The organism is Butyrivibrio sp. XB500-5 (assembly GCF_003625505.1).
GTDB lineage: Bacteria > Bacillota > Clostridia > Lachnospirales > Lachnospiraceae > Butyrivibrio.
In genome coordinates this window covers 1-57,671 of record NZ_RAIS01000002.1, presented here as the reverse complement: position 1 = coordinate 57,671, position 57,671 = coordinate 1, and the positions used below count along the sequence as shown (strand labels likewise).

The 57,671-nt window shown below is 42.4% G+C and carries 55 protein-coding genes and 1 tRNA gene (1 of these 56 running past the window's edge); 48 read left to right on the top strand and 8 right to left on the bottom strand.

Going from position 1 to position 57,671, the window contains the following annotated elements; translation table 11 throughout:
• The 10 genes from D6856_RS05010 to D6856_RS04965 all read left to right on the top strand — a co-directional run.
• A protein-coding gene (locus D6856_RS05010; RefSeq protein WP_120686026.1) for a TatD family hydrolase crosses the window boundary here: on the top strand, window positions 1–108 show its 3' end. Its footprint begins 663 nt before the window's first position; only the last 108 of its 771 coding nucleotides appear in the window; its start codon lies off the left edge, out of view; its stop codon occupies window positions 106–108.
• A 40-nt stretch (window positions 109–148) separates the two neighbouring features.
• Window positions 149–1,009, top strand: a complete 861-nt coding sequence (rsmA, locus tag D6856_RS05005) for a 16S rRNA (adenine(1518)-N(6)/adenine(1519)-N(6))-dimethyltransferase RsmA (RefSeq protein WP_120686025.1) — start codon at window positions 149–151, stop codon at window positions 1,007–1,009.
• Between the two features lie 59 nt (window positions 1,010–1,068).
• Entirely contained in the window at window positions 1,069–4,152 is a 3,084-nt protein-coding gene (locus D6856_RS05000; RefSeq protein WP_120686024.1) for a hypothetical protein, read from the top strand.
• Between the two features lie 30 nt (window positions 4,153–4,182).
• Window positions 4,183–6,159, top strand: coding sequence for a 1,4-alpha-glucan branching protein GlgB (gene glgB / locus D6856_RS04995; protein ID WP_120686023.1), 1,977 nt, complete (start codon window positions 4,183–4,185; stop codon window positions 6,157–6,159).
• Window positions 6,160–6,235: 76 nt separating this feature from the next.
• Window positions 6,236–9,379, top strand: coding sequence for a DUF6240 domain-containing protein (locus tag D6856_RS04990; RefSeq protein ID WP_120686022.1), 3,144 nt, complete (start codon window positions 6,236–6,238; stop codon window positions 9,377–9,379).
• 28 nt (window positions 9,380–9,407) lie between these two features.
• Complete coding sequence (locus D6856_RS04985; protein ID WP_120686021.1) at window positions 9,408–10,583, top strand: flagellin N-terminal helical domain-containing protein; 1,176 nt, start codon at window positions 9,408–9,410, stop codon at window positions 10,581–10,583.
• Window positions 10,584–10,626: 43 nt separating this feature from the next.
• Window positions 10,627–11,103: a flagellar protein FliS gene (locus D6856_RS04980; RefSeq protein WP_120686020.1), complete on the top strand. Its 477-nt coding sequence runs from the start codon at window positions 10,627–10,629 to the stop codon at window positions 11,101–11,103.
• Window positions 11,104–11,277: 174 nt separating this feature from the next.
• On the top strand, window positions 11,278–12,702 hold the full coding sequence (locus tag D6856_RS04975) for a sensor histidine kinase (protein ID WP_243114035.1): 1,425 nt from the start codon (window positions 11,278–11,280) through the stop codon (window positions 12,700–12,702).
• The gene (locus D6856_RS04970; protein ID WP_092244982.1) at window positions 12,689–13,747 is read left to right on the top strand and encodes an ABC transporter substrate-binding protein; all 1,059 of its coding nucleotides are present in this window, start codon (window positions 12,689–12,691) and stop codon (window positions 13,745–13,747) included. The genes D6856_RS04975 and D6856_RS04970 overlap by 14 nt, the downstream gene beginning before the upstream one ends.
• Window positions 13,748–13,769: 22 nt before the next feature.
• Window positions 13,770–15,383 carry a response regulator transcription factor gene (locus D6856_RS04965; RefSeq protein ID WP_120686018.1) on the top strand — a complete coding sequence of 538 codons (1,614 nt, stop codon included), beginning with the start codon at window positions 13,770–13,772 and terminating at the stop codon, window positions 15,381–15,383.
• A gap of 11 nt (window positions 15,384–15,394) precedes the next feature.
• Here D6856_RS04965 and D6856_RS04960 read toward each other — a convergent pair whose 3' ends face one another.
• On the bottom strand, window positions 15,395–16,408 hold the full coding sequence (locus D6856_RS04960) for a GntR family transcriptional regulator (protein WP_120686017.1): 1,014 nt from the start codon (window positions 16,406–16,408) through the stop codon (window positions 15,395–15,397).
• Window positions 16,409–16,759: 351 nt separating this feature from the next.
• On the opposite strand from D6856_RS04960, the gene D6856_RS04955 reads away from it, so the two are divergent.
• The 16 genes from D6856_RS04955 to D6856_RS04885 all read left to right on the top strand — a co-directional run bounded on the left by D6856_RS04955 (window position 16,760) and on the right by D6856_RS04885 (window position 30,380).
• Complete coding sequence (locus D6856_RS04955) at window positions 16,760–17,896, top strand: ABC transporter substrate-binding protein (protein ID WP_120686016.1); 1,137 nt, start codon at window positions 16,760–16,762, stop codon at window positions 17,894–17,896.
• Window positions 17,897–17,991: 95 nt separating this feature from the next.
• Window positions 17,992–19,503, top strand: a complete 1,512-nt coding sequence (locus D6856_RS04950) for a sugar ABC transporter ATP-binding protein (protein ID WP_092244969.1) — start codon at window positions 17,992–17,994, stop codon at window positions 19,501–19,503.
• A complete protein-coding gene (locus D6856_RS04945) occupies window positions 19,503–20,561 on the top strand; it encodes an ABC transporter permease (protein WP_120686015.1) in 1,059 nt (352 codons plus the stop codon). Before D6856_RS04950 ends, D6856_RS04945 begins: the two co-directional genes overlap by 1 nt.
• Window positions 20,558–21,589: an ABC transporter permease subunit gene (locus D6856_RS04940; protein WP_092244964.1), complete on the top strand. Its 1,032-nt coding sequence runs from the start codon at window positions 20,558–20,560 to the stop codon at window positions 21,587–21,589. The genes D6856_RS04945 and D6856_RS04940 overlap by 4 nt, the downstream gene beginning before the upstream one ends.
• 299 nt (window positions 21,590–21,888) lie before the next feature.
• Window positions 21,889–22,299, top strand: a complete 411-nt coding sequence (locus tag D6856_RS04935) for a prepilin peptidase (RefSeq protein WP_120686014.1) — start codon at window positions 21,889–21,891, stop codon at window positions 22,297–22,299.
• Window positions 22,296–23,321: a hypothetical protein gene (locus tag D6856_RS04930; RefSeq protein ID WP_120686013.1), complete on the top strand. Its 1,026-nt coding sequence runs from the start codon at window positions 22,296–22,298 to the stop codon at window positions 23,319–23,321. Before D6856_RS04935 ends, D6856_RS04930 begins: the two co-directional genes overlap by 4 nt.
• Window positions 23,322–23,323: 2 nt before the next feature.
• Complete coding sequence (locus D6856_RS04925) at window positions 23,324–24,568, top strand: ATPase, T2SS/T4P/T4SS family (RefSeq protein ID WP_243114034.1); 1,245 nt, start codon at window positions 23,324–23,326, stop codon at window positions 24,566–24,568.
• Complete coding sequence (locus tag D6856_RS04920; protein ID WP_092244955.1) at window positions 24,507–25,271, top strand: type II secretion system F family protein; 765 nt, start codon at window positions 24,507–24,509, stop codon at window positions 25,269–25,271. Before D6856_RS04925 ends, D6856_RS04920 begins: the two co-directional genes overlap by 62 nt.
• A 100-nt stretch (window positions 25,272–25,371) precedes the next feature.
• Window positions 25,372–26,748, top strand: coding sequence for a type II secretion system F family protein (locus D6856_RS04915; RefSeq protein WP_207667266.1), 1,377 nt, complete (start codon window positions 25,372–25,374; stop codon window positions 26,746–26,748).
• A 29-nt stretch (window positions 26,749–26,777) separates the two neighbouring features.
• Window positions 26,778–26,927, top strand: coding sequence for a hypothetical protein (locus D6856_RS15150; RefSeq protein WP_158588835.1), 150 nt, complete (start codon window positions 26,778–26,780; stop codon window positions 26,925–26,927).
• 131 nt (window positions 26,928–27,058) lie between these two features.
• On the top strand, window positions 27,059–27,217 hold the full coding sequence (locus tag D6856_RS15145; protein ID WP_158588834.1) for a hypothetical protein: 159 nt from the start codon (window positions 27,059–27,061) through the stop codon (window positions 27,215–27,217).
• A 17-nt stretch (window positions 27,218–27,234) separates the two neighbouring features.
• Window positions 27,235–27,549 carry a hypothetical protein gene (locus D6856_RS04905; protein ID WP_120686010.1) on the top strand — a complete coding sequence of 105 codons (315 nt, stop codon included), beginning with the start codon at window positions 27,235–27,237 and terminating at the stop codon, window positions 27,547–27,549.
• Between the two features lie 116 nt (window positions 27,550–27,665).
• Window positions 27,666–28,019 carry a hypothetical protein gene (locus tag D6856_RS04900; protein WP_120686009.1) on the top strand — a complete coding sequence of 118 codons (354 nt, stop codon included), beginning with the start codon at window positions 27,666–27,668 and terminating at the stop codon, window positions 28,017–28,019.
• Entirely contained in the window at window positions 28,016–28,372 is a 357-nt protein-coding gene (locus D6856_RS04895) for a TnpV protein (protein WP_120686008.1), read from the top strand. The genes D6856_RS04900 and D6856_RS04895 overlap by 4 nt, the downstream gene beginning before the upstream one ends.
• 185 nt (window positions 28,373–28,557) lie before the next feature.
• Window positions 28,558–28,863, top strand: coding sequence for a hypothetical protein (locus D6856_RS04890; RefSeq protein WP_120686007.1), 306 nt, complete (start codon window positions 28,558–28,560; stop codon window positions 28,861–28,863).
• Window positions 28,864–29,054: 191 nt separating this feature from the next.
• Window positions 29,055–30,380: a plasmid recombination protein gene (locus D6856_RS04885; protein WP_158588833.1), complete on the top strand. Its 1,326-nt coding sequence runs from the start codon at window positions 29,055–29,057 to the stop codon at window positions 30,378–30,380.
• Between the two features lie 76 nt (window positions 30,381–30,456).
• Here the strand turns inward: D6856_RS04885 and D6856_RS04880 are convergent, their stop codons facing one another.
• Complete coding sequence (locus tag D6856_RS04880; RefSeq protein ID WP_120686005.1) at window positions 30,457–30,723, bottom strand: hypothetical protein; 267 nt, start codon at window positions 30,721–30,723, stop codon at window positions 30,457–30,459.
• 181 nt (window positions 30,724–30,904) lie between these two features.
• Here D6856_RS04880 and D6856_RS04875 point away from each other — a divergent pair, with 181 nt between their 5' ends.
• From D6856_RS04875 to D6856_RS04850, 5 genes are all read left to right on the top strand, one after another.
• A complete protein-coding gene (locus D6856_RS04875; protein WP_120686004.1) occupies window positions 30,905–31,234 on the top strand; it encodes a helix-turn-helix domain-containing protein in 330 nt (109 codons plus the stop codon).
• Between the two features lie 41 nt (window positions 31,235–31,275).
• Window positions 31,276–33,270 carry an N-6 DNA methylase gene (locus tag D6856_RS04870; protein ID WP_120686003.1) on the top strand — a complete coding sequence of 665 codons (1,995 nt, stop codon included), beginning with the start codon at window positions 31,276–31,278 and terminating at the stop codon, window positions 33,268–33,270.
• Complete coding sequence (locus tag D6856_RS04865; RefSeq protein WP_120686002.1) at window positions 33,267–34,628, top strand: hypothetical protein; 1,362 nt, start codon at window positions 33,267–33,269, stop codon at window positions 34,626–34,628. Before D6856_RS04870 ends, D6856_RS04865 begins: the two co-directional genes overlap by 4 nt.
• Window positions 34,629–34,666: 38 nt before the next feature.
• Complete coding sequence (locus D6856_RS04860; protein ID WP_158588832.1) at window positions 34,667–35,521, top strand: GIY-YIG nuclease family protein; 855 nt, start codon at window positions 34,667–34,669, stop codon at window positions 35,519–35,521.
• 218 nt (window positions 35,522–35,739) lie between these two features.
• Window positions 35,740–36,729, top strand: a complete 990-nt coding sequence (locus tag D6856_RS04850; RefSeq protein WP_120686000.1) for an HNH endonuclease — start codon at window positions 35,740–35,742, stop codon at window positions 36,727–36,729.
• Window positions 36,730–36,814: 85 nt separating this feature from the next.
• On the opposite strand, the gene D6856_RS04845 is transcribed toward D6856_RS04850, so the two are convergent.
• The 5 genes from D6856_RS04845 to D6856_RS04820 form a co-directional block, all read right to left on the bottom strand.
• Window positions 36,815–37,693, bottom strand: coding sequence for a DUF6551 family protein (locus D6856_RS04845; protein WP_120685999.1), 879 nt, complete (start codon window positions 37,691–37,693; stop codon window positions 36,815–36,817).
• Window positions 37,686–38,633 carry a hypothetical protein gene (locus D6856_RS04840; RefSeq protein WP_120685998.1) on the bottom strand — a complete coding sequence of 316 codons (948 nt, stop codon included), beginning with the start codon at window positions 38,631–38,633 and terminating at the stop codon, window positions 37,686–37,688. Before D6856_RS04840 ends, D6856_RS04845 begins: the two co-directional genes overlap by 8 nt.
• Window positions 38,634–38,942: 309 nt before the next feature.
• Window positions 38,943–39,707: an integrase gene (locus D6856_RS04830; protein ID WP_199704121.1), complete on the bottom strand. Its 765-nt coding sequence runs from the start codon at window positions 39,705–39,707 to the stop codon at window positions 38,943–38,945.
• 2 nt (window positions 39,708–39,709) lie between these two features.
• The gene (locus tag D6856_RS04825; protein WP_120685996.1) at window positions 39,710–41,557 is read right to left on the bottom strand and encodes a recombinase family protein; all 1,848 of its coding nucleotides are present in this window, start codon (window positions 41,555–41,557) and stop codon (window positions 39,710–39,712) included.
• 149 nt (window positions 41,558–41,706) lie between these two features.
• Window positions 41,707–42,051, bottom strand: a complete 345-nt coding sequence (locus D6856_RS04820) for a helix-turn-helix domain-containing protein (RefSeq protein ID WP_158588830.1) — start codon at window positions 42,049–42,051, stop codon at window positions 41,707–41,709.
• A gap of 133 nt (window positions 42,052–42,184) precedes the next feature.
• Here D6856_RS04820 and D6856_RS04815 point away from each other — a divergent pair, with 133 nt between their 5' ends.
• Window positions 42,185–42,523: a helix-turn-helix domain-containing protein gene (locus D6856_RS04815; protein ID WP_120685994.1), complete on the top strand. Its 339-nt coding sequence runs from the start codon at window positions 42,185–42,187 to the stop codon at window positions 42,521–42,523.
• A 91-nt stretch (window positions 42,524–42,614) separates the two neighbouring features.
• Here the strand turns inward: D6856_RS04815 and D6856_RS04810 are convergent, their stop codons facing one another.
• Window positions 42,615–43,409, bottom strand: coding sequence for a helix-turn-helix domain-containing protein (locus tag D6856_RS04810; protein WP_120685993.1), 795 nt, complete (start codon window positions 43,407–43,409; stop codon window positions 42,615–42,617).
• Window positions 43,410–43,639: 230 nt separating this feature from the next.
• On the opposite strand from D6856_RS04810, the gene D6856_RS04805 reads away from it, so the two are divergent.
• The 16 genes from D6856_RS04805 to D6856_RS04730 all read left to right on the top strand — a co-directional run bounded on the left by D6856_RS04805 (window position 43,640) and on the right by D6856_RS04730 (window position 57,173).
• A complete protein-coding gene (locus D6856_RS04805; RefSeq protein ID WP_158588829.1) occupies window positions 43,640–44,725 on the top strand; it encodes a tyrosine-type recombinase/integrase in 1,086 nt (361 codons plus the stop codon).
• Between the two features lie 12 nt (window positions 44,726–44,737).
• Window positions 44,738–46,711 carry a tyrosine-type recombinase/integrase gene (locus D6856_RS04800; RefSeq protein WP_120685991.1) on the top strand — a complete coding sequence of 658 codons (1,974 nt, stop codon included), beginning with the start codon at window positions 44,738–44,740 and terminating at the stop codon, window positions 46,709–46,711.
• Window positions 46,686–48,185, top strand: a complete 1,500-nt coding sequence (locus D6856_RS04795; protein ID WP_120685990.1) for a tyrosine-type recombinase/integrase — start codon at window positions 46,686–46,688, stop codon at window positions 48,183–48,185. The genes D6856_RS04800 and D6856_RS04795 overlap by 26 nt, the downstream gene beginning before the upstream one ends.
• Window positions 48,172–48,573 carry a DUF6262 family protein gene (locus D6856_RS04790; protein WP_120685989.1) on the top strand — a complete coding sequence of 134 codons (402 nt, stop codon included), beginning with the start codon at window positions 48,172–48,174 and terminating at the stop codon, window positions 48,571–48,573. The genes D6856_RS04795 and D6856_RS04790 overlap by 14 nt, the downstream gene beginning before the upstream one ends.
• 61 nt (window positions 48,574–48,634) lie before the next feature.
• Window positions 48,635–48,772, top strand: a complete 138-nt coding sequence (locus tag D6856_RS04785) for a Flp1 family type IVb pilin (protein ID WP_120685988.1) — start codon at window positions 48,635–48,637, stop codon at window positions 48,770–48,772.
• Between the two features lie 94 nt (window positions 48,773–48,866).
• Window positions 48,867–50,195 carry a DUF5702 domain-containing protein gene (locus D6856_RS04780; protein WP_120685987.1) on the top strand — a complete coding sequence of 443 codons (1,329 nt, stop codon included), beginning with the start codon at window positions 48,867–48,869 and terminating at the stop codon, window positions 50,193–50,195.
• Window positions 50,185–51,090 carry a TadE/TadG family type IV pilus assembly protein gene (locus D6856_RS04775; protein WP_120685986.1) on the top strand — a complete coding sequence of 302 codons (906 nt, stop codon included), beginning with the start codon at window positions 50,185–50,187 and terminating at the stop codon, window positions 51,088–51,090. The genes D6856_RS04780 and D6856_RS04775 overlap by 11 nt, the downstream gene beginning before the upstream one ends.
• 3 nt (window positions 51,091–51,093) lie before the next feature.
• The gene (locus D6856_RS04770; RefSeq protein WP_120685985.1) at window positions 51,094–51,525 is read left to right on the top strand and encodes a prepilin peptidase; all 432 of its coding nucleotides are present in this window, start codon (window positions 51,094–51,096) and stop codon (window positions 51,523–51,525) included.
• Window positions 51,512–51,967 carry a pilus assembly protein gene (locus D6856_RS04765; RefSeq protein WP_120685984.1) on the top strand — a complete coding sequence of 152 codons (456 nt, stop codon included), beginning with the start codon at window positions 51,512–51,514 and terminating at the stop codon, window positions 51,965–51,967. Before D6856_RS04770 ends, D6856_RS04765 begins: the two co-directional genes overlap by 14 nt.
• Entirely contained in the window at window positions 51,967–53,334 is a 1,368-nt protein-coding gene (locus tag D6856_RS04760) for a DUF6382 domain-containing protein (protein ID WP_120685983.1), read from the top strand. The genes D6856_RS04765 and D6856_RS04760 overlap by 1 nt, the downstream gene beginning before the upstream one ends.
• A gap of 57 nt (window positions 53,335–53,391) precedes the next feature.
• A complete protein-coding gene (locus D6856_RS04755; RefSeq protein WP_120685982.1) occupies window positions 53,392–54,399 on the top strand; it encodes an SCP2 sterol-binding domain-containing protein in 1,008 nt (335 codons plus the stop codon).
• 37 nt (window positions 54,400–54,436) lie between these two features.
• Complete coding sequence (locus D6856_RS04750; protein ID WP_120685981.1) at window positions 54,437–55,093, top strand: rhomboid family intramembrane serine protease; 657 nt, start codon at window positions 54,437–54,439, stop codon at window positions 55,091–55,093.
• Window positions 55,093–55,500, top strand: a complete 408-nt coding sequence (locus D6856_RS04745) for an HIT family protein (RefSeq protein ID WP_092244922.1) — start codon at window positions 55,093–55,095, stop codon at window positions 55,498–55,500. The genes D6856_RS04750 and D6856_RS04745 overlap by 1 nt, the downstream gene beginning before the upstream one ends.
• A 12-nt stretch (window positions 55,501–55,512) precedes the next feature.
• Window positions 55,513–56,355 (top strand): fumarate hydratase, encoded by an 843-nt coding sequence (locus D6856_RS04740; RefSeq protein WP_120685980.1) that lies wholly within the window; start codon window positions 55,513–55,515, stop codon window positions 56,353–56,355.
• 72 nt (window positions 56,356–56,427) lie between these two features.
• Window positions 56,428–56,985: a Fe-S-containing hydro-lyase gene (locus D6856_RS04735; RefSeq protein WP_092244916.1), complete on the top strand. Its 558-nt coding sequence runs from the start codon at window positions 56,428–56,430 to the stop codon at window positions 56,983–56,985.
• Between the two features lie 100 nt (window positions 56,986–57,085).
• Window positions 57,086–57,173, top strand: a tRNA-Ser gene (locus D6856_RS04730).
• Window positions 57,174–57,671: the final 498 nt, after the last annotated feature.

The window sequence follows — 57,671 nt, the reverse complement described above, 5'->3', positions numbered from 1 at the left end:
CTTCCTTATGTTGTAGAAGAGATCGCAAAGATCAAAAACATAAGTCCGGAAGAAGTGATCCGCATAACGGAAAATAATGCGAAGACAATGTACAATCTTCATTTGTAATGATTTCAGATCAAATTTTCTTTTTATAAAGGAGTAATAAATGGCATATCTTGGAAATCCCGCACGTACCAAGGAAGTGCTTAGTAAATATAATATGAGCGCCAAGAAGAAGTTCGGACAGAACTTCCTTATAGATGCAAATGTCCTTAGCGGAATCGTGGATGCATCGGGCGTTACGAAGGACGATTGCGTTCTGGAGATCGGACCCGGAATCGGAAGTCTTACGCAGTATCTTGCGGAGTCTGCCAAAAGAGTAGTCGCTGTTGAGATAGATAAGAGCCTTATTCCGGTGCTCGGCGACACCCTTTCCGAGTACGACAATGTCACGGTAATAAATGAAGACATATTAAAAGTAGACATAGACAAGATAATAGAAGAGTACAACGATAACAAGAAGATCAAGGTTGTAGCCAATCTTCCTTACTATATAACTACACCCATTATTATGAAGCTGTTTGAGAGCGACGCTCCCATAGAGAGCGTAACGGTAATGGTTCAGAAGGAAGTTGCGGACAGAATGTCCATGGGTCCCGGAAACAAGGACTACGGATCTCTTTCGCTTGCGGTTGGCTTTTATGCTTCGGCAGAGCTTGTTATGGACGTTCCTCCAAGCAGCTTTATACCGCAGCCCGGAGTCGGATCTGCCGTTGTTCATCTTAAGAGATTCGATAAGCCTGCGGTAGAAGTAAAAGATGAGAAATACATGTTTGAGATCATAAGAACTTCTTTTAATCAAAGAAGGAAAACCTTGAGTAATTCATTATCAAACAATCCCGCTTTGAAAGTGTCCAGAGAGAAAGTGGTGGAAGCACTGGTGAGCATGGGACTTAACGAGAAAATAAGGGGAGAAGTCCTTACACTTTCTCAGTTTGCAGCCCTTTCGGATATTTTACAAAGCTAGTACGCTATGTTAAACTAACTACTAGATATAGTATTTTTGGCACCAATGAGGTAGATATTTTGGATAAGGTCGAGTACAAGATCAGAGCTGACGAAATCAAAGCTTTGATTGGGGAAAACAGATTCGCTGAGGCTGTTAAGATAGCTGACACAATCGACTGGAAACGAGTTAAGAGTGTACAGATGCTTTGCATGATCAGCGACTTATATAAGATTAATCGTCGTTTTGAGGAGAGTAAAGACGTTCTTCTCATGGCGTATGACAGATATCCTACGGGAAGAGCGATCGTATATTCTCTGTGCGAGCTTGCCATCAAGATGGGCGAGTTTGTTCAGGCGGTTGAGTACTACAAGGAGTTCGTAAGGATTGCGCCCAGAGATACGGGCAGATACATTTTGCAGTACAAGCTCTATGAGGCACAGGAAGTAAGCCTTGAAGAGAGGATTGCTGTTCTTGAGGAGTTCAAGAAGCACGACTACAGAGAGAAGTGGGTGTATGAGCTCGCTTATCTTTATCATCGCGTGGGTCTCACAACAGAGTGTATCGAGACATGCGATGAGATGTTTTTGTGGCTTGGAGACGGAAGATACGTTATGAAAGCGCTTGAGCTTAAGGCACTTCATGAGCCTCTTTCTCCCGAGCAGCAGGACAGATATGTAAGATATAAGGAAAAGCACGGCGGATATGTAGACAGATCCATCGTTTATGATAAGGATGAGATCGGAAAAGATGAGCCCGGAACGGTAGAGATCAAGCAGCCTACCAAGGAAATGCCGCCTGTGACCGATGAGGTTATAAATGCATTCAATAACGGCGAAGCCGTAAACGAAGCTCAGGCACAGTACGCTGCGCCTGCAGGTGTCGATCCGGTTATCGCAGCTCCTACTCAGGAGCTCGTTGACAGCGACAAGATAGTTTATCCTCATATTGATGAGATAAAAGAACCGTCTGTTGATGTCAGTCAGTACAACACAATGAATCTTCAAAAGGCCCTGGCGGAAGAGCTTAAGGGCTTTATCGACAACGACGAAGATAAGAGCGAGGAGGCGAGTGAGCCCGCTCCTGCCGAAGGATTTACGGGAGCAGTAATTAAGCCCGACACAGCGGAGATATTCGACGAAGAAGATGGCGATAACAGCGGAGTCTTTTCTCCTATGGCAGCAGTAGCTGCAGATGATTCACAGGGAGCCATGCAGGAAGTATTTTTTGATGCAACCGAAGGAGAATCCGAGCAGGCTTCCGAAGCGGACTTCAAGCCTTATGAAGAAGATGCAAAGGGCGAAAAAGCTGACGAAGATGAGCCGGAAGACGAAGCTCTTTCAGAGGAAAAAGAGCTCATAGCAGAGGCAAAAGAAGCAGCTTTTGACGAGGACGATGTAGATTCCGAAGAAGAGAAAACGGATATTGAAGAGCATAAGCTCAATATAGATATTAAGTATGGCGGAAACGGACCTATTCTCGGTGAGGAGAAAATCCTTGATTATGCATCCATACCGGTGTACCAGGACAAGCCTCTCGAAGAGGAGGTTCCCGGAGCCGTTATTCATCCCAATTCCAATTTCCAGATGCACAGCCATTTTGACAATATTCTTTCTCAGGAATATGACGGTCAGATTTCCATGGCTGTTGAGCCTGAACCTCAGGTTGAGAAGCAGATCACAGGACAGATCAGTATTTCCGAGTACATAGAGAACTGGGAACAGTTCAAGAAACAGCAACAGCAGAAGCAGTTCGAGCAGGTTAAGAAGCTTGTTGCCGATGAGACGGGCGATATGTTTGCCGATTACGATGAGAAGACCAAAGAAGGACTTCAGGAAAAGATCGAGCAGGCTATTTCCGATGCTCTTAAGAAGGAACGCCATGACAAGGCTTCCGGAAGAGGTGACTGGACAAGAAATAACAGCGATGTTATAGACGATGCCGTTGCGGAAGTTATAAACAACGAGGGCGTTGACACCGAGGAAGAGCAAGAAGACTCCAAGCCCGAGGATGAGAGCGTTAAAGCAGAAGATACTTCTGTTGAGAATGCTGAAGCTAAGGAAGCGGCAACCGAAGAAAAGAAGGAAGACGACAACACTTCCGAAGAGACTTCGAAAGATGCAGAAGAGACTTCTGAGGATTCCGAAAACAAAGAAGCAGCTTCCGATACCGAGGGTGAAAAGAAAGATTCAGATGATAAAGATGCTGAGGAGAAGTCTGATAAAGCAGAGAACTCTGAAAAGAAAGACGACTCAAAAGCAGATGATAACGCTAATTCCAAGAAACCTTCCAATTCAGAAGGAAAAGAAGGCAGAAGGAATAAGAACAGGAATAGAAAAGGTTCCGGAAACCAGAATCAGGACCAGAACCGCGCCAAGAAGCACCATATGGGTAACAGAGAGCTTGATGAGCGCGTAAGAACAATGACTCCCGAAGAGAAAGAGCTCTTTGGACCTTATATTCACCATAAGAAGTCCAGAAGACAGATCATAAATGCTATCGACAACCTCAGCATGGATGCTTACAGCGGAAATGCCATAGTTACCGGTGAAGAAGGCGCCGGAACCGTCAACCTTGCAAAGGGACTTATTCGTGCGGTTCAGGCATCAGATTCCAACTTCAGCGGAAAGGTTGCCAAGATCACAGCCAACACTCTCAACAAGAAGAGCCCCAAAGCGATATTTGAGAAACTCGCAAACGGAGCGCTTATTATTCAGAGAGCAGCCGATCTTGAGGCTGAGACGGTAGCCGATTTCATTAAAGTTCTTCAGCAGGAGAACAAAGGAATCATTGTCATCATGGAAGATACCAAGGAAGACATTAACAGATTCCTGGATAAGAACCCTGCGCTCAAGCAGAGCTTTAATGTAAGAGTAGATATAGAGGCGCTTGATGACGATTCACTCGTAGCATACGCCAAGCAGTATGCTCTTGAAAAAGAGTTCGCCATCGACAACCTCGGAATACTTGCGCTTCACACCAAGATTTCCGAGAGACAGACGCTTGACCATGAGGTTACGGTTTCCGAAGTAAGAGACATCATTGATGATGCCATCTACTATGCGGAGAAGCATTCCGTATCGCATCTCATGGATATAATCGTAAATAAGCGTTACGACGAAAACGATATGATCATTCTTAGGGAAAAAGATTTTATGCACTAATGCTTGTACAGTCATCGAGGGGGATTTTGTATGGGTAAGAAAGTATTCATATCTGAAGCGGATGAGTATCTGTTTGGTCAGGGAACACATTACGATATTTATGATAAACTCGGTGCGCACCCTTCTGAAGAAGGAGGCAAAAAGGGCTACTTTTTTGCGGCCTGGGCACCGAATGCGGCTGACGTTCATGTTATAGGCTCTTTTAACAACTGGAACGAAACATCGCATCCTCTTAAAAGAACCAAAGTCGGAAATATATGGACAGCATTTATTCCCGGAGTCGGAATAGGAGAGATGTACAAGTATCTTATTACGACACCGGACGGACGTAAGCTCTACAAGGCCGATCCTTATGCCAATTTTGCGGAGCTTCGCCCCGGAAATGCTTCAAAAACAACAGATCTTGACGGCTTTAAGTGGTCTGATTCCAAGTGGTATGACCATATCAAGGGAAAAGAGATCACGAGACAGCCGCTTGCGATATATGAGTGCCACATCGGATCATGGATGAAACATCCCGACGGCACGGAAGACGGATTCTATACATACAGACAATTCGCGGATAGGATTGTCGAGTATCTTAAAGACATGCAATATACCCACATCGAGCTCATAGGAATCGCAGAGCATCCTTTTGACGGCTCATGGGGTTATCAGGTCACGGGTTACTATGCTCCGACATCGAGATACGGAGAGCCCAAGGACTTTATGTATCTTATCAACAAACTCCACAAGAACAACATAGGAGTAATACTTGACTGGGTTCCTGCACATTTTGCAACTGACGAATTCGGTCTCGCCTGCTTTGACGGACAGTGCATCTATGAAGATCCGGATCCGCGAAAAGGAGAGCATCCCGACTGGGGAACCAAGATATTTAACCTCGCCAAGCCCGAAGTTAAAAACTTCCTTATAGCAAATGCTCTTTTCTGGATAAGGAAATTCCATGTAGACGGCCTTAGAGTAGATGCGGTCGCATCAATGTTATATCTTGATTACGGCAAGAAAGATGGCCAGTGGGTACCGAATAAAAACGGCGGCAAGGAGAATCTCGACGCTATCGAGTTCTTCAAGCATCTTAACAGCGTTGTAAGGGGAACTTATCCCGAATTTCTTACGATCGCGGAAGAGTCTACGGCGTGGCCCAAGGTCACAGCGCCTCCGGAAGAGGACGGACTTGGATTCGCATTTAAGTGGAACATGGGATGGATGCATGACTTCTGCGAATATATGAAGCTCGACCCGTATTTCAGGCAGGGCGCACACAACATGATGACCTTTGCGATGAGCTACAACAGCTCGGAAAACTACATTCTTCCGCTGTCGCATGACGAGGTTGTACACCTTAAATGCTCGATGGTTGAGAAGATGCCCGGTTACAAGGTTGATAAATACGCCAATCTGCGTGCAGGCTATACCTATATGTTCGGTCACTCAGGCAAAAAACTCCTCTTCATGGGACAGGATTTCGGCCAGGAGAGGGAATGGAGCGAAAAGAGAGAGCTTGACTGGTTCCTTTTAGAGAATGAACTCAACAAAGGAATGAAAGCCTACGTTTCCAATCTTCTTAAGATATACAGAAAATATCCCGCAATGTTTGAGGTCGATAACGATTGGGGTGGCTTTGAGTGGATCAATGCAGATGACAAGGAGCGAAGCACCTATAGCTTTTACAGAAGAGCCATAAACGGAAAGGATAATCTCCTTTTTGTAATAAACATGACTCCCGTAGAGAGAAAAGAGTTCATGGTGGGAGTTCCTTTCAGCGGAACCTACACACATCTGCTTGACAGCGCAGAGGAACGCTTCGGTGGGCCGGGAAGTGATATCCCCGCCAAAATAAGGGCTGTGAAAGGGCTATGTGATTACAAGGATTACAGTATCTCATTCAATCTTCCGCCTTACGGAGCCGAGGTTTTTCTTTTCCAAAGTCCGGAAACGACCAAAGCGCCTGCAAAAAAGACAGCTTCAAAAAATACTGAAAATAAAAAGTCATCAAAAACTTAAGAATTATTTTATAAGAGCCGAAATAGAAGGTGATGGATAGTCCATCACCTTTCTTCGATTAATATATGAGGCGCGTATGAACATTAATTTTCAGACCATCGCCGGCAACAAGAAAGCCGATGACTCATTTCGCACCGGAATGGAATCCGATGAGAGGATCGGTATGAGTGCCGGAAAGGTTTCTGCAGCAAGCAGTAGTGCATTTGCTGTAGACCTGGACACAAGCATATTCAGTAATGATGCTTATGCGCAGCGTGCCAGAAGCTTAGATGACATAAGCAAAATGGCAGAAAACACGGATGTTTTGACGCAGCATAATTATATGGCTTTATTATCAAATACCATGTCTGAGAAGGACTATGCAAAGGCTCTTGAAGACGGATTTGATATTAAGAATCTAAATAGCTCGGAGACAGTGACCATTCTTGATAAGATCAAGAGTGTTCTTTTGGAGTCCGGAGAGGAGATCATTGGATATAACGATGACCTCAGCACGCAGAAACTCGCAAAGATAACAGGCAGCGAGTCTTTTGCCATGGCTATCAAAAAGAGTTTTTCCGAGAACGATATCCCAATAACACAAGAAAACATCAGAGCGGTGGCAGGCGCATACGATCAGGTTTCGAACATATCGGAGCCTTCAGACGATGCGATCAAATACATGGTTCTGAATAATTTAAGACCGACGATCGGCAATCTGTACTTTGCAAATCACAGCACAAACGGACAGAGCGCTACGGGAAAAGGTTTTTATGCCCAGGAGACGGGCGGATATTATGCGCAGAAAGCTGAGGATTACAACTGGCAGCAGCTTGAGCCTCAGATGGATAAAGTTATAGAAGAGGCAGGACTTGATACAGCGGATGAGTCCTCCAAACAAAATGCCAAGTGGATGGTTATCCAAGGTATTCCTTTAACTGCCGAGAATCTTATTTCGCTCAGCGAGATTAGAAATGTAGACTTCCCCATCAGTGATGAGGCTGCGGCAAATGCTATGGCAGCAGCTATTTCTGACGGCAAAAAAGCTTTTGAAGGAAATCTGTTTGATCCCACAAGTAATCTTGAAAAAGCCATGAAGCTTGTGGAAAACACAGGGAAGATAACCGACGAAGCAATAAAAAAGACCCTTACACAGGGAAAAGACGTTAATCTTAAAAATCTCATAGATATAACAAACGGGCAGGAAAGCTCCAAGAATCTCTTTGTTGTAAATGAGATAAGTGAAAACGATCCAAAGCTTATACAGGCGAGATTACAGCTTGAAGAAGTTCGCCTTAAAATGACCGTTGAAGCAAACAAGAATCTGCTCGACAGTGGATTTTCCGTTGATACGGCTCCAATGGAACAGCTTATAGATAAGTTAAAAGAGATGCTTGGAAATATAGCATCCGCTTCCAATGATAAAAATGCGGATACCACACCTGTGGTTGCCGGCGGAAATGTTGTCAGAATGCTTTCGCTTACGGTTTCCAGAGTAAACATCATCAGCAGAGGCCCTGCCGATGTGTCAGGTGCGCTTGCGGGAGAATTCGAGACCGCGACACTCAGCAAGATAAGCAGCGTATCAGAGAACCTTGCAATGAAGTTCAAGGCAGCAGGTCAGGGATACGAGATCATGATGACCAAGCCCAGATCCGATCTTGGCGACAGCATGAGAAAGGCATTCGGAAACGTTGACAATATCCTTAATGACATGGGATATGAAACCGACGAAGTAAACAGAAGAGCCGTAAGAATCCTTGGCTATAACAGCATGGAAATAAATGAAGAGAACTTTGAAAACGTGCGTGCATGGGATCAAAAGCTCAAAGCAACTATAGAAAGACTTAAGCCCGGTGCGGTGCTTGACCTTATAAGAGAAGGAAAGAACCCTCTTAACATGACTATAGAAGAACTCTCAGAGAGTCTCGATAACCTTATGAAGGACGGCGAGAACAAAAACGGCGGAAACTCAAAAAAAGGTGAAGAGAAATATGCCAAGTTCCTCTATAAGCTTGAGAAAAAGGGCGATATAACAAGCGCTGAAAAAGCCTCTTTTATAGGAATATACAGACTTTTCCATACGCTTAAGGTTACCGACCATCAGGCCATAGGATCTATCTTAAAGACAGGTCGCGATATGACGATCGGAAATCTTTTGGACGCCACAAGAACTCAAAAGACATCGAGAAGAGGTCTTGATTATACAGTTGATGACAGCTTCGGAGGACTCGGAGTAAAAGAAAGTACTTCTGTAAAAATTGATGAACAGATAAATTCAGCCTTCAGATTTTACAGTGCTCAAGCCGATATAGTATATGAGAACCTCGAACCTGAGAAGCTCATGGCTGCAAAACCCGATAACAACACTCTTTTACCGGATCTTGCGAATGCTCTTTTACAAGAACAGATTGATGAGCAGCTTGAAAAAGAATATTGCGAGGAGCAGGTAAGACAGATCAGACAGACAGCAGGAAATAAAGGTGCTGAGGCTGCTCTTAACGAGATGAATTTCTACGGAGTTGAGGTCACATACAACAATCTAGAGGCCATGATCGCCAACAGGAGAGATCGAAGGACCGGAAACATTTGGGAGAAGGCAGATGAGCTCGACAATGAAGAAATTAATGACGAGCTTAAGGAAGTAACGGATCTTCTCGGAGAAGAAAACTACGAAGAAATTTATAAAGAAAAACTTGCTAATGTATCAGACAAGATGACCGATATATTAATGAACCCTGAAGATACCTACATCGATTTTAGAGCGATAACGCTCATGCAAAAGCAGATGTCGGTAATGTCTCATAACTCTGAGAGAGGAAGCTTTGAGGTTCCCATCGAGATAGATGGAAGCAAGGTTACAATGCACATCACACTAAAAAGTGATAACAGCAATATTTCAAGGATGGAAGCAAGTGTTCAGACCTTTGAATACGGACTCATAACGGCAAGTCTTTATAAGCAGGACGGAGTAATAAACGGAATGCTTACAACAACAAACAGCCAGAGTGCAGACGAGGTCGAATATCTTGAAAGCTTAAAGAAGAGAATGTGCGAGAAATTAACGGAAAAGGTAGAGGAAGCAGGTGTAGACCAAACAAAGATCGCTATCCTTTACAACGCACAGCTTCAGCCTACAGGAGTAGGCACGAGTGCTAATGCCATGGAAGGCAAAACAGAAAACATTACAGATACAGGAACACTTCTAAAAATGGCAAAAGCATTTGTGGAGGCCATCTGATCTCCACACGTGCGGAAACGAGGTAAGGATGAAGGTTAATTACAACATATCCGCGATGGTAGCAAACAACGCATTACAGAAAAACGATAAGCTTCTTTCAGAATCTCTTCAGAGATTATCAAGCGGTCTTAAGATTGCAAATGCCAAGGACAACCCGTCCGGACTTGCAATGTCAAGAAGAATGAATTCACAGATAGAAGGACTCGGAGTGGCTAATGACAGCTCAAATGATGCGATCTCGATCGTTCAGGTTGCGGACGGATCATTGTCTGAGATTCAAGAAATTCTCCAGAGAATGAACCAGCTTGCTATTCAGGCGAGCAACGGAACTCTTACGGAGAACGACAGAAAGACCATCCAGGAAGAGGTTACCCAGCTTAAGGAAGAGATAGACAGAATGGCCGAGACAACTCAGTTCAACGGACAGAGCATTCTCGACGGCTCTTTTGACCTTAAAGGCTATGTGACCGATGCTTCGGGAAAGACCAATCCCAATTTCAGAGTAAGTTCATATTCAGATAACTTCGAAGCCGGAAAATATGAGATAAGAGGAATCGACGTAGATTTCATAAATCTTACAGGAAAGACAGGCGTTGATAAGAAGGCGCTCATTTGCACGGAAGCCGTAAAGAAGAACATCGAGATATACAAGATCGATGAAAACGGAAATGAAGAGAAGTACATGACAAGTAACATGATCGCTGATGTTAATGAGGATGTACTTACACTTTCCGACAGCACAGGTAAAAAGATCCAGATTCAGATGGATGATAAATATACGGGAACACTTAAAGTTGAGATAGCGGCAGCAGGTGCAATGACCATGCAGGTTGGCGCCAATGAAGGCCAGACTCTTGATATCAGGATTCCCGAAGTATCACTTACAACACTCGGACTTTACAACCTTGACATGGCAACCGAGAAGGGTGCAAAAGAAGCTATCGAAAGCGTCAAGGGTGCGATTGAAACTATAAATTCAATCAGAAGCAGACTCGGTGCTTATCAGAACAGACTCGAGCACACCGTAAGCAGCCTGGATATAACAGTTGAGAACATGACAGCAGCTTATTCAAGAATAATGGATGTGGATATGGCTGAAGAAATGACTGTTTACTCAACACAGCAGGTACTTTCACAGGCCGGAACATCCATGATGGCACAGGCAAACGAAAGACCCTCACAGGTATTGCAGCTTTTACAGTAATATATTTTGGTAAAAAGAGTCTGAGCAAAAGAAAGGCGCGAATATGACACAGGAAAAAAAGCAGGAATTTACCCTTAAGATATCGCAGGCCAACAAGACACAGATGATAACAATACTTTATGAGATGGTCATTGAATATCTCGAGGAAGCTATAGATGCCCTCGGCATCAGTAAAAAAGAAGAGGCGGAAAAGAATCTCAGATATGCGCAGAACTGCATAGATGAGCTTATCCACTCGGTTGATCTTAAATACGAGCTTGGAAGAATGCTCCACGGAATATATATCTTTTCAAAAAAAGAGCTTATAGCGGCAGGAGCAAGCGGAAGTATTCACCGCGTATGGAAGGTAGGACAGAATTTCAAAATGCTCTGCGCTTCATACAAAGAGCTTGAGAAAAAAGACAACAGCACTCCGATCATGGGAAATACCCAGACGGTGTATGCCGGACTTACATACGGTAAATACAGCTTAAACGAAGATGTATCCGCAGTTTCAATGAACAGAGGATACATGGCATAAAACAAACTTTACAACCGATGTGAATATATGGTTTACCCAAAAAAGCGGGAAAGACGACAGACTAAAAAAGTCACGTCTTTCTCGCTTTTGTAGTATACTAAACTCAGTATGAAAACTAAGTTGGCGGATAACAAAACAAAGGTTAAGAGGCCCCTTCGAAGGAGGCTGATCATATTGGCGGCGGGCACCACTGTGCCTTTTGTTCTTATCATTTTGTACATGGTCTATTCGCTTATCAATTACGGTAATGCCTATAACACGATCGTAAGCAATCTGACCGTAGCAAACAGCTACAACCTGACTTTCAAGGAGCAGATGGATGAGAGCGTGTACCGAATAATCGTCGGAAGAGATGTGTTCGGAAGCGGGGAAGAGGATGATCCGTATGTCCTTGTCGATAGCATAAGGAATGATTTTACGCGCCTTAAGACGATCACGACAGAGGTAAACAGTAAGACCTGGCTTGAAACGCTTCTTAGAAACGTCGATACGCTAAATGACAGACTTGATGATATAAGAGTCAGCGTTGAAGCAGGCGGACACTACGACGAAGACGTAGAAATGCTTGACTCCAATATTTATTCACTTACAGAACTTATTCAGGACAATATCCAGTACTACATCTATTATCAGACCAAGACGATCGAAGTAATAAACAGGGGTCTGACCAAAGAGATGGAGGAGTTGCTTGTTGTGCTGGTGCTTCTTTTGGTTCTCGGAATCCTATGTACGATAATAACAACCGACAAAGTCGCAAGGAGCATAGTTCAGCCTATAGAGGCCCTGGGTTCGGCGACCAAAGAGATCGCGGAAGGAAACTTCACCGTCAGAACCTCTTTTGACCTTGAAGATGAGATATCGGTATTGTCGGAAAGTGTCGACGACATGGCGGCGCATTTGGAAATCCAGATGGAGCAGATCAGAGAGGATGAAAAGAAAATGCGAATGGCGGAGGCCAAACTCCTGCAGGAGCAGATCAATCCTCACTTCTTATACAATACGCTCGATACGATAGTGTGGCTTATCGAGGATGGAAAGAACCAGGAAGCGGAAGATATGGTCGTATCCCTTTCTAAGTTCTTTAGGATATCATTAAGCCACGGAAAAGATTTCATTACGATCCGCGAAGAAGAACAGCATATCAGAAGCTATCTGGAAATCCAGCGCGTAAGATACTCGGATATCCTAAGCTACTATATTGATATAGATGATAAGCTTTACAACTACAAGATCCTTAAGATGACTTTGCAGCCGCTTGTAGAAAATGCGCTCTATCACGGCATCAAGAATAAGCGAGGTGCAGGACTTATCAGAATCACGGGAAGGGAAGTTGATGGGCTTGTCAGATTTGAAGTAAGCGATGACGGAGTCGGAATGGACGAAGACATGCTTCTTCATTTAATAAGAGAAATAAACAAACCTGCCAAGGATACTGACACCGGTTTTGGTATGGCCAACGTTAACGAGAGGATCAAGATGAACTTTGGCGAAAGATACGGAATATCCATCGAATCGACTCCCGAAAAGGGAACCAAAGTATCCGTGGTTCTTCCGATGTTGCCGTACTATAACGAAGAGGATAAGAATGGGGATAAATAAAGTTAAGGGATTACAAAAAATAGGATATAAGGCAGCAGCTCTTTTGACAGGGGTTACGATCTTGCTGACGGGCTGCGGTCCGTTTACGGGATTATCTGTTTCCGAAGTTACGGCCGAAGAAGGTGACATTGAGACCAAGGCAGATGATGAGCTTATAAGCGTAGGATTTTCGCAGCTTGGAAGCGAATCTACATGGAGAAGTGCCAATACCGAGTCGGTTAAGGCGTCTCTTTCAACGGGAAACGGATTCTTTCTTATATTTGACAACGCTAGGCAAAAGCAGGAGAAACAGTTCAAGGCTGTAAGAAGTTTTATATCACAGCGAGTTGATTACATCGTCATCTGTCCTGTTATCCAGGAAGGCTGGGACATGGTACTTTCTGAAGCCAAGGAGGCCGGAATACCGGTGATCTTGCTCGACAGAAATATCGCAGTCAATGATGATTCGCTTTATACGACCTTTGTCGGAGAAGACATGTACGCAGAGGGAGCAGCTGCGGGCAAATGGCTTGAAGCATATCTTGAGGAAAAAGGCGTGAGTGATAAGGACATCAATATTGTTGTTCTTGAAGGTACAACCGGTTCTTCGGCCCAGGTCGGAAGAACAAGAGGCTTTGGAGCCATCGCGGCGCGGCACATGAACTGGAAGATGCAGGCATCCGCCAACGGCGAATTTACTCAGGCCAAGGGAAAAGAGACTATGGAGAGACTCCTTCGGGAGTTTGATGACATAGATGTCATCGTTTGTCAGAACGATGATATGGCATTCGGAGCACTCGAAGCTCTGAATGATGCGGGGATTACAACCGGCGAGAAAGGAGATAAGATACTTATTTCCTTTGACGGAACCAAGAAGGCTCTGGAGCTGGTAAAAGAGGGTGTTATAAATGTGGACGTTGAATGCAATCCCAATTCGGGAGAGCTTCTTGCACAGATAATCAATGATCTTGAGGCGGGGAAAAATGTGGACAAGACGAACTACATGGAAGAGATGGTTTTTACCAAAGAGAATGTCGATGATTACATTGAAGACAGAAATTATTAAGTAATGGGAAGGTTTTTATTTTATGCTGAAGGTTTTTCTTGTGGAGGATGAAAGTGTTGTGAGGGCAAGTATCAGGGATAATATTCCCTGGGAAGAGTACGGCTTTAGCTTTGTCGGAGAGGCAAGTGACGGCGAGATGGCTCTTCCGCTTATCAGAAAGACGGCCCCCGACGTCCTTATCACAGACATCAAGATGCCGTTTATGGACGGTTTATCCCTGTGTCATATCGTGCGAAAAGAATTTCCGTCGATGCGCATGATCATCATGAGCGGATATGACGATTTCGAATACGCAAGACGCGCCATCAAAGAAGGCGTTGATCATTACATTTCAAAGCCGATAACCAAGCTCGGAATGAAAGAGGCGCTTGACAGTGTAAAGGCTAAGATAGAAAGCGAGCGTACGCAGCAAGGCTATCTTATGCAGTATCAGATGGAGACGCAGGAATATGAGCAGCTCCAGCGAAGAGAATTTCTTGAGAAGGTTCTTACGGGAACCATGCCGGTCAAAGATATATATGTGGAAGCGGGAAAGTTGTCGCTTGATATCACAGCGTCCGCATTCAGCCTTATTCTCTTTTCAATAAAAGATAAGGAGAAGCCCTTCGAAGAGATAGGATCTGAGGAATATTGTAAGGCACTCGAGGAGTTGATGAGTTATTTCCTGAGATTCCCCGCGTACATATTATCGAGATGGTCGCTCAACACATATATTGTTGTTGTTAAAGGAGAAAAAGAAATTGTCTCTGAGTATGTTGACAGAGGCGTTTCCAAGATCACGGAGATCTGCGAGGGAAAAGATAACAAGATAGAATGGTATGTTTCCGCGGGTAAGCCCGTTGAGAGATTCAGTGCGTTGGAGGACTGCTTTAATACGGTTAATCACGCATTTGCCTGCAGATTCTTTGTGCAGGACACGCATATTTTGACCGAAGAGACATCGGCCAAGTACACAACATCGCAGACCGACGGTTCAATAGAAAACATCGAGAGTGCCAAAGTCGACAGAAATGTTCTTAAGAGCTTTTTATCGACGGGAAGCGAGAGCGAGATCGCGGAATTTGTTTCAGAGTATCTGGCAAGTCTGGGAGATGCGCTCAAGGGGCATGTATTCAGAAACTTCTTCGTGCTTAATGCACTGTTTGCTACAAGCAGCTTCCTTGAAAGCTGCGGCGTTTCCAAAAAAGAGATAACTGACAAGCTCGCAGCCCCCGAAGGTGGCTATGATATTAAAAGCGAGATGGTCGGAGAATACTTGACGGAGCTTATAAAGAGTGCGATGGAGCTAAGAGACGGTGCTTCCAACACAAGAGGAAACAAGCTTATCAGCGACGCCATCGCATATATAGATGAGAATTACATGAACGAGGGTTGCTCGCTTGTTGATGTGGCCGAGGCGCTTTCCGTAAACAGCAGTTACCTCAGCACGATCTTCAGTAAAGAGATGGATACCACGTTTGTAAAGTTCCTAACTTCTAAACGTTTGGAAAAAGCAAGAGAGCTCCTTGCAAAAGAGAGAATGCACACCGCGGATGTTGCAGCGGCTGTCGGATATAAGGATGCTCACTATTTCAGCTTTGTGTTCAGAAAGATGTACGGTCTTTCTCCCAAGGAATACAGAAATCAGACAGGCTGATCATATAGGAGTTAATAAGGAAGGACGATCGAAATTTTCGGTTGTCCTTTTATTATTGAAAGAATTCTTTCCGATACGACGTGCGCAAGTGGCTGTTTTGTATGGTGGAAGCTCGGAAGATTGAATGAATTGACCTGCGACAGATAGCTGTTGTCAAAGCTGTAAACAGGCTTGTCGTTAAGGTTAATGATTCCCTGCTCACGTAACCACCTGACACTCGGATAGGCAAGCTCATCGCAGCAATAGATAACGGCATCGGATTTTTGGCACAAAGAAGCAAGAGCCGAATAGTCGACCTCCGGCCTTGCAAGCAAGTATCTGTCACTTCCAAAATCCAGATTGTTGTCTCGAAGCGCCGAGATAAATCCATATAATTTGGAGATTTCCTGCGGATTGTTGTCTTTGAAAACACCGCAGATTTTTTTATGTCCGGTAAGGACAAGCTTTCTTATAAGATTATAAACCGCGTCGTAAGCACCTTCGGAAATCGAAGGATACGAGTTCATGTTTATGTAGGTTCCGTAAAGAAAGATCGGAACGCAGCCGTTTTTTTCGAGCTCTTTATACAGATCCGCATTGGGATTGGGCATAAGGGAAAAGCATTCCGCCAGGATCGCAAGCGGCGGGTTTTTAAGCAGCTCTTTTAATATCCTTCTTTCTTTATAAAAGTCAGCTCCTGTTTCAAACACAGATACGGTCATCGGAACATCATGTCCGTGAGAGATTCCTTTTTCGATGTCATATATCAGAGACGGATAAATATAATCATCGGGGCGAGCGAATAAAAGGCAGACATGATTTCTTTTTGAATCGGGGCTTATGCCCGTAAGTCTGTATCCGCTTCCCTGTCTTGAAGTTATAAGCTTATCTTCTTTCAGATTCAAAAGGATTTTTCTTATAGTCTGACGGCTGCATGAATACTGAGCGCAGAGTTCTTTTTCGGTCGGAAAAAGCATGTCACCCGATATGAGTCTTTTTGATATTTCTTCATGGAGTTTATGAGTAATATTTTCTGTCTTGGTCATTTTTTTCCTCAACCGGATAAAAATTTAAGGGTAAAAAAATTGTCTTTTTTACATCCATAAAAAATAATCATCGAAAAATCAGTGGCGGTTATTCAAAATATCAGAGTGATTTTTCGGTCAAAAAATTTTTTATCCAAAAAATTTTCTGAATAATATAAAGAAATTTACCAAAATTAGTTTTGGAAAACGCTTTACGAAAAATTTGTACTTTTTTATATCAGTATAACATGCAGATTTGTATTGTCAAAATATAGAAACTTGTGCATTGTGACTTTGTGCACTATGAATACCCGATGCGAATAAGTAAAATGTGCTTAATAAAACCATTATAAAGTAAATGGAGGGTACAACATGAAAAAGAAAGTATTGGCAACTATTGTTGCTGCAGCAATGTCATTTTCATTGCTTGCAGGATGTGGTTCACAGGGCGCAGCTCCTGCTCCTGAAGCTCCCGCAGCTACAGAGGAAGAAGCTCCTGCAGCAGATGCAGCTGAGGCAGAGGCTCCCGCAGCTGAGGCAGAAGCTCCCGCAGCAGACGGCGAACTTATCAAAGTTGGTTTCGCTCAGGTTGGACACGAGTCAGATTGGCGTACAGCATCAACAAATTCAGTTAAGGCTGCTCTTTCAAATGAGAACGGCATTGATCTTCAGTTTGTAGACTGTGACAACGATTCAGCAGCACAGCTCGAAGCAGTTCGTAACTTCATCGAGCAGGACGTTGATTACATCGTAATCGATCCTATCGTTTCAACAGGTTGGGATACAGTTCTTACAGAAGCTGACGACGCAGGAATCCCTGTAATCGTTATCGACCGTACAATCGATGATTCCGATAAGTATGTATCATGGGTAGGTTCTGAGTTCACAAACGAGGGACTTGCAGCAGGTGCATGGCTTAAGGCTTACGCAGAAGCTAAGGGCATCAAGGAACTCAACATCCTCGAGATCACAGGAACAACAGGTTCTTCAGCTGAGATCGGACGTACAAAGGGCTTCCATCAGTATGTTGATTCTGAGGGATGGAACCTCCTCGATTCACAGACTGGTGACTTCACACAGGACGGCGGACAGCAGGTTATGGAGTCATATTGCAAGTCTTATGCAGGCAAGTTCAACGTAGTTATCTGCCAGAACGATAACGAAGCATTCGGTGCTATCGATGCTATGAAGGCAGCAGGCGTTTCTTACGGTGTTGACAAAGACGTAATCGTTATCTCATTTGACGCTTGCACAGCAGGACTTCAGATGGTTCTCGACAAGGCTATCAACGCAGACTTCCAGTGCAATCCTCTTCAGGGACCTGACTGCTTAAAGCTTATCCAGGCTCTTCAGAAGGGTGAGACAATTGAGAAGCAGACATTCATGGCTGAGCCTTGGTATGTAGCAGAAGATGTTCTTAAGGATATCTCTTACAAGAACAACGCAGGCCAGGATGTAACAGAACCCCTTGTAGTAGTTGACGCAGCAACAGTTGAGGCAGCTTACTAATTTAGGTATTTAGGCAAAAAACTAATAGGGTAGTTCGAAAGAACTACCCTATTTAATTAACAGAAGTAATAAAAGGAGAAGCGAAGGTATTTTTTATGGAGCAGAATGAACTTATCGTTATGCGTGACATAGTAAAAGTCTTTCCCGGTGTCGTTGCACTGGATCACGCACAGCTTACACTTCATAAAGGCGAGATCCATGCACTTATGGGCGAGAATGGAGCGGGAAAGTCAACCATTATCAAGTGCCTCACAGGTGTATACGAGCGTGATGCCGGAGAAGTATATGTGCAGGGCGTAGAGGGAAACGTCTATAATCACTCTACTGAGGATGCGCAAAGAATAGGAATTGCAACGGTTTATCAGGAGGTCAATCTTTGTCCCAACCTCTCGGTTGCAGAAAATCTTTTTATAGGGCGCGAACCTGTTACAAGGCTGGGAACGATAGACTGGCGCTCTATGAACAAAAAGGCAAAAGAGATAATGGACGGCCTTGGAATAAAGATCGATGTTACAGTTGCGCTTGAGAATTATTCACTGGCTATTCAGCAGATGATAGCTATCGCAAGAGCAGTGGACATGGATTGTAAAGTACTTATCCTCGATGAGCCCACATCATCTCTTGATGATCACGAAGTAGAAAAGCTCTTTGACGTAATGAGAGATCTCAAGAAAAAGGGTGTAGGAATTATATTCGTTACACATTTCCTTGAGCAGGTTTATGCAGTATGTGACAGGATCACCGTTATGAGAAACGGTGGATTCGTAGGAGACTACTCAATAAGCGAACTTCCCAGAGTTAAGCTTGTAGCTGCTATGCTCGGTAAAGATTTCGACGATCTTGCAGCCATCAAGCCTGAGGGAGATGCAAACATCAGCCCCGAAGTAATGTTAAAAGCCGAAGGACTCAGCCATAAGGGAACCGTTAAGCCTTTTGATTTTGAGATTCACAAAGGTGAGGTTGTGGGCGTAACAGGTCTTTTGGGAAGCGGCCGAAGCGAAATGGTGCGCTGCATCTATGGTGCAGATAAAGCTCAGACCGGTAAAGAGTACATGAAGGGCAAAGAGATCAATATTAAAGCACCTATTGATGCAATAAAGAAAGGTATGGCATACCTTCCCGATGACAGAAAAGCCGACGGATGTATCGGTGAATTGTCGGTTAGAGACAATATTATTCTTGCTCTTCAGGCAAGAAACGGAATGTTTAAGAAAGTTCCCAGAGCTAAGCAGATCGAGATAGCGGATAAATTTATCGACATGCTTCAGATTAAGACTGCAAGCAGGGAAACACCTCTTTCTCAGCTCTCCGGCGGAAATCAGCAGAAGGTTATTCTTGCAAGATGGCTTTGCACACATCCTGATTTCCTTATCTTGGATGAGCCCACAAGAGGTATTGATATCGGAACCAAGACAGAGTTCCAGAAGCTTATATTAGAATTTGCCAAAGAAGGTATGAGCGTCGTATTCATATCTTCGGAGATAGAAGAAATGCTTCGTACTTGTACAAGAATGTGTGTCATGAGAGACGGCGAAAAAGTCGGCGAGATAGAAGGAGACATGACACAGGAAAGCGTAATGAGTGCGATCGCGGGAGGTGAGAAGTAATGGATACAATTAAGAAAATAACGAAGCAGCAGCTATTTTTGCCCTTCTTCTGCCTTCTGTTAGTATTACTTATAAATCTTATAAAGAGTCCTACATTTTTTAACATTGGCATTCAAAATGGAGTGTTGTATGGAAGATTAATAGATGTCTTAAACAGAGGAAGTGAGATAGCAATCCTTGCGGTGGGTCAGACGCTTGTAGTTGCCGTATCAGCCGGAACAGATATTTCCGTAGGTTCCGTAATGAGCCTCTCAGCCTGCGGAACATGCATGATGCTCGCAGGATACGGTGTAAACTCTACAACGCAGCTGGCGGTTCCAATGGGGATTGGAATACTCTTCGGTATCTTACTTGGCGGAGTGTGCGGATGCATTAACGGTGCACTCGTTGCCAAGCTCAAGATACAGCCCATGGTTGCAACTCTTATTCTTTTTACAGCGGCAAGGGCTATCGGACTTCTTTTGTGCAACAACCAGATTACATACATTAGATACGAGCCTTACAAATATCTGGGTAACTTTATACCGGGCTGTCCCATTCCGACAGCGATATTCGTAACCATAGCGGTTATCTTAGTCGTATCGATCTTCCTTAGGAAGACAGCGCTCGGTCTTTATATTCAGTCAGCAGGTATCAACAGCAGAGCAGCAAGAATTTCAGGTATCAACTCTGCACTTATCTGCTTTGTATGCTACGTAATATGCGGTCTCTGCGCAGGTATCGCAGGCATGGTTGCCAGCAGCCGTATCTATTCCGCAGATTCCAACAATATCGGACTTAACTACGAGCTTGATGCCATCCTCGCGGTTGCCCTCGGCGGTAACTCACTCGGAGGTGGTAAGTTCAACCTCGCAGGTGCCGTTGTAGGTGCATATACGATCCAGGCTATCACGACAACCCTTCTTGCCATGGGTGTTTCAACAGACCAGGCACCGGTTATCAAGGCCATCATCGTTGTTATCATAGTAGTAGTTCAGGCACCTACATTTAAAGAATGGCTTTCAAACAGCGAAGCAAAGAGAAGAGCCCTTGCGGCAGAGGGAGGTCAGAAGGCATGAAGAAGATAAACAAATTCAGCGGAAACACAGTGCTTCTTTTGATCACCATCGTTCTTTTTGTAGCAATGTATGCAGTAGGCTGTGTTATTTACTCAGCAAAAGGCTTTACACACGTACAGACTTTCCTGAACCTTCTTATCACCAATGCAGGACTTATCTGCGTTGCATGTGGTATGACTTGTGTAATGCTTACAGGTGGAATTGATATTTCCGTAGGATCGCTTATCGCGATGGATTGTATGATCCTTGCTTACGGAATGGGCGTTAAGGGATGGCCTTGTATCCCGCTTATCATCCTGATCCTCGTTATCGGACTTGTATTCGGTGCAGTTCAGGGATACCTTATCGGTTACCTCAAGATTCAGCCGTTTATCATAACGATGGCGGGAATGTTCTTTGCAAGAGGTATGACAGCGGTTATCTGTACAGACCAGATCTCGATCACTCAGGATATGAACCCCATGTTTTACAAATGGGCCAATGCCAAGATTAATCTTCCGGGATTCCTTGGTTATGTGAACAAGAAAGGTAAGACAGTAGTTCCGTTCATCAGACCTACCGTCGTGATCGCACTTCTTGTTGTAGCGATCATCTTCTTCATACTTAAGTACACCAAGTTTGGAAGAAATCTCTACGCAGTAGGTGGCAATCAGCAGTCAGCAACCATGATGGGACTTAACGTTAAGGCTACCAAGATGAAGGCATATATCCTTTCATCATTCCTTTGCTCCATCGGCGGAATCTGCTACTGCCTCAACACAATGTCAGGTTCTGTTCAGCAGGCGCTCGGCTTCGAGATGAACGCTATCGCTTCATCCGTTATCGGTGGAACGCTTCTTACAGGTGGTGTAGGTAACGTAATAGGATCGCTCTTCGGTGTTCTCATTAACGGAACGATCTCAACGCTCGTTACCACAAACGGTAAGCTCCTTTCAAGCTGGAGTAACATCATGACAGCGGCACTTCTGTGCTTCTTCATCATCCTCCAGAGCTTGTTTGCTTACTTTAAAAACAGAAACAACAGATAAAAAATTGCCATCTTAAGAAAATCTTAAGAGTATTAATTTTCAGACGATTTTTACGATATAAAACTATATAAATATTTGCCAATTCGTCATGCGGGGCGGGAACTTAGAGTTTGTCATTGTTTCCTTCCCCGCATTTTTGTTGGGGTTTTTAGAAAAAAGGACTCTCGGAAAAAGCTCTTTTAAATTATTAATTGTGCAACCTGTCAAAAAACTTTTCGGGGGTTTACAAAGAAAAAACCAAGTGATAGATTTCTAAATCGTGAGCTCGCAATAAACATTACGAGAGAGGAGTCGATCTTATACAAGTTCTATTATTCTTACTCTTATCCGGTGCGGCTTTTACCGATCTGTACAAGGATAAGATCTACAATTTCTGGGTAATCCCCGGACTTCTGACGGGTATCACTTGTTCCGCGATCTGCGGCAAAAGCTCGTTAATCGCTTCGCTGACTGCGGTTGGCATAGCATTCTTATTACTGATTCCTGTTTACTTCTTTAAAGGAATTGCTGCAGGAGATGTGAAATTATTCATGTCAGCGGCATCTTTTCTGTCCGTATCGGACACGGTTTCAAGTATTATTACGGCATTTGTCGTTGCAGGCGTTATCTCGCTTGCTGTTCTCATCATAAAAAGAAACAAAGAAGCTAGAATCCATTTCGCGATACCTGCACTTGTGGGCGTTCTCTTTTCGGTAGGAGGTGCGCTATGAGCAGACCGGTACTGGCCATCTGTGATACAGAAAGCAGGTATTGCGGGAGGTTGGATGAATATTTAAGAAAAAATCTAAATCTTTCATTCGATATACATGCATTTACGCAGGTAAAAAGTTTGGAGGAGTTCGCCGGAAAAAAACTTATTTCATTACTTGTTATTGCACAGAGTGCGGTACAAGAACTTAAAACAAGAGTAAGCGAATCCGGCATAAAAAATATCCTGATCCTTGATGAAGAACTATCGGTTATCAGAGAGGATGAAGGTTTACCGGAGGAAAACTTGCTTGGGGAAGTAAATGCAGAACATATAAGTAAGTTCAGTCCGGCAAGTGAGATCGTCTGTCATATTCTGGATCTTTGTGTCAAGAGTCCCGATGATTTTGAGAGTGTCGGCATAAGACGCGGTGACGGGAAAGGAACGGTGATCGGACTCTATTCTCCGATAGGCAGATGCGGACAGACCGCTTTAGCCCTAAAAATGTGCGAAGAACTGTCTAAGCACGGAAAAACACTACTTTTAAATTTTGATAATTTTTCACCTCTTCCGATGATCTTAGGTAGTCATACGGAAGGCGATATAACGGATCTTTTGTATTATTCGGAATGCGAAAAAAGCAGATTCTGTATCTATCTTGAAAAAATCAAGCAGAGCATAGGAGGATTTGATTATATCCCGCCTGCGGCAACCGCGATGCAGATCAAGGAGATAGACAATGAAAGATTGAGAAGTCTTATAAAGCTTATCTTTGAAGAGTGTGGATATGAGAATGTCGTGCTTGACCTAAGCGATCTTCCGAGCGGATTGTTTGATATTTTGAGATTCTGCAATAAGGTTTTCACAATAACGGGAAAAACCAAAGCAGAAATATATAAGCTGAGGCGCTACGAAGAAGTACTGAGCCAAAACGGATATGAGGATATCTGTGCGTCCGGAATAAAAGTTTCTATACCGGACGGAGCAGGAGATAAGGAGCTTTCGGAGTGCGCAAGGAAACTTCTGTACGCGGAGGAAATCTAGAAGTGGAGAAAAGATTTGACGTATTAAGGAGTGAGATAAAGGGAAAGATCATACGTGAGATGGACTTTTCAAAAGACATCTCAGATGAAGAGATGCTTTCCATTATCGATGATCTCATGGCGAAAGAGCTTAGAAATCTGGCTGTTTCCGTTGAAGATAGAAAGCGTCTTCGAACGGGTATCTTTCACTCAATAAGAAAGCTTGATATCTTGCAGCAGCTTGTCGATGATCCGTCAGTTACAGAAATAATGATAAACGGAGCAGACAGCATCTTTATAGAAAGAGACGGCAAACTATCAAGACATGAAACTATCTTTGAGTCAAAAGAAAAACTTGAGGATGTTGTTCAGCAAATAGTTGCTTCCTGTAATAGGGTTGTCAATGAGGCTTCACCTATAGTGGATGCAAGACTTGAGAACGGATCCCGAGTGAATATCGTTCTTCCTCCGATAGCATTAAACGGTCCTGTGATAACAATAAGAAGATTTCCGGAAAATCCTATGACAATGGAAAGACTCATTGGGTTCGGAGCGCTTACTGACTATCTGAGATATTATCTGGCGGTTCTTGTAAAAGCCGGATACAACATTTTTATCTCGGGAGGAACCGGTTCGGGAAAGACGACATTTTTAAATGCACTTTCAAATTATATCCCCAAGGACAGTCGAGTTCTTACCATCGAAGATAACGCGGAACTTCAGATCAGAGAGGTTCCGAACCTAGTAAGGCTTGAAGCCAGAAACGCTAATGTTGAAGGCTGCAAAGAGATAACGATAAGGGATCTCATAAAGTCGTCTCTCCGAATGCGTCCCGATAGAATTATCGTTGGAGAAGTCAGGGGAAGCGAGTGTGTGGACATGCTACAGGCCATGAATACGGGACATATCGCGATGTCGACCGGTCATTCAAACAGCGCGGAGGACATGCTTGCGAGAATCGAGACCATGGTACTTATGGGAATGGATATACCGCTTCCCGCGATACGAGGTCAGATTGCTTCGGGAATAGATATAATTGTCCACCTGGGAAGACTTCGCGACAGGTCCAGAAAACTTCTTGAAATCTGCGAGATCAAAAAAGAACTTGATCCGATTTCGGGAAAGATTCTTACAAATCCACTCTTTAGGTTTGAAGAGACGGGTGAAAATGAAGAGGGAATGATAAAAGGAGAATGGAGGAAAGTAGGTGAAATTAAAAATACTGAAAAACTATTTTCATCAGGTTATAAACTACCGTCCATGCCTTAGCGATCTTCCTGTTTTATTGCAGGGAATCGGTATCGCGGCTCTTTTCGGAAAACTTTTTTATGATTCAGTCATAGCGATCATAATACTTTTACCGCTGGTTATCCCATGGTTTATTTACAGGAAAAAGACAGAGAAAATTCGTATCAGCAGAATTGTGGGAATTCAATTTAGAGATGCTATAAGTTCTGTCTTGACCAGCCTTAAGGCCGGGTACTCCGTAGAAAATGCATTCAGAGAAGCCGGTAGGGACATAAATCTTCTATATGGGAAAAAGAGTTATATAAGCCGGTACATGGATAAAGTGTACAAGGGTTTAAGGAACAACGTACCTCTTGAGAAGCTTCTTTTAAATTTTGGAAAAGAAAGCGGGAATGCGGATATTGAGGAGTTTGCGGGAGTTTTTGCCATCGCCAAAAGAAGCGGAGGTAATATGACGGAGACGATTGAACGAACAATATCTGTTATTTCAAGAAAAATGGACGTGGAAAAAGAAATAGAAGTTCTTATAAGTGCCAAGAAACTGGAGGCACGGATCATGAACTTTGTGCCTTTCTTTATTATCTTTTACATAAGTATAACGAGCCCCGGTTTCTTTGCTCCGCTGTATCATAATTTTCCCGGAGTTATTTTGATGACAATCTGTATGTTCGTATATTTTGCGGCATATCTTTTATCTGAAAAAATCGTAAACATCACAATTTGATCAAAGGATTATTTTAAAAATGATTGTTTTATATTTGGCTATTCCCCTAGGAATATTCATACTTTGGTTTTTGTCAAAAGAGTATGAGTTGCCTTCGGGGATGGAAGAGACGGGGATAACCCGTGAAGTCTTGAAGATTTCTCTTTTTATTTTCAACAAACTCTTTAAAAACAGGATGTCTTTTGCCGGAGAAAAGGTACGCGGATACCTAAAGACGCTTAACGATAAGAGAGATATAGAAAGGGTTGAAACGGAATACTACATAAGAAAGATAAGCATAGTGATCCTAATGGCGCTTGCCGGAAGCTTTTTGTCGATTCTTATGTATGTAAGCCAAGGCTCTTCGGAGAAGCTTATAGAAGGAAAAGAACTCCGGAGAAACGAAGACGGTGACGGCGAATATACTGCGCACTTGATCGCAAGCGATGAATCAGGAAAAGAGCTCGGAAGATATGACGTTTCTGTAAAAGAGAGGGTTTATACAAAAGAGGAAACAGATGCACTATTTGAAAGTGCTTCTAAGGAAATGGAACGAGTGATCCTTTTGGATAATGAATCGCTTGATAGGGTGGAATCCGATCTTAAGCTTCCGGAAAAACTTGATGGCTATCCGTTTAGTATTTCGTGGAGCGTGGACAATTACGAACTGGTCCACTACGACGGAAGATTGGAAAAGGATCTGATCTCAAAGGAAGGGGAAATCGTATCGCTCACTGCGAAATATAAGTATGGCGATTACGATTATTCGCAGGTGTTGCATGCAAATCTTGTACCAAGACAGCTGTCTGCGAGCGAGCAGGTATATGAAAGTTTACGAAAGCTGATTAAGCAAAATGATGAACAGACAATAAATGAGGGAAGTTTTGAACTTCCAAAAGACATTCAGGGAAAGCATGTGAGCTGGAGTGAACATGTAGAAGACAACAGTTTGATGATACTCATCATTACGCTTATCGGCGGCGCTGCGTCGTATGTACTTAGAGACAAGGAGCTGAAAAGAGGGATCGAAAACCGGTCGATGCAAATGCTTAGTGATTATCCGCAGCTGGTTTCAAGATTGGCACTGTATCTTGGTGCAGGCATGACAATGAGGAATATTTTCGAAAGACTTGGGATTAATTATGCGAAAAAGCGAGAGAGGGGAGCGCCTTCCAGATACGTATATGAAGAAATATTGCGAACAGTAAGAGAAATGGGAGCGGGGGTACCGGAGGCAATCGCGTATGAGAACTTTGGGCTTCGCTGCCAGAACAGGGAATATACAAGATTAAGCGCGCTTTTATCCCAGAATCTTAGGAAGGGAAACAGTGAGATGCTGAAAATTCTTCAAGAGGAATCAAAAAAGGCTTTTGAGGAGAGAATGGACAGAGTCAGAAAACTTGGAGAAGAAGCCGGAACACGACTTCTTTTGCCTATGATCATGATGCTTGTAATCGTAATGGTCATTATTATGATCCCTGCATATCTGTCATTTTAAAGACTATTAAAAAGAAAGAAGGAAAAAGAATGAATAAATTAGCTGAAAAAACAAGAAATCTCGGAAGAGGAATCAAAAACGCCGTGAAAGGATTTTGGAACGATGAATCGGGAATGGGAACCGTAGAAGTTATTCTCATCATCGTTGAAATATTAACTCATAGATATATGTATATATAGTATTTACTGTCATATATCTATATGTCTGATTGTTTATTGGAAAGGGTAAATATATGAGTGATAGATGGATGAGGGATTGGTGGAGCTATGACTGGGATAAGGAGATAGATCGTTTGCAGAGGGGGGAACCCTTGGAACTGACCAGGGAGGAGTTTGAGAATTACCTCAGATGGTTATCGGTCTATGAGCCAGAGTTCTTCATGGAGTTCTGTGAAGGCTATATGGTCAGATGGTGTATGCAGCAACTGGGTTTTAAGTGGGCAAGCCGGTATGGCGGTAATAAGAGTTGAGGGAAGGAGGCGGGGATATGTTTACCCTTCAAGATAAAGAGATCATGACACTGCCGTATTTTATTACGATACGGGAAAGTAGTTCTATGTATGAGATACAGTCACGATGTACCGGTCATTTCTGGGCGATAGTTCCAATCGCCATGAACCGGAAGCAAACATATTATAAACTGCTCCATAAGTACCACGAAGAGGACAATTACCATGTTCAGATGGACTTCGCAAGTGTCCTTGATGCAGTACTGGATATCATAAATCATGATGACTATAAACTGCATCGCCGGAGCAGTTATTTTGAGGAGGTAGTAGCGCGGTTTTCCAAGACCGCGTAAATAGCCCCAGAATGACCTGAGAAGCCATTGCCGGGAAAGGAGGTGGAAATATATTACCGAGGCAAGGAAAAGGGAATATGGGGCAAATAGACACGAAATAAAGAAGGAGGATAAAAATGAATATGTATGGAGTATTAACAACACAGGAAGAACTGGCAGCTCACAATCTGGACGATTATGAAACATTTGATGAGGTCGGAGTATATCGCTGCCGGTTAGATTGCAGGTCATGGTATCAGAACGGTCGGATATATGGACTGGTATGTTACTTCACTGATCTGGACGAAGAGATCGGATGGCAGGGGTTCTGTTTTAGGCACAGGGTAGATGGAAAGGAGATCTATTGTCCTCAAGACGGTTCCGTAGATTTTGAGCGTGTTGAGGATGGAAGCCTGTGGGAAATAACTATTGGCAAGAACAAAAAGGGTAAATGCACTCTCACTAGCGCGAAGAGATTGGAGGCGGCATGATGGAACTTGAGTACATAAAAGCCGGGGATTATTATATCCCGAACCTGATAGCTAATCAGGAACCGCAGGTACACCTAAGCAAGTACGGATCGCTCCATAAAGCATTCCTTAAGAATCACAGATCCGGTGTTTATACCGGGCTTCTCTTAAATGGTGAGTTGATGGCGCACTGTTATGAGGTACAGGAAAGAGCTTTGGATATGATGGACAGGCTCACAGATCAGTTGGCAAAGAGCGAAGGTGTAACGGAACAACTGAAGGTGAGTGATCAGATGGGATGGGTAAGACGGATGAACAATATCCGAAGTCGGGCGGAGGAAATTGTTCTCCGAGAAGTAGTATATCAGTTATAAGTGAATCGCATACTATAAAGCGGTAATTGTTCCTTGAAAACAAAATATCATGATAATCATAAGCACCCTAAACGGTACAGATGTTCCGATGGTGCGGTTATATCATATTTTGTTTTGAGGAAAGACCAAGTGGACTTTCCTCTTTTTCTTTTTAACAATGCACACGGCGAAAGGAGGATAAACAAATGCCGAGAGCAGAAAAAAGCACGGAAGAATTAAAAAGGGATTATGAAAGAATGAAGGAGAAGTACGAAAAGGCAGTAGAAAAGGACAACCGTAAAATCGCGGATATAGTGCATAAGCACTATGGTGAGACGGTTGACCTTGAGAGGCTCGACGCGCACTTTGGCATGGTGGCAAGCTCTTATGCTACCACGCCTGTGTCGAGCAAGGACAGCCCCGCGCGTAGGGACCGTAATGGTACGAAAAAGGTGGCAACCGATGAGGAACATAAGGAACCGACGGACGGAACGGGCGAAAACGGTAATTGAGTTATCTGTGGTACGGGGAGTACCGGCATATAACGATAATTATCGTTTTGCGGGGCTGAAAGGCAGTCAAGCGCTCTATGCTTGGCTGCCTGGGGGTCTCGGGGCACAGCCCTGAGCAAGCTACCAAAATCTCATTTTGGTATAGCTTGCCTATACCAAAAGAGTTTTGGCTATGGAGAGGGAAAAAGACTATGGCAAATTATGCGAATTTCAAGCGAGGAGACTTTGGATTGTTTGCTCACTGCGAAAGAAAAAAGGATGAAAACGGGAAATATGTGACCTTCGGGAATGAGAGAATTGATTCGTCACGATCACACTTGAATTATAACCTTTGTACCGACAGCCGTTCCCAAACGGAGATCTTCGATGCACGGTTCAATGATCCAAATGTGAAATGTCAGAACCGACCAGATGTAAATGTGTATGGAAGTTGGTGCGTAACACTTCCGACACATGCCCCGACTTTTGATGAAGATGGGAATATGATAACCGAGGAAAAAGAAGTACATCATAAGGACGGAACCGTTACTACGGAGATTGTGCCAGTACTGAAAGAGGTCTTTTATGATGACGAGCAGACTAAGGAGTTTTTTCGATTATGCTATGAATTCTTAAAAAATCGGTACGGCGAGGAAAATGTTATATCCGCATATGTACATATGGATGAGACCACTCCGCATATGCACTTTTTATTTCTCCCGATTATTGAGGATACAAAGTGGAACGAAAAGCACCCAGACAAACCGCCAAGGAAGAAGATATGTGCCAAGCAGCTCATGAACAAAACCGAGCTGAATATGTTTCATCGTGTACTTCAAGAATACCTGGATGAGCATTCCGAAAAGGACTTATATCCGATGCTTAATGGAACCACGATAGGGGGAAACCGTACCATTGCGGAAATGAAAGCAGAGGAAGCTTTGGGGCAGGCCATCGAGGCAGCTCATCAAGCGAATGCCACAAGGAAGCAAGCCGAGGAAGATATTGCAAAAGCCGAAGCTGAAGCTTTTAAGGTACAAAAGGAAACAGGAGATTTTATCAATCTTCTATACCAACGCGAGGCAGATGCGGAGAAAGAGGTACTTAAAGAGTTCAACGCATGGGCGGAATCCGAGACAATTAAAGAGCGTCCGGCGGTACAGGAGATAAAGAATTCTCTGGCAGATCTCGGGGCAACGCCGGAACATATACAGCCACTCTCCCAGTTTGCAGATAGCCTGAATAATCCTATCACAAACAAAGCTGGTAAAACATTTGTTGAGGTTCCTTCCCCCAAAATCATGATACCATTGCTGAAAAAGGTGGTACAAAAGATGCTGGGTGCGTTCGAGTGGGCGCGTGGTGCCCAGGCGAAAGTAGCCCAGCGTGTTGAAGAAACGCGTACTTCTCTTAGGGCAAAGCTACCTCAAAAGAAACGCGAAGCTGATCTTCAGAACCAACAACGGTGGGCTGCAGAACGGCAAGCCCGTCAGGAACAGCAACTACCAGAGAAAAAGAAAAAAGAACAGTCTTTGTAGATATTATGAATCATATGGGCGGGTATCGCAGATTGAAGCGGTACCCGCCTGTTGTCGTTAGTGCCAGGGTGACAAATCACATAAAGTCATATGTTTTGCATATATACCCGAAGTAATTAGCAAATCTCTCACGGTCATCTGCATTATCGACAGCTTTTTCATATACATCGGCCAACTGTTTTTTATCGCTTGCGGTATATACTCCGGCTTGCTTCTTTTCGATGGCGTCCAAGAAAACATTTGTAAAGTCTGATACTGCTTTTATACCCTTTCGGGTGCTGGCCGCCTCGGTAGCAAGCTCTCTAACAATAACTTCTCTTGGTTTTAAGTCAAATGCTATCATGATACTTCCCTCCTGGTGATCATATTACACACATGTATCTATCATGATGGTAAGTATATTCATATTCAATCATCAGAGCAGAAAATGTCCTTTTTTTGCAGAATTCGGCTACAGTGTTCTATTGGTTGAAAAAAAGAATTAAGTATGTTAGTATGTAAACTAACATACAAAGGAGCTTGAAATGCAGAGGGAAAGTGAATTTGGCAAATACTTAAAACAGCTTATAAAACAGGCCGGCATGACCCAGACAGAGTTTTATACGCTTTGGGGAATAAAAAAACCGTACTTCTATGACATAATTAGTGGCCGTGTCAGTCCTCCCCCTTATCCGTTACAGTACAAAGCTATGGAAATATTACAAACGGATAAGAAAACCCAAGAAAGATTCTTTGACATAGCCGCAAAAGGAAGAAAGGAACTCCCCGCAGATATTGCGGAGGTGGTTTATGATAATCCAGTTATTCTTGGAAATATCAGAAAAAACTTAAAGGAACTTTCTGCCAGTAATTGATCATGTATCAATAAAAACCATAAAATACGAGGAGAAATAACATGGCTAAAAAGAGCATATCAACCGAAACAGCAAGCATCTTATCGGTACCGGAAGGTAAGATAATAGATTTTCTGACTAAGCAATTTTTTAATGATACTCCCGAGGAGTATGTCAGGCAAAATATAGAAAAAGCCCTTGTCAGACAGTATAAGTATCTTGTCGAAGATATGTTCCCCGAATTTTCAATTAAGGTTGGGTCAGCAAATAAAAGGGTTGACATTGTTGTCTTTGAACACGACAAGCCTCATAAACAGGAAAATGCTTATCTAATTGTTGAAACTAAAAAAGCGAATACGAATCCTCATGGAAAAAAAGACGGAATTGAACAGCTCAAATCATACATGGCAGCGTGCCTTAATGCAAAATTTGGGTTCTGGACGAATGGGGATGATAGATATTGCTTTGCCAAAAGGGAGAAAGATGGTAGCTTCTATTTCGAGGAAATACCAGAAATACCAGCTTATGACCAAGATGAAGATGATCTATATAGACCCGAAAGAAAAAACCTACAAATAGCAACAGCCGATAACTTGATGTTTGCATTTCGCAGATGTCATAACTATATAGCAGGAAATGCTGGGATGCATAAAACTGATGCATTCTGGGAACTGCTTAAAATTATATTTGCTAAAATTGAAGACGAAAGATCAAACAAATTGACTTTTTATGTAACACCTGAGGAATTAAAGAATTCATCTTCGGCATTGTCAACCAAAAAGAGGATAGATGGATTGTTTGAGAACAAGGTCGTGAAGAAATATCCTATGATTTTCAACTCTGACGAGACCCGAACAATAGAATTATCTCCCGAGGTATTAGCATATGTAGTATCACAATTACAGGGTTATTCTTTGTTGGCATCACCGGTAGATGTTAAGGGAATCGCATATGAAGAAATAGTCGGGTCTAATCTTAGAGGGGATAGAGGAGAATTCTTTACACCCAGAAATGCCTGCCGCATGGCAGTTGAGATGTTGCGTCCGCAACCCGGAGAAAAAGTAATTGATCCAGCGTGTGGAACGGGTGGATTTTTGATCACGGCCATGAACCATGCCCTAAAGGTGCTTCAGAAGAATGAATCAGAACTTTGGGCTAATAAATCTGCCCCGACACCATATGAGATAGAGGAATTGTATAGGAAACGAACAGAATATTTATCGACATGTGTATATGGATTAGATCTAAATCCTGCGTTAGTTCGTGCAGCAAAAATGAACATGGTTATGAATAACGATGGGTCTGGAGGTTTGTTTAGAGAAAATAGTCTTGCAAATCCACATACTTGGAGTACAGAGACCAATAAGAATGTTCAATTGGGAAGTTTTGATCTCGTGTTTACAAATCCACCTTTTGGAGCCAATATTCTGATAGATGATGTTAACATATTATCTCAATATGATTTGGCATGCACGTGGGATAAACAAGATGATGGGGCTTTTGTAATACGTAAAGATAAAGTTGGCGAGCCGGTTCTTCAATCAAGTCAGCCTCCCGAGATACTATTTATTGAAAGGTGTATAAAATTGCTTAAGCCCGGAACAGGAAGGATGGCAATGGTAATACCTAATGGTATTCTAAATAATCCTTCGCTCGAATATGTCAGATACTGGATTCTTCATAATGTCAGATTATTGGCGGTTGTTGATATGCAAAGGGATTTGTTCCAACCCGGTAATGATACACAAACATCTATGGTTTTGATGCGAAGGTTTTCAGAGGAAGAAGTCGCGCTATCATACGAGAACAAGATAGACTATCCTGTTTTTATGGCAGTCGCAGAAAAAATCGGACACGACAAACGTGGCGTAGCTATATATAAAAGAGATGCTGAAGGAAATGAAATTGTTTCCGAAAGTAGCAACCAAGAAGAATCAATTGATCCAGTTACCGGACAAACCGTTATATTCTCTTCTGATTCCAAGGAAAGAGTGATCGATGATGATACTGTAGATGTTCCCAAAGCGTACAAAAAATGGCAGGAGGAGCATTTATGAAAATTTCAACCGTCTTATTTCATGATATAAATGAGGTGCGAAGGTTAGATTCACCTTATTATTTGTCAGAGGGAAATGCGGCCTCTCGTATAATAGGAAATCTTGCTGCTCGCGGTATGAACTTTATCTCTATGTCAGATACTGAAAGAATAAATATCTGGCAACCGAATAGAAATACTATAGTTTATGCAGGTGAGGGAGAAGAATCATTACCCTATTTACAGCCATACGATATACTGGAATATATGCCGATAGCAAGATCATATTTGTCCTCACACCAAGAGGGAATCGATGAACTCAAAGTTATGGCAGGTACGATTCTTCAAACATGTTCAGGAAGAAACTTGGGACCATTAGTAATATCTGATGATTATTTGGAGAATTTCAGATTTGGGAGTGATTTAATCCGTATTACAGTAAATGATGAAACATTAAGATGTTATATTTACGCATTTTTCAATACATGGGTAGGTCAGGCTTTATTACATTCCAGCAAAACAGGTTCTGTAATTGATCATTTAAGCAGGAAAGATATTGAAAAAATACAAGTTCCTGAGCTTTCTCAAAAGGATTATCATGAAATATCTGAGAAAATCAAAGAATACTATAAACTTTCTTCTGAGGCAAGAAATATCATAGCGAAAATGTCAGCAGAGTTCAACGAAAAGATCGGTGTATCTTTAGATGCGAAACCGCTTCGAAATGGATGGGATGTTAGTGTTAAGAACCTGATGAAAGCTGGAAGAATAGATGCGGCTTATTATGATCCATATACTGCAAAGGCTTCTGAAAAACTTAGGAAGGCTGGCGGAGTAAAAATGTCAGAAAAGGCAAAGGTTCTGAAACCGAGTGGAAGGTATAAAACGAATTATGTTGATAAAAGCAATGGGGATCCACTTGTCTCTGGTAGACAATTGTTACAGCATGAAGTTGTCAATATGAAATACCTTCCGAAGACATCACATGATAAATACTCTGAATTTCGTTTATCGGAAAACTGGATTGCATATCCGGCAGATGGAAGAGTTGAAGGAAGACTTGGAACTCCTACCTTTATAGCAAAGAAGCGATCAGATTGGTTTGCAAGTGGACACATAGGCAGGATAGTAGCGAACGAAGAAGTGAATCCAGGGTATTTGTATTTAGCTATGCTTCACCCGGTAGTACAAGCTGAGGTTTACAGTTTGGCATGCGGCTCCGTGGTAGATGCGGTATATCCAGAAGATGTTGAAAAAATAATAATTCCACCGGAGATAGATTTTGAGTATGATAAGGTAATAGAGGCATGGGGTAAATTTGATAAAGCAGACAATTTGAAGGAATCAGCATGTAGACAGTTTGAAGATAAAATATGTTGATCTGATCAGGATTAAAACCATTATACATGGAGAGAGTTATGGCATACGGAAAATCAGTAAATCTGTTTTTGGTAAATGGCAAAGCAGATAGTCTTGTGATAGCGGAACTTAAGAATTGGGACGCAAAGGCTATCCGCATCCCCCGGATAGAGGTTCCAAGTTGTGATCGAGCAGAGCTTCAGCAGCAGGGAGTCTATTTCTTGATCTGCTTCGATCCCAACACCGGCGATAGGTCTGTCTATATAGGTGAGGCGGATAATGTAAAAAGCCGTCTGATACAGCATATCCAAGCCTATAAGGCGGATAAGGAAGATTACTATTGGAATTCGGCTATCTGCTTTACGGCACCTTCTCTTAACAAGACCTTCGTAAGATACATCGAGAATAAATGCTTTGATATAGCCAAGCGGGTAAACCGCTATGGTGTTCTGACTCAACAGACATATTCGAACACAATAATATCCGAAGCTGACCAAGCTGCTATGGACGAGTTCATCGACAATATGCAGATTGTCCTCGGTGCACTCGGATGTGAGGCACTTGAGCCACTGAATGCGGCTTCGGCTGATGGCAAGAGCGACGCTGATCGACGCTTCACTTTGACTATGGGTGGAGTAAAGGCTGTGGGCGAAGCTACGGCTGACGGATTTGTGGTGTTCAAGGGCGCGACCATCAATCCGAAGACAAATACCAAATCCTTAAATAAGAATGCGGCGGTCAGGCGTGATGCTATGATAGCAAGCGACAAGGTGGATAATAACACGACAACCGAGGATATCCTGTTTACAAGTCCCTCGGCTGCTGCGGACTTCCTCGTTGGATATTCGGTAAGCGGTCCCGCGAACTGGAAGGATAAGAAGGGGACGGCATTAAAGGATAGGACGGATATATAAATGTTCAAGGCAGGGGATACAGCCTATATAGTTGAATCGAATAGATTTATCCGGAAGTGATGATAAAAAGCTGTGCGCGGGGCATGTATCTCATCAAGTTTGAAGATGGTGGTGGTATCAAGGTAAAGGAACACAGGCTGTTTACCACTAAGGAGGATGCCGAGGCAAGCATACCGAAACAGCCGAAGAAGCCGAAATCGCCATATGATTATATGTAGGTGTTAAGCGTGGCAAACTTTCCAAAGATAAAAAAAATATATTCCATAAGTATTGAGGATGACCTGCAATTTCAGTATATCGTTGAAGTCATCAATGGGTGCTTTGGAAGGAACTACACGAGCATTTTCAGCTGTATGAATATGACTTTTTGCCATATCGACGATGATCATATGGTCTGGTTTCCAAAGATGGCATCTGTGAAAAACGGCAAGACTAAGGCTCCCGCCAGATCAAAGGGCTGGGTTAACTATCTGATAGATGACGGACGCACATTTATAGAAGAAAAAGCTGATGACACCAGATCGGGAGCAGCTGATGGAGATGGTGGGCTTCCGAGATATACTTTTGGCTGGTATGCCGATAAGGGATATGTTTTTCTTGGAGTATTCCAAGCAGATGCTTCAAAATGCCGCACAGGGCATTTTGAATTTACACGGGTAGCTGATAGCATCGATCTTCGTGGCTATCATGCAGGAGAGAGCAGGATAATACTTCCGTCCCCGAGTATCATTCATTTGAACGAATCCGCTGATGATATTTTTGTCGGAAGCTTCAGACACAGCAGCTTGTCGGAGGCAGATAGTGGGTTCGAGTATGAAGGAAAACCTCGGGTTATCAAGGAAGCCGTGGTTAAAGACGGCATAAAGGTATATCCAAGGGATAGGCAGGTGGCAATAAATGCCCTTGCTCATGCTCGGTACAAATGTGAGATAGATAACGACCATCCGACCTTTATAAGAAAGAATTCTGATAAGACTTACACGGAGCCTCATCATCTGATACCGTTGGCTTTTCAGGATCAGTTTGATGTGTCGCTGGATATTGAAGAGAATATCGTGTCTCTCTGTAGCACTTGCCACAATGAGATTCACTATGGCAAGGATGCAGATGCACTGATACGGATATTGTTTTCAGAAAGGATTGATGTATTACGGAGGGCAGGTATAGACATTAGCCTTGATGACCTACTTGCAATGTACGGTTATTAAATAATAACGACTCCGTTAAGGTTATGATTCGTGCTTACGACGTTGGAAATAGTGTTCATGTATTTCTCCGTGAAATCACTAAGCTTTATACTGACGCTTCGTCAGCAGATTCAGGGATATCATTTGTTTTCTCTGTCAGTGAGATTTCTTCTTTATCATTCTTTTTCGATTTGTGAGTGTATAGCTTCTCCATTGGCAGAGCGGAGTGATTCTTTTTGTTGTAAATAATTACAATTGCTTCGGCAAATCCAAGAGAGCCTGCCCGACGATCCTTGGCGGTTCTTGCTAATTCTTTAATGGATACTCGACCTATCCGTTCTACGAAAAGATTATCTTTAAGTGTATCCCCGTAAGCGTTTATAACTCGAGCAACACCGTTTAGCATATTAGCGCTAAAAGACTGGGGAACTCCTTCCCAGGTTCCGACACATAATCTAAGGACGCGATCTAGGCAGCTTAATCCAAATTTATCATAAATGTTTTCAAGCGTTGCTACTGCACATATTCCGCCGGGGGATGCAGATGATGTTATTTCGAGATTATATGATTCTACTAGCTCTTTTATGATTAGTTGTTTATCACTCCCGGCTTCAATATTAGCCATAAAAACCTCATACGGAAGCAATGGCTTAGTGTATTTCATCTGATTGGCAAAAATGTCCGCCTCGCGGGTGTATATAAGATCATCATAAACCATGCACCAAACGGGTGTTTCTCGCGATCCGGAAACAAGCGCAATGATTTCTATGGTATGCTGGCCATTAAAAACGTAATTTATTCCATCTCGGCGACTTACTTTTACTGGGTTGATTTGGTATAAATCAAAATGAGCGGCTGCTTTCTGAACATGCCTTTGAGACAAATTCCGTTGATAATCTTGATTGGAAACAAGATTCTTTATGGGAATAAGTTCATAGTGTACGTTCGGAACATACTGACTCATATCCTCGTCTTTTTTACTCATGGAAAGCCTCCTGTGTATAATAGTATAAATAATCAGCAGCTTTAGATAATTCTCGAAGCTGCTCTCTGAGCTTATGTTTAGCCGGAATAGTTGCCGCAGAGAAGTCAGCATTTTTGACTGTTCGCTCTATACTTTTTATCCATGACGGGATAGTAAGTGTTAAACTCGACAATTCCGCATCAGGATCATATTTTGGCATTTGCTTAATGGGGGCAGTGGTTTGTTTCTTTTTCCGGCTTGTTGGTAAGGTTGGATGAACCCTATTCCACTGTAATTCATGCCATATTTCAGAATGGGAAATATGATCTCTATTCTTATCAGCAAAGCATTCACGGAGTATTCTCATATCATCGCCGGCCAGTTGTGATATCTCTACAGCGCTTTCATGGGATATTCTTACTTCTCCAGAGATAATTCTTTCAAATATAGTGGTTTCTCGCGACCGGATGCTATCCAGTGCGGATGCGTATTGGCTATATTTTAGAACTGTTCCATAAGATAGATTAAGTGGCTTTCCAATAGCAGCAGCAATATCATATCGTCTGTTGGACAACCTGGGGTGATCGTTCTCAATACTGGTTGGGAGATCGGATTTTTTTGCAGATGATAAACGAAACAAAAACTTCTTTCCGATGTAGTACTTCCTTCGTTCTTCCGAAAGGTCTTTTCGGAGGAGCATCTGATCACATACCCATTCCATGGCATCAAATCGATTGGTCAATGAAATGGAATGAACCGGGAAAGGAATATCATGCGCTTTGCATATCTTATATCTTTTATATCCATCTATAAGTGTCCCGTGCCATATTATTAAAGGGTGGGATATTCCGCTCTTAAGAATGCTATTCTCGAGGTTTTTTGTATATTTCTCAGATGCTGGAATATGAAGTGCTTCAAATTCCGGATCTGGTATGCAATTGTATTCTTGCTTTAGGTACATGGTACTGCTTCCTCTATCTCTGCTTCATCGTTTATTATCTCGGCACTGCTTAAATCAAAGAATATGCGATCTTTTTTCTTATTTATTTCTCCGAAGATCCTGTATGTATTATTGGTGGTGGAAAGCTCGTTAGTAATCAGGGATTCCAGTTTTCCTATGAGTCTTTTACTATAAAACTCGCAGCATTGTCTTTTGTCGGTCAATGTAGTCCAATATATCTTTTGAGGAGAGATATCATCTTCTGTTCCGCCAGTTATTGCGAGAGTTTTCTTTTCTGGCTTAACAAAGAATTGTATATATTCCGGATCATCAAGTAGATGTAGGGTTTGTTTGTATATTCTGATTCGTCGTTTCTTCAGGTCGATTGTCAGTATTGGCTTGTAATCCTGTTCCGAGGATTGTGAGCTGTTCATATTCTTGCACCTCGCGTTCTTGATTGATTGTAGCTATAATTTCTTCTTTGCTTGTTCCGGTCGGATCTTTTTCTAATCCAAAAACAGTTTTATCGTCGAATATATTTAGCATTAGTTGACCATCATGCTCTGTAATAGGGATTCCAAACTGATCTTGCCAGTCCGCGGGATAACGCGTATTTTTGGCGGATTTCACTTTGCCGTTTTCATCCACGGTACGTACCGTTACCTGCGGTGAATTAAGATCAAACACGAAAAATAGCTGATCCTTTTTCCTGATAAGTTTTCCAAGGAGCTTATATCTGTCTTTAGGATTCCATTTCATCAGAGTGAATACCTTTGCAAAGAAGATTTTGCATGTTATTTGCTTGGGATTACGTTTCTCTGTGGCAGAACACCATCGGAATGAATCCTTTTCTGACTCGTCACAGGGGTGGACCGCAAGTTTCTTTACTTCAGGATTGACAAGAATCTGCACATAATCAAATTCGCATAATTTCCGTATACAAGCCTTGTTTACATACACTTTACAGTCTGCAAATGTTATTGACGGCTCATAGATATGGGCAAAAAATTCCCCACGAACAACTTGAAATCCATCCAAGCTAAAATCGTCATCCTCTATTATTTCAATATCCCCGGTGTAACGCTCATCGCTCATTTTTATATATCCTCCTTTGAGTTGATTTCATTCAAAACATTTTCGATTTGTGTGGCTATAATCTGAGGATCTGGCACCTCAATATCGGGATTGGGGTTATATGCCACAGAATCGGATGAAATAATAATAGGATTTGCCCGGTGTTGCATGGATAAATCATAAAGGTATTGGTGGGTATAATAGTCAACTCCAAATTCGTCTTTATAAGGGTCACAATCCATGTATGTTCCTTTGGGAAAGGTTGAGTTTTCTTCACTGGCATCCTTTTGTCCGGAATCCTTAGTAACATATTTTTCTGAGTCTTCTGAACAGAAGAATAATATGTTTGTCTCCTCACAACTAATACTTGACCCATGAATGCGAAATCTATGATCAAGATCCCATCCCATTAGTGCGAATATACACGGGGCAATAGCGGATATGGTAATATTGCGGGGGATATTAACACCATCTTTCTTTCGCACCCAGCTAAAGGAGAGGCGATTGTCAGAGGATGTCGGACGGATTGCTATTTTTCGCTTGATCGGATGAATGAGAATTTCAACATTTTCAGTGCTTATTTTTCGTAGGCACGAGGATGAAAACTTCATCTTGGTTGGCGAAATGGTAATAGTAAGCCTGTTTGCCACGCTAAAATACCTCGCGGGGACTATTTGAAATCCTCGTAGATCCAAATCTCCTTCTTCGACAGTAATAGTGGGTTCTTCATCTTCTGGAATGCTTTCGGGAGCTATGCTTTCGCAAGCAGCTAAATAGTCTTTTGGCTTAAATCCTGACCACCGAGGATTGATTGTTACATATCCCGCTAACATACCATCCGGGACAACATGTAGTTCCGGTAAGATGTTTGTGTTTCCGCTCGTCGAATTCTGAATAAGGTGTTGAACATATATAAAATCCTTACGGGAGATAATGGGATCATGATGTTCCGGTTGGAAGTATTGGTTTCGGTCCTTGCGGTTTTTCTTTGACTTATGATCCAGATAGTTAGGGGTAAAGGTCTTTCTTGCAAGAACCGAACCGCAATGACGTTCATTGGTAAGTTGCGCCATAACCGTACTTCCAGACCATGTTGTATTTCCTCTTTTGGTTTTTCGTTCAAGTTTTGTGAGCGTGTCAGCTATCTGCTGGCACGTGTATCCATAGATATACATAAAGAATATGAGACGGACGGTTTTTGCCTCGTCTTCGTTTATAACAAGATCTCCGTTCTCATCCTGGTCATACCCTAAGAGAGCCGGAGTAAGGAATATCCCGCGTCGGAATCGCATTTCGATAGAAGCATTCATTATTTCACTTTTGGTATGGCTTTCTTCCTGAGCCATAGTAGAAACGATGGCAAGAGACATTTCGCTCTCGCTCTTAAAGGTATTTATGTTTTCGGTTTCAAAGAATACTCCAACGGGTGGTGTCATAGCGGAGAGTTTACGGACAAATCCAACACCGTCAAGCAGATTTCGCGCGAATCTTGACACACTTTTTGTAACAATCAGGTCGATTCGTCCTGCTTCACAATCATTGATCATGCGGACAAAATTATCCCTATGCTGCAGGGAAGTCCCTGAGATACCTTCATCCGCATAAATATCCACAAGTTCCCAGTTGGGATTAGCATTTACAAGGTCGGTATAGTGATTCTTCTGTAGTTCATATGAAGATGTCTGGTTGGGATCGTCGGTGGAAACACGGGCATATACTGCAACGCGTAGAGTTCTTTCATGATCAAATATGTCCGGCTTGGGAACGGCCGGAATGACGGAAAGCTGATCATCGCCAATGCCTTTATATCTTTGCCGGATCTTTTCTTTCCTCTCCTCCGCAGAGGAGAGCTTCTGCTCTGTCTCGTTCATAACCAATATCCTTGTTGTAAATTACGTTTAATAGCGTGGGAACCTAATAAATGCACAGAGTTATTCTATTATGATCAGAAATGATAATGAAGAAGCCGTAGGTTAAAATCCATTAACCTACGGCCTTATTTTGAATATTTTATTATGATTTACTGCTTTGCTTCCCTGAGAGTGGCTTTCATATTGCGCAGCATTTTTATAAGGGCTTGTGCTTCTGATACGGAGCAATCCGATAGTATCTCTCCGATTTCGCCGGATTGTAGATTTGCTACAGATGGGATATTTGTCCGAAGTAGCCAATCCGCTGATACTTGGAGTGCCTCTGTAATTCGCATGAATATATCGAGACTAATATTCTTTTTTCCATTTTCGATATCGCTCATATGAGATGGCGAGATATTGATTATTTCTGCCAAGGCATCCTGACTTAGATGCTTGGATTTACGTACCTCGCGTATTCTTGAGCCTATATCCTTAAACTTATTCTTATCCAATTGAACCACCACTACGCCTATAGACGATATTTATTAGGATTGTATCGTTGAAAGGCGATAATATGAATAAGCTGTAGTCGAAGTTATCGCCTATAGACGATGAAATTCAAAAATTTTTTATAGGAGGTAGCGTATGACTATTGATTTCTTTAAGATCGGAGAACGGGTTCGGGAGAACCGGAAAGCAGAGGGGCACACACAAGCCCAACTGGCAGAAGCCGTAAATCTATCTACGGAGTATATCTGTGAGATTGAGACGGGCCGGAAAAATGCCAGCTTGACCGCTTTGGCTCGTATTTCAGATGTCTTGAATGTCACCATTGATGAATTACTGTTTGGAGGCTGCTCTGAAGACACATCCATACGTGCAATGACGGTGGTTATGAAAGATTGTACAGAGTATGAGAGGAAGGTGCTTTGTGATAATATGAAGAGCCTTAAGCTCATATTGCGAGATAACAGTAAGATGTAAAATAGTATATTGATAGACTACAGCACAAAAGGCAGACCGTTACTGGTCTGCCTTTTGCTATGAAAGAATGGAAAAATAATTGATGAAAGATTCATATTAGCGTTGGTATATCAGAGCTTGCTTCTAAATAGGATTTTATAGGTTCTTCTTTTATTACGGTTAGTTCGTCTGTATCAATCAAGATAACCGAAGCGTATAAAGCCAGTACAGGAAGAGAAGCATTCTTAAATTTTTCGTATATGTTTTCATAAGTGGTTATAAAAGATATTTTTTCTCGTGCTTTTCCCATAGCAAAAAGTAAAGCGTTTGCATACTGGTTAATGCGTAGTAAAGAGATGGGGGAGTTAATCGGAAGATCAACGTCCTTTGTTTCGAGATAAATAAAGCCCCACTCTGTTATAGGTTCATCATATAGTGTAACACGAAAATCAAGCCGATTATCTTCGGTAGGTTTACCGCTCCATTTATATCCCTTAGAAGCTAATGCATTTGAAATAGTGCCGGTAACGGCATTAAGCCTGGCATCAATGAAATCATATTGTTCGTCCATAGCATCGAGATCGTGTTTATATATTTTTCGAACGACAGGCTTTGCACCCGGGATCTTAAATTCCATACTAATGATGTGCTTTTGCGGGTCATAACCGGAAGTCGATAAAAGATCCTCATATGATACGCGTCCCCCAGAGGCATAACAAATCTTCTGTAAGGTTGCGGGTGTGAGCGGTCTATCCATTTTCTCTCCAAGGTAGCAGTTAAGATAAGACTTGCTCATACCTATATCATCAGCAAATTGCTTTTGCTGGCGTTCTCCCTGTGCTGTTCTCAAAAGCTGACTGAAAGCAGCTTTGTTAAATTCATGATCTAAAGGCACTGCTCTACTCATAATATACCTCCGATTTCAATAATTGGTTTTAATTTAGCACATATTTGAAACTCGTTCAAGATATAAATGAAATAAAAGTTTAAATATCGATTTCAAAGTTTCAATTATATGTTGACAAGTTTCATTTAAGAATGTAAAATGAAACTCAAAACACATGATATACACTTAATTGAAACTATAGATTTCATTTTGAAACTTTTATGATGAGTAGATATTTAGTTGAAAGTCAAATGAATAAAGGGAAAGAGGTATTTTGGATATCCAACGCGGATACACTTATGTTGGAACCACTTCCCTCCAAATACTTAAAGCATAAGTCCAATGAGCATTTATCTCCAAATACTGTAAAGGCCATTGCGTATGCAATTTCATATTATCTGATGTATTTGGACGAGGAGAATCTGACGGTATCAGAAATGTTTGAAATGCCCTATTCTATTCAGTTTGAGCATTTTTCAGATTATCTGGAATGGCTTAAGAGCGGCAGACATTGCGACCGAGCGCAGCTCCCAAATAACAACACTTGTAATACTTACCTTGCTGTGGTGTTTCGTTATCTGCAGTTTCTTCAGATGGATCAGGCGGGTAATGGAGATCTTAAGGTACTTACGGAGAAAGAAGCATCATATGTCAATGATGTGGGTGTCAGGTTTAAGCGTATGGTTATGCACTTCAATGGATATCTCCCACCCAATGAACACAGGAGTCGGGAAATCGTTGGGGACAATCTTGCCATATTGCTTGATGCCTGTGCGTGCTTAAGAGATAAGGTTCTTTTAATGCTTTTGGCGGAAACCGGCATGAGGATCGGGGAGCTGTTGGGCGTAAATTATGTTCGTGACATTGATTATGAGAAACGGATAATACGCGTTGAAATGCGTGAGGACAATCAAAACCATGCAAGAGCAAAGAACGCCGAATATAGGGATACCTATTTTAGCAAAGAGACTTTGGAGATATTGCAATCTTATCTGTCGGAAAACGCCGAGCTGTTAAGCCGGACAGAGTATCTGTTTATTGTGCTGCATGGAAGAACAGCCGGCAATGCCATGAGCGTTAATGCGGTTTATTCTGTGTTGAAGTTATTGGAGAAGAATACCGGGATTAAAACCACTCCTCATATGTTACGCCACTATTTTGCTAACGAACGTAGGAAAGCCGGGTGGGCTATGCTTGAAATCAGCACAGCTTTAGGGCATAGAAGTATCCGAACCACCGAGGAATACTTAAGCGTGGCTGAGGAAGAACTGGAAGCTGCTGCGGAGAAATACTACGAGGAGAATGAGGCATTATACGATATTAGGAAACTGCTTTAAGGGGACTTTTTTATGACATCATCTGCGCTTCTGTCATTCCCGCAATGGGACGGACAGGAAGAACTGAATAGGCAAATGGATAAATGCCCTACTGTAACAGGTAGGCAGCGTCATTTTGTTGAGGAGTTTCTTATCCAAGAGGGAGTATATGATCTTTCGGAGATATCTGAACAGATTATGCAGCATTATAGAATGCGCGTATGTAATGCGGATAACCTATCATGCAACCAAAAGCAGAAGTATCTTAATTCTTTGGAACCGTTTATTATGTATCATCTCATGGATGATTACCCGATCATCCGTGAAAGTATCATAAATAATGATAATCTTAACCGCGCTATAAGAAATAAAATAGGCACATTTCTTATGCAAAACGGTGTGAAGGATGTCGGGAGTATTGATTATGAGCTGAGAGAGCGGTTTGAACAGTATATGATAACGACCATCGCAGAGAAAAAAGCTGCGGAATATGTAAAAAGCCTGGACAAACTGAAACTTGGGGAGATCCTACAGGAGAAAGAAGCAAAGCCCTTTGTTCATCAGGAACTGAAATACGATGGGAAGAAACTATTCCTTTCCTATCATCCAGATTATGATATCGCAATGAGTCTGTATTACTGGCAAGACAAGACGCAGTTGGTATATGACTTTCCTTCAGCGGCGTCAGAGACGATATGCCGTCAAATGATAGATATATTGAACTGGGTTTTCCGTGAACAGAAGCATCTTAAGATGCGGCACGACCTTTACCTTATGCCGCTTCATAGGTTTTTCCAATATTGTGTGGCTACCGGTGTTAAGGACATAGAACTTATGGAAGCTCAGGATATAATCGGATATCGCGCGAGTGTTACCGGACAAGTTGGAACTAAGGAGACTGAATACTTCCAAATAGTGAATACGATTCAGCGGTTTCTGTTCTGTAATGATGAAAAGCCTCGTTGGGAGGCTAATTCTTGGTTTCTTGAGAGGTTTGGATTTAAGTATGATCGTATGAATCCCGCGCGTCCCGTATCGCGACTTTCATTCTGGCAGATCTGCGACAGGGAGAACAGAGAACAGCTTAAAGGTTATGTTCAATATGAACTGGGGCTGACAAATATGGCAATAGAAAATATCCGTGCCCAGTATTATGGAGTTCGAGAATTCCTCATATTTTGTGATGATATGGGCTACAAGGTTGGAAATATTAGCAAGTCAATAATGGATTCGTATGCAGAATACTTGGATATGAGGGATAATCTGCCGCAATCATTTAATAAGAGTATTATATCTGTTTTCCGATTTTGGAATTATCTGTCGGTGGTTGAGAAAGCCGATAAGCCGCGCGTGACAGCTTCATATTATCTAAAAAAATGCAGAAATAAGCATCATGATCTGTCGATCCCGGAGCAGACAATTTCCAAGGTGGTTGTCGCTCTTGCCGATGCACCGGAACATCTGCGCCTTATGTATTTGAATCTTTGGTCTACGGGATGTCGTATAAATGAAATCTGTACTATCAAGGCGAATGCTTATCAAAGTGACGGAGAACGTGCATTTATGAGGGTTAATCAGTACAAAATGAAAAGGGAGAAGCTGATTCCCATTCCGATGGAGTTATATGCCGTTATGACAGAATATATCTGTCGCATTGGAAAACACGGAGAGGAATTTGTATTTACCAGGTGTGACGGAGTACGAGCCTATGATCCTGGCTATTTCAGCAAACAGATAAAAAAGATTCTTACAGCAAATGGTATAAGCAAAGATGAATACAATTTCCGGGCACATGGATATCGACACGGTGTAGGAACAAGGTTTTATGCCGCTGGTGTTGCAATACAGGCAATACGCGATTATTTGGGGCATAGAACTGAGGAAATGACCAAGCAATACATTGATTATACTGGGAAGCGCGTTAGGGATGCCAGTTATGAGTATTTTGAAAATATAGGACGAAAGGACGGGACGGACAGACATGATCATAAAGATTCGGGATCTTGATTGTTATAAAAATGCGACAAAAGAACAACGGGAGCATAGGTTAGTCAGGCCAGATCGTGGATTTGATCTATCCAAGCTGGGTAATGAAGTAATTCAAGCCGAGATGGAAGAGTTTATACGCCACCGTGGGCAGATCCTATCTTTAAGCAGCATACGAACTGAATTGGGAAATTATAACCAGTTCTGTCGTGCTATGAAAGATACATTTCCGAAGATGGCGTCTATAAAAGCTATGGATTACGAGGAATTGGAGCGTGGGTGTAGGAAATGGCTTATGAAGAAAGGGTTTAGATATAGTCACATGAGAAAACGAGTTGATAGCGAAAGAGAGAGTCGTGCAGTAGCTCCGCTTATAGCGTATATTCGAGTAATCTATGAGTATTTTCACATGTCAGAAGATGCCGGTGGATTTGAATGTGATATCTGGATTATTGATCAGTTGGGTATAACGATTGATTTGAACCCAGTGCATAAGATAAAGAGTATTTCTTTTAAGAGAATTGAACAGCTTGAGATTCGCGGAGAAATAAAGCAGGTGATGAAACTCCACTTAAGAGAAAAGACTTTAGGTACGGTCTGCGCAGAAATGACTGCCGTAGGACGGTTTGCAGAGTGGCTGGCAGAGAATCATCCGGAAATAGATACCCTTTCGGTTCTTAACCGTTTTATTATAGAAGAATACCTTTTACACACGAATTTGGAAGCGACCGGCAGGAAAGACTATTCTAAGGACTTGTCCCATCTTAAGAGCGTGCTTCGGTCAGCATCTATGATACTGAATGCACCTGTTCTTGATAATCTGTTCCTTAACACTGATACAGGTAGGAAGCCCGAAACCATCTATAAATCATATAGTGATGACGAGATTAGGCGCTTGAATAATGCGATAATCGCGGAAGTTGAAGAACAAATGGCACGCGCTTTACTTGTTCATCAATTGCTTGGAACGCGCATATCGGAGGCTTTGACGATTACGCGCGATAGTATAAAAAAGAGCGCTCGTGGGACAGATATGATCAATATTTATCAGATTAAAACACATAAATCATACTCAAAGATATTAAGCCCAGATGTGGCAGCCTTGCTGATACGGTCAATGGAATATACGAGAGAGCGCTTTGGAGATCGGGAGTACATCTTCGTAAATGATCGAAATCCGGAGGAACCGATGCAATATCGCCGGGTACAGTACGCGCTGAATAAGATCATTATAAAAAATGACTTGCGCGATGATCAGGGTGAGCGTTTTACGGTAGGTACACATTTGATGAGGCATACATACGCACGAAAACTGACGGAGCTGCATATTGATGATATGACGATTGCGAAGTTGTTGGGGCAATCCGGCACGGATAGCCTTAAGTATTACCGCAAAATGAGTCCTGAGACGCTTTATAACGAAACAAAGGATGTGTTGGATCAGGTTAATTCGGAGATATCAAGTATCTTGGAGGAGTGGAATGGGAAAAGATGAGAAGATATTTAGTCGGATGGTTGAGACAAATCGAATCCGAAATATCGAAAAGGAAAGATTGGCTATTGCGGCAATAAGGAAAATGATTACTGACAACATTGAAGTCACTATCGCCGGTCTGATGGAGCAAACGGGGTTGTCGAGATCTTTCTTCTATAATAATGAATCTGTTCATGAGGAACTAACAAGAGCTAAGAAGCTACAGCAGGGCAAAGATTTTAATGCACCTAAACGCAGGGTAATGGATAAAGCAATGGCGGGCAGGCTTCATATTTTGGAGGAACAGCTTGCAAAGCGTAATGAAGAATGCGCACAGCTTCGGGAAGAAAACGCAAAGATGAAAGGTATCATATCTGCCGGCAATTTCCAAGCATATCAGAATCTGTGAGCAGATAACACCGTAATTACAATACAAAACACAATGTATTTTGTGTAATGCACCTTGAAAATTGAATATTCCAAAGCAGTCAGTACAGATTTTGGTTGTTCTTATCGGACTTGTAATTGTATTTAAACAGCAGATTGCCGGAATTGTTGAAGATGTATTTAAGTCTATCAAAGAAGATACACATATCATCACAGGTTAAAGGATACTCAACGGTATTCTTATCACTGTCAATAACAATCATCTTGTCACTTATTTTGGCGCTCTACCAGGGCGCCAGGATAGGTGCGGTGAAGATGAAGACCGAATGTGTGGCGGATGTTTCCATGAATTCGATTCTGGCAGAGTACAACAGGGAATTGTTCGACAGATTTTCATTACTGATGGTCGAGACGTCATACGGTAGCGGTAATCATTCAATAACGAATACCGAGGAACACTTAAAAAACTATGCTCAAAAGAACTTTTCGAGAAGTCTGGAAGGCAAGGTGAGAAATGCACAGACAATGACTTCGATTTATTGCAAAGATGCAAGAATAAGCGGAACATCCTACGCAACTGACAACGCAGGAGCGGTTCTTAACAGACAGATTCTCGCTTATATGAAAGCAGAACCTATAGAACATGCACTGTTTGAAGCACAGGAAAACAAAAGACAGCTTGAAGAAGCGGGATTTGATACAACCGATGTCGAGGAGATGGCAAGAGCTAACCAAGAGGAAATTGATTCCATAGAGCTTCCTACGATCATTAATGAGGATGGTGAAGAAGAGGAGGTCAGCCTTGCAAATCCGGCCGATGAAGTTAATTCGCAAAAAGGTGTGGGCGTTCTTAATCTGGCAGCAGGCGGAAGATATGAAATATCGGAGGCGTATGCCAATATAAATGAATACAGTTCCCATAGATCCAAGAATAAAGGAACAGGCTTGAATGACAGATGCGAATTATCTGTCATGGATAAAATTCTCCTTGAACAATATTACTTTGAAAAGTGTGGAAGATACGGAAATGAGCTTGATGAATCTCTTTTAAAATATCAGCTTGAGTATCTTTGCTACGGGGAAAACTCTGATTGGAAAAATCTTGAAAAGATGGCAGAAACGCTTCTTTTTTGGAGAGAGGCTTCTAATCTTGCGTATATTCTCACAAGCTCAAGCAAGGTCAGTGCCGCGGAAACTGCTGCCACAGCACTCACAGCGGTTTTAATGGTGCCTGAATTGGAGGAGCCTGTAAAGTATTCGATTCTTTTTGCCTGGTCTTTTGCAGAGAGTATTTCCGACATATCAATACTTTTGGGAGGCGGACGCGTTCCGTTGTTTAAAAGCGATGATACATGGCAGCTTGGATTCTGGGAAATGCTTGGATTTAGAAACAACCTGGGAAAAGGAGACTGTGGCTCAGGTCTTTATTATAAAGATTACTTAAGGATCAGATTGCTTATGACCGGTCATGAAGAAAAGACAAAAAGGCTTATGGACATAATTGAAATGGATATAAGACTTACGCCGGGAAACGATTCTTTTATGATAGACCATTGTTTGGATACGTTTTGCGGGGAAATAACCGTGGGGACATCATACGGATATGAAACCAAGATAGAAAGGATTTACGGATATGAAGAATAGTCCGGGAGCGGATAAAGGCACTTCTTTTAAGTTAGAAGCTTTTTACAAAATAATAAAACGATCGTTTTTCCGGGCGACAGGAAGGAAAGAAGTGTCTCTAACCGCTTCCATGACTGTGGAGTCTTCGATCGCGTTGCCGCTTTTTATTTTCTTTTTTGCAAATATTCTGGTGATGTTCAATATCATCAAGGTGCAAACGGATCTTGAAGCTGCGCTTCATCAAGCTGGAAACAGGATATGTCTTATCTCATATGATGAGAAGGAGGCGGCACAGACCATTGTTAAAGATACAGGAGCTATAGATTTTGCGACGGGTGTTGCTTCAATTTTTTATGCAAAAGAGCTTGTTCATGAGTATCTTGGCGAGGGGATAGATAAGAGCTGCGTTACAGACGGTTTCTCCGGAATGTCTTTTAGAAATTCCCGAATAATGGCCGGTAACGATATCGTGGATATCGTTGTAGATTACAAGGTCCATCCGCTTATATCGCTGATAGGCTTCAAGGAGTTTCCTGTTGAAGGAAGATATTACGGACATGCGTGGACTGGCTACGACATAACCGGTGAAGGGGGAAGCGAACGGTCCGAAGAGGAGATGGTTTATGTCACTGAACACGGAGAGGTTTATCACAGAAATATAAATTGTAAACATCTTAAGCTAAACGTTCATACCATAAATTATGAGTCCGTCAAAAACGCCAGGAACGCGGACAGAGGAAAATATTATGCGTGCGAATACTGCGCAAAAAGAATCTCGGCGGGAAGCGTATTTATAACAGATTACGGAGACAGGTATCACAGCAGCGTATCTTGTCCGGGACTTAAGAGAAAGATTTACACGATCCCTATCTCGGAAGTCGGTGGAAGGAGACCGTGTAGCAGCTGTGGGAGGTAAGAAATGGTTATTTATATATTGATGTTATTTGCTATGCTGGCGCTTTCTGTGCAGGACATAAAAAGAAAAGAGATTTCCGCAAAACTGTTGATAATAGGAATGATTATTTCGGTAATAGGAGCTTTGATCGGGGTTCTTATAGATAATATGAGCCTTTATGATATCGCGCTTTCTCTTTTACCGGGAGCTTTATTGCTTTTGTTATCTTTTGTGACGAGGCAGCAGATAGGTTACGGAGATGGGCTTGTTGCGCTGATCTTGGGACCTGCGCTTGGAATAGAAATATTGATCATAGGGTTGTTGATCGCATTTTTTGGAAGCGGAGTTTTTTCGATGATTCTTGTTTTCGTAAAAAAAGCTAAGAGAAAAAGCAGAATTCCTTTTGTGCCTTTTATAACTCTGGGAACGGCGGTGGCTTACTTTGCGAAAATTTAAAGGATATATGACACTTGAAGCTTCTTTGGTCGTTCCGATGATAATCTGTGTTTTTGCACTTTTAATCTATTTTTCCTACTACCTTTACGGAAGATGCATTTTATCACAGGATACTTATATTCTGGCTTTCAGGGCTTCAATTTCTTCTGAAGATGCCGTGAGTGTAGTCTCAGAGAAAGAGGAGAGAGTGCTTGGGAGGAAGTATTTCGGAGCAAATAAGCCTGTCATCAGTGTCAGCACAAACGGAAAAGAAGTAAGGGTTTCCGGAAAAACGACGGTAAGAAGCAGGGCAATGGGAAGCTATTTCTTAATGCCCAAGAGCGGATGGGACTACGAAGCGGCAGGAAAAGCAAGAAAGCTGGAACAGATAGAGCATATCAGAATGGTTAAACGAGTAAAAGATATTGGAGAGAACCTACTAAACAGGAAGGATAAATCATAATGGAACATAGATATTACAGGGATTTAAAGCATAGCTATGCAATAGTAGATGTAAAAGAGGATGAGAATACTCCCGGATATAGATACCAACTTAAAGTTTTGGAAGGGAAACGAGTAAAAAAGCTTCTCCCTTGTAGTCTACGACAGATAAATGATGACAGTTTTTTGTATTACGACGTAACTTCCATGATGAGCTTGGAAGACAGATTTTCGGTTAAGAAAATGAATTATGAGCAGGCCAGAGCTCTTTTGACAGATATGAAAAATATGCTTGAGAGCATGTCGGAATTTCTGTTGGGAGAAGAGGGAATAATATTCGAGGTTGGTAGTGTATTTACCGGATTGTCATCGAATGAATTTGGATTTATGTTCTTTCCTTATTCGGATGAAAACCCCGGATTCGCTGAATTCTGCGAGGAATTGCTAGAGTATGTTGATTATGAAGATGACAGGGCTTCGGCGCTCATCTATGAACTTTGTGAAAGAGCAAAAGAAGAAGGGGCGATGATTCTTTCAGTTATTGACGACGTACTTGGAATTGATCCGGAAACCGACAAAGGAGAAGCTGTTGAAGAGGTTAAAGAAACATATGAAGAAGACGCCTTCGATTACACATATGAAGAACAGGAGGAGGTTCCGGAACCTGCTGTCCGCAGCAGAATGAAGATGAGTAAAGAAGTGCTTGGAGGAAAAACGCAGCTTCTTTTTTCACTCCTTTTTGCGTGCGTGATAGGAGCGGTAACGTATATAAGAATGAATTTCATCCTGTCGGAGGAGGAGAATCTTTTGTCCATGGGAGTCATGCTTGTGTCGGGAATTACAGGAGTTGTGGCTTTTATATCGGGAACAAGAGGGATAAGAAAAGCAAAAGAGGAGTACAGAAACGGAAAAAAGCACGAGAGCCGAGATGATTATTCTGATGATTACGATGATGAGGATTATGCATATGAAGACGTATACAGGAGCCCCATTAAGATAACATCTTCTTTTAAGACAGAGGATTCCATAGTAAAAAATGATGAGCGAGTAAGCAAGAATGGCGATGAGACGATGGTCCTTGAGTGCGATGAAGATGAGAATATGACTCTTTACAGCAGAAACCTTGATAAAACCGTAAGGATAAGCCTTGATAAGTTGCCGGTTGTCATAGGAAAAATGGAAGGCTGCGTGGATAAGATAATAAGCGATATGAGCGTTTCCAGGATACACTGTAAGTTCGTAAATGACGGGAAAAGGGTAGCTATTATGGATCTAGGTTCAACCAATGGTACCTTCAAAAACGGCGTCAGACTTTCTCCAAAGGAAAAGAATTATATAGAAGAAGGAGATGAGATAAAAATCGGAAGAGTATGTTTTGATTGCAGATAGATTCTATCATCACCGCATTATATGATATAATACCCTTAACCGGTTGGAGGGGTTCTCATGAAGATTAATATCTATTACGGCGGAAGAGGGATAATTGACGATCCCACTTTGTGCGTAATCTCACAGATCACTACAGTTTTAAATGAGCTTAATGTCAAGGTTCAGCAGTACAATCTATATGAGCAGAGAAACGGTATCACAGCGCTGCCCAACACTCTTAAAGATGCGGATGGTGTTATCCTTGCGTCAACAGTGGAGTGGTACGGTGTCGGCGGATACATGATGCAGTTTCTTGATGCATGCTGGCTTTACGGCGATAAGGATAAGATAAAGAGCATATACATGGCACCTGTTGTAATGTCGACAACTCACGGAGAACGCGAGGGAATGATGAGTCTTTCGTCTGCGTGGGAGATGCTTGGCGGAATGGTATGTGACGGAATCTGCGGCTATATAGCCGATACGACGAGACTCGAGAACAGCTCTGAATACACCAAGGTGATCGAGAAGAAAACAGAGAACTTTTACAGGATGATAAACCAGAAGATTCCTGTTCTTCCCGCAAGCAATCAGGCTGTTATCAATAAAGTATCGATAGCAAAGAGCATGGATCTTACTCCGCAGGAATCAGAGCAACTCTCTGAGTACGCATCCGATGATAAGTTTGTTCGCAAGCAGAAAGAGGATCTTCAAGAGCTTGCAAGCATATTCAGAGATAAGATGGGAGATGATTCGACATCGGGAAGTTCTGATGAATATGTTAAGATCCTTAAAAAGGCATTTACTCCCGTTGCGGGAATCAGCGCCAAGTTTAAAGTTGCATTCCTTGATAACGCCAAGCTTAAGCCGGTTGTCATTGATGTAGATAACAGCAAGTGTGACTTCAGGACAGGTGACGAAGGAGATTGTGATGTTGTAATAACATCCGATCAGAAGGTTTTCGAGGAGATCTTGGACGGAAGAATAACCTTCCAGAGAGCATTCATGGACGGAAGTGTTAAGATGAAAGGCGACTTCAAGCTTCTTAGAAGCATGGATCAGCTTTTTGCGCTTAAATCCGAGTGACGCAGACAATATATTTAGAAATAAGTAATCGGTAATTATGGAAGATACACAGAACAGAGATTTTAATAACGTCGATGATTTTTGGAACAAGCAGTCACAGATTTATAAGACTGCTTATGTCAGCATAGCGATTCTTGCACTTAATGTTTTGGTGTTTATAGCGTGCCTTGCTAATACCTCGATATATGATATAGGTATAATGGCAACTGATTGGATTCTTTCTCGCGGAGAATGGTATAGATTTATAACATCTATGTTTCTCCATGCGGATCTTAATCATCTTTTTTCCAATATGCTAATGCTTGTTTTGGCCGGAGGAATTGTTGAAAAGCACGCCGGACACCTGTATTATGGGATTATGTTTTTTGCATCGGGCATTGTAGGCAATGTGCTTAGCATGATGTATGAGATCGTAGGACACATAGTCAGATATTCACTTGGAGCAAGCGGCGGTACAATGGGCATTGTCGGATATCTTGCTTTTTGGATATTTGCCAATAAAAAAGGCATATTAAAAAACAGAAATCTTCTATTTAGAATAGTGTTTCTTACTATATTTATTATCGATTCCTGTTTTTTCCAGGAAGGAGCCAACACAGTTGCCCATCTTGGCGGTTTTATAACGGGATTTATCATGGGATACATTAATATAGTTATCATGAATAACAATAAAGATATGGAGGGATTGGCATAATGAGTGATTGCATCTTTTGCAAGATTGCAAACGGAGAGATTCCGAGTAATACAATATATGAGGATGATGATTTCAGAGTGATTCTTGATCTGGGTCCTGCGACTAAGGGACATGCGCTCGTTCTTCCCAAGAAGCACTATGCGGATCTTTTTGAGATTCCCGAAGAGACTGTGGCAGGAGCTGCCAAAGTTGCCAAGAAGGTTGCCGGAATCATGAAAGAGAAGCTTGGATGCGACGGACTTAACCTTGTTCAGAACAATGGAGAAACCGCAGGTCAGACCGTTATGCATTTCCATCTTCACATCATTCCCAGATATAAAGACGACGGACAGCATATTTTGTGGAAACCCACCAGTCCTTCTCCGGAAGAACTTGTTGAGATCAAGAATATTATTACCAATGCTTAATGGGAGTTTGTAATGCGCGAGATAGATGTTTCTGAAATAACCAAAGCTGTTAAGGGTATGTGCATCAGTGCCAATTACACTCTTTCAGATGATATGAAAAAGGCTCTTCTTTCAGCCAAAGACAAGGAGGAGTCAGAGCTTGGAAAACAGATTTTTGCCCAGCTGATGGAGAATCTGGAAATAGCGGAAAACGATGATATTCCGATCTGTCAGGATACAGGAATGGCAGTTTTCTTTTTTAAGATAGGACAGGATGTGCACTTTGTAGGCGGTGACCTTTCGGATGCCATAAACGAAGGCGTAAGACAGGGCTATACAGAAGGATATCTTAGAAAATCCGTTGTGGGAGACCCTCTTATAAGAAAGAACACAGGCGATAACACTCCTGCTGTTGTTCATTATGATATAGTTCCGGGAGACAAAGTGGTTATCACTTGCGCACCCAAGGGCTTTGGAAGCGAGAATATGAGCAAAGTATACATGCTTAAGCCTGCGGATGGAGAGGAAGGTGTCAAGAACGCTGTTGTACAGGCAGTCAAAGATGCAGGCCCCAACGCGTGTCCGCCTATGGTTGTCGGAGTCGGAGTCGGAGGAACGTTCGAGAAGTGTGCCGAGATGGCAAAAGAGGCGCTTACACGTCCTGTGGGCGAGCACTCTGATAAAGAGCATATTAAGGCGATGGAAGAGGAGATCCTTGATAGGATCAATAAGACCGGTATAGGTCCTGCGGGACTTGGCGGAAGGATGACGGCTCTTGCGGTCAACATCAACAGCTATGCGACACATATCGCGGGACTTCCTGTTGCGGTCAATATCTGTTGTCACGTAAACAGACATGTCACCGTTACCGTGTGATGTGTTATATCTTCCAAAAACGAAACATATTCTTAATATGTAATAAGTACGATTATGTGAGAAGGACTAAAGATGAACAAAGAGATACAAGCGCCTATAGAATCGGCAGTAGCAAAAGAGCTTCGTGCGGGCGATATGGTATATATTACAGGAACTATTTACACGGCAAGAGATGCCGCGCACAAGAGAATGGATGAGGCGCTTTCAAATGGTGAAGAGCTTCCTATAGATATGAAGGGAAACCTCATATATTATATGGGACCGTCTCCGGCAAGAGAGGGTAGACCCATAGGATCTGCCGGCCCTACAACGGCAAGCAGAATGGACAAGTACGCACCCAGACTACTTGATCTGGGACTTGGCGGAATGATCGGAAAAGGAAAAAGATCTAAGGAAGTAATAGATGCCATGGTTCGTAACGGTGCAGTTTACTTTGCTGCAATTGGAGGAGCAGGAGCACTTTTATCCAAGGCTATAACAGAGTCAGAAGTTGTTGCATACGATGACCTTGGAACAGAAGCCATAAGGAAACTTAAGGTGGAACGCTTCCCTGCGATTGTTGTAATTGATTCACAGGGCAACAACTTATATGAGACAGCCGATAAATTGTATAACAAAGAAAAACAATAAAAGAATTGACAAAGCCTGAGCGGCTTTGTATAATTACATTTGCGTCTTGGCTGTTTGGCCAAGAGAATTCAAACCATATTTGGTAGAGGGATTCAGGCATGGAGAAATACTCAAGTGGCTGAAGAGGCGCCCCTGCTAAGGGTGTAGACCGTTCACGCGGTGCGCGGGTTCAAATCCCGCTTTCTCCGTTTTAGCTCTCAAGGATTTATAACCTTGGGAGTTTTCTTATATAATAAGATAAGAGATAGATAATAAGTTTAAGGAGCCTAAGGGCTCCTTTTTTATGTGGTATTTGCGTCGTAAGAGCGCAAAATAGTCCGATGATAATAGAATAAACGCATTCGGGAAGGCATCGAAAGCGCTGAAATTGTAGTTGCAGACTGCTTTTAACACAATATATAGTGGCCAAAATAATTTTTGAAAAATTCTGAAAAAAGGTGTTGCATTCGGGTATTCCCTTTGCTATAATAACTTTTGCCCGCTCGAGAGAGGGGCCGGAAACCGCAGAACAGCGCGGGTTTCGAAAAAAGTTTTAAAAAAGTTCTTGACAGTGACAAGCTCCTGTGATATTCTAAATGAGTTGCGGCGCTAAGCTGCAAGAACACAAGCACCTTGACAAATAAACAGTAATGCAACCCTGAAAAATTCCAAGAGAATAATTCAGAACAAATTAGTAAATTAACGGA

Excerpts from the sequence above, each read along its gene's own strand:
- rsmA (WP_120686025.1), top strand. The coding sequence starts at position 149 with ATGGCATATCTTGGAAATCCCGCACGTACCAAGGAAGTGCTTAGTAAA.
- glgB (WP_120686023.1), top strand. The coding sequence starts at position 4,183 with ATGGGTAAGAAAGTATTCATATCTGAAGCGGATGAGTATCTGTTTGGT.
- D6856_RS04990 (WP_120686022.1), top strand. The coding sequence starts at position 6,236 with ATGAACATTAATTTTCAGACCATCGCCGGCAACAAGAAAGCCGATGAC.
- D6856_RS04985 (WP_120686021.1), top strand. The coding sequence starts at position 9,408 with ATGAAGGTTAATTACAACATATCCGCGATGGTAGCAAACAACGCATTA.
- D6856_RS04980 (WP_120686020.1), top strand. The coding sequence starts at position 10,627 with ATGACACAGGAAAAAAAGCAGGAATTTACCCTTAAGATATCGCAGGCC.
- D6856_RS04970 (WP_092244982.1), top strand. The coding sequence starts at position 12,689 with ATGGGGATAAATAAAGTTAAGGGATTACAAAAAATAGGATATAAGGCA.
- D6856_RS04965 (WP_120686018.1), top strand. The coding sequence starts at position 13,770 with ATGCTGAAGGTTTTTCTTGTGGAGGATGAAAGTGTTGTGAGGGCAAGT.
- D6856_RS04960 (WP_120686017.1), bottom strand. The coding sequence starts at position 16,408 with ATGACCAAGACAGAAAATATTACTCATAAACTCCATGAAGAAATATCA.
- D6856_RS04955 (WP_120686016.1), top strand. The coding sequence starts at position 16,760 with ATGAAAAAGAAAGTATTGGCAACTATTGTTGCTGCAGCAATGTCATTT.
- D6856_RS04950 (WP_092244969.1), top strand. The coding sequence starts at position 17,992 with ATGGAGCAGAATGAACTTATCGTTATGCGTGACATAGTAAAAGTCTTT.
- D6856_RS04945 (WP_120686015.1), top strand. The coding sequence starts at position 19,503 with ATGGATACAATTAAGAAAATAACGAAGCAGCAGCTATTTTTGCCCTTC.
- D6856_RS04940 (WP_092244964.1), top strand. The coding sequence starts at position 20,558 with ATGAAGAAGATAAACAAATTCAGCGGAAACACAGTGCTTCTTTTGATC.
- D6856_RS04930 (WP_120686013.1), top strand. The coding sequence starts at position 22,296 with ATGAGCAGACCGGTACTGGCCATCTGTGATACAGAAAGCAGGTATTGC.
- D6856_RS04915 (WP_207667266.1), top strand. The coding sequence starts at position 25,372 with ATGGAAGAGACGGGGATAACCCGTGAAGTCTTGAAGATTTCTCTTTTT.
- D6856_RS15150 (WP_158588835.1), top strand. The coding sequence starts at position 26,778 with ATGAATAAATTAGCTGAAAAAACAAGAAATCTCGGAAGAGGAATCAAA.
- D6856_RS04905 (WP_120686010.1), top strand. The coding sequence starts at position 27,235 with ATGTTTACCCTTCAAGATAAAGAGATCATGACACTGCCGTATTTTATT.
- D6856_RS04900 (WP_120686009.1), top strand. The coding sequence starts at position 27,666 with ATGAATATGTATGGAGTATTAACAACACAGGAAGAACTGGCAGCTCAC.
- D6856_RS04895 (WP_120686008.1), top strand. The coding sequence starts at position 28,016 with ATGATGGAACTTGAGTACATAAAAGCCGGGGATTATTATATCCCGAAC.
- D6856_RS04890 (WP_120686007.1), top strand. The coding sequence starts at position 28,558 with ATGCCGAGAGCAGAAAAAAGCACGGAAGAATTAAAAAGGGATTATGAA.
- D6856_RS04885 (WP_158588833.1), top strand. The coding sequence starts at position 29,055 with ATGGCAAATTATGCGAATTTCAAGCGAGGAGACTTTGGATTGTTTGCT.
- D6856_RS04880 (WP_120686005.1), bottom strand. The coding sequence starts at position 30,723 with ATGATAGCATTTGACTTAAAACCAAGAGAAGTTATTGTTAGAGAGCTT.
- D6856_RS04875 (WP_120686004.1), top strand. The coding sequence starts at position 30,905 with ATGCAGAGGGAAAGTGAATTTGGCAAATACTTAAAACAGCTTATAAAA.
- D6856_RS04870 (WP_120686003.1), top strand. The coding sequence starts at position 31,276 with ATGGCTAAAAAGAGCATATCAACCGAAACAGCAAGCATCTTATCGGTA.
- D6856_RS04865 (WP_120686002.1), top strand. The coding sequence starts at position 33,267 with ATGAAAATTTCAACCGTCTTATTTCATGATATAAATGAGGTGCGAAGG.
- D6856_RS04860 (WP_158588832.1), top strand. The coding sequence starts at position 34,667 with ATGGCATACGGAAAATCAGTAAATCTGTTTTTGGTAAATGGCAAAGCA.
- D6856_RS04845 (WP_120685999.1), bottom strand. The coding sequence starts at position 37,693 with ATGAGTAAAAAAGACGAGGATATGAGTCAGTATGTTCCGAACGTACAC.
- D6856_RS04840 (WP_120685998.1), bottom strand. The coding sequence starts at position 38,633 with ATGTACCTAAAGCAAGAATACAATTGCATACCAGATCCGGAATTTGAA.
- D6856_RS04830 (WP_199704121.1), bottom strand. The coding sequence starts at position 39,707 with ATGAGCGATGAGCGTTACACCGGGGATATTGAAATAATAGAGGATGAC.
- D6856_RS04825 (WP_120685996.1), bottom strand. The coding sequence starts at position 41,557 with ATGAACGAGACAGAGCAGAAGCTCTCCTCTGCGGAGGAGAGGAAAGAA.
- D6856_RS04815 (WP_120685994.1), top strand. The coding sequence starts at position 42,185 with ATGACTATTGATTTCTTTAAGATCGGAGAACGGGTTCGGGAGAACCGG.
- D6856_RS04810 (WP_120685993.1), bottom strand. The coding sequence starts at position 43,409 with ATGAGTAGAGCAGTGCCTTTAGATCATGAATTTAACAAAGCTGCTTTC.
- D6856_RS04805 (WP_158588829.1), top strand. The coding sequence starts at position 43,640 with ATGAATAAAGGGAAAGAGGTATTTTGGATATCCAACGCGGATACACTT.
- D6856_RS04800 (WP_120685991.1), top strand. The coding sequence starts at position 44,738 with ATGACATCATCTGCGCTTCTGTCATTCCCGCAATGGGACGGACAGGAA.
- D6856_RS04795 (WP_120685990.1), top strand. The coding sequence starts at position 46,686 with ATGATCATAAAGATTCGGGATCTTGATTGTTATAAAAATGCGACAAAA.
- D6856_RS04790 (WP_120685989.1), top strand. The coding sequence starts at position 48,172 with ATGGGAAAAGATGAGAAGATATTTAGTCGGATGGTTGAGACAAATCGA.
- D6856_RS04780 (WP_120685987.1), top strand. The coding sequence starts at position 48,867 with ATGAAGACCGAATGTGTGGCGGATGTTTCCATGAATTCGATTCTGGCA.
- D6856_RS04775 (WP_120685986.1), top strand. The coding sequence starts at position 50,185 with ATGAAGAATAGTCCGGGAGCGGATAAAGGCACTTCTTTTAAGTTAGAA.
- D6856_RS04770 (WP_120685985.1), top strand. The coding sequence starts at position 51,094 with ATGGTTATTTATATATTGATGTTATTTGCTATGCTGGCGCTTTCTGTG.
- D6856_RS04760 (WP_120685983.1), top strand. The coding sequence starts at position 51,967 with ATGGAACATAGATATTACAGGGATTTAAAGCATAGCTATGCAATAGTA.
- D6856_RS04755 (WP_120685982.1), top strand. The coding sequence starts at position 53,392 with ATGAAGATTAATATCTATTACGGCGGAAGAGGGATAATTGACGATCCC.
- D6856_RS04750 (WP_120685981.1), top strand. The coding sequence starts at position 54,437 with ATGGAAGATACACAGAACAGAGATTTTAATAACGTCGATGATTTTTGG.
- D6856_RS04745 (WP_092244922.1), top strand. The coding sequence starts at position 55,093 with ATGAGTGATTGCATCTTTTGCAAGATTGCAAACGGAGAGATTCCGAGT.
- D6856_RS04740 (WP_120685980.1), top strand. The coding sequence starts at position 55,513 with ATGCGCGAGATAGATGTTTCTGAAATAACCAAAGCTGTTAAGGGTATG.
- D6856_RS04735 (WP_092244916.1), top strand. The coding sequence starts at position 56,428 with ATGAACAAAGAGATACAAGCGCCTATAGAATCGGCAGTAGCAAAAGAG.